This window comes from Halomonas sp. KM-1, from assembly GCF_000246875.1.
GTDB lineage: Bacteria > Pseudomonadota > Gammaproteobacteria > Pseudomonadales > Halomonadaceae > Halomonas > Halomonas aerodenitrificans.
In genome coordinates this window covers 1-57,671 of the sequence record NZ_BAEU01000143.1, presented here as the reverse complement: position 1 = coordinate 57,671, position 57,671 = coordinate 1, and the positions used below count along the sequence as shown (strand labels likewise).

Genomic DNA, 57,671 nt, shown 5'->3' with positions numbered 1-57,671 from the left:
ATATGGCACGCTGCCCTATCTGCAGGGCTTGCTGCTCGATGCCGAAGACAGCATCGGCCGCAGCGGGCGGGTGGGGGCGGGGGCCACGCTCAAGGTCGTGGTACCGGCGCTGCCGCGCATCAGTAACCACAACGACTTCGACCCGCTGCGTCTGCATCCCCAGGTCGACTTGACCTTCGTCGGGCCCAATCAGATCGGGCCAGGCCGGGAGATCCCGCCGACGGATCTGATCGTCCTACCCGGCAGCAAGAGCACCCGTAGCGACCTCGCCTGGCTGCGTGCCCAGGGCTGGGAAGAAGCAATACAGCGCCATCTGCGCTATGGCGGCCGAGTGCTCGGCATCTGCGGCGGCTTTCAAATGCTGGGCCGGGCGGTGCACGACCCCGACGGCCTGGAAGGGCCGGCAGGATCGACTCCCGGTCTGGGGCTGCTCGAGTTCGAGACGCGCATGGTGGCGGGTAAGCAGCTGCGCAATGTGAGTGGGCACTTGCTAGCCGAAGAGGTGCCGATCGCCGGCTACGAGATCCATAACGGAGTGAGCGAGGGGCCGGCCCTGGCAAGGCCTCTCGTTGTGCTGGAGGGCCGACCGGACGGTGCCGAAAGTGCAGATGGCCGGGTCATGGGCACCTACCTGCATGGCCTGTTCGATCGGCCCGAGGCGTGCGCGGCGCTGCTCGCTCGCTGCGGGCTCGATGCGCCGGGAGGCGCGGTGGATTACCAGGCCCATCGCCAGCAGGAACTCGACCGGCTGGCCGACTGCCTGGAAGCGAGCCTGGATATGGCCGCCATCGAACGACTGCTGGGGCTTTGAGCCACAGAGCTCATTATTCTTTAGTCCTATTCTCGCGCAAGGGGGCCATTGCGTTGTGTAAGCGCCGTTACTGCATCTGCGTTAGGATGGCTCGTCCGGCATTGTTGACGTTAACGTAAACTTCGCTCAAATGGCGCCAAATCTGTCGACAATTTGCTTGAAAATGTCGAAGCGATATCCATAAAGCGTGCTCATTATGGTGATCTTTTCCTCGATGTTTGTAATGTTGTCGACAAGTTCCGGCAAGTGGCGGCTTGTCCACTCGTCACATGGTCGAATGTTGCGCCGCGTCAGACCCGCGTACAACCGAGCTCAGCCAAGAACAACAACAACCGACGAAGAGGACCGCTCAACAAACAGAACCGCCGAGGTGTGACGTGCCGCTCAAACGCGAATATGGCCAGGAGCATCCCTACTGGCCGCTGGGACCCTTCAAGGTCCGCCTGCCTTTCATCCATTTTCAATGGGCCATTCCGGAAACCATCCAGGCCATGGTGATGTTCGTCATCTCCCTGGGGATGATCCCGCTGCTCGAACAGTACCTGGGCGTGCCCTACGAGGTGGGCCTGGCCTTCGTCGTGGTGTGCGGTATCGGCTTCATCCTGCCGCCGCTGCTGGGGGTACCGTTCATCGCCGGGTGGATCACGCCTGCGATCCCGGTGGTGCTGCTGTTCATCGGCCAATACGAGCCGGGGCCGGATGCCATTCGCGCCATGGTGGCGCTGCAGCTGATGGTGACGGCGATCTTCCTGTTCATGGCGGTGACGCGGCTGGGCACCAAGTTGGTCAACAGCGTGCCGGCCTCGATCAAGGCGGGCATCTTGCTCGGCGCGGGCATCGCCGCCATCAGCGGCGAGATCGTCGAAGGCGGTCGGCTCTACAACACGCCGATCTCGCTCGGTATTGGCGGGCTGATCACCCTCTACGTGCTGTTCTCGCTCTCCTTCCGCGATCTGGCCGAAAAGTATCGCTGGGCGCGCAACATCGTCGCCTTCGGCATGGTGCCGGGGATGCTGATCACCATGGCCATCGGCTGGGGCGTCGGTGAGTACTCGATGCCGACGGTGGAGTGGGGCATTGCCGTGCCCGACTTCGCCGGCATCTGGGCCTACCTGCCGTTCGCCATCGGCGCGCCACCCATCGAGCTGATGGTGGCGGCGATTCCCACCGCGATCATTGCCTACATCATCGCCTTCGGCGATATCGTGGTGGGGCAGACCCTGCTCAAGCGCGTCGATCATCTGCGCCCCGACGAAAAGATCGAGGTCAACGTCGACCGCGTGCACCTGATCACCGGTATCCGTAACCTGATGCACTCGCTGCTGGCGCCCTATCCGGGGCTGGCCGGGCCGCTGTTCACCGGCGGCATGGCCACGGTGACCGAGCGCTACCGCTATGGGCGTAAGGCGATGGACACCATCTACTCCGGCACCGGGGTGTTCTGGATCGTCGGCTTCTTCGCTCTGTTCCTGCTGCCGCTGGTGACCTTCTTCCGCCCGGTGCTGCCCATTGCGCTGTCGATCACACTGCTGATCACCGGCTACCTGTGCATCGCCATCGCCGTGGAGCAGATCAAGAACGCCACCGCCATGGGCGTGGCGGGCATCATGGGCGTGGTGCTGGCCACCCACGGCGCAGCCTGGGGACTGGGCATCGGCCTTATCCTCTATTTCCTGATCGAGCATCGCGCTCGCGGCGCACGCGAGGCCGAGGAGCAGGAGCCGATTGCGGTGGAGGACGACATGGTGGTGGAGCGCGACGAGGAGGAGGCCGTGCGGCCCGGACCCGCCACGCGATAAATGGAAATAGCGTAAAGACAAGCGGGCCGACGCCGAGGCGTCGGCCCGCTGCGTTGCGAGGTTGTCGAGTGGCCGGACTCAGTCCGGCGCGATTGGCAGCCGGCGCTTGTGCTCGGTGCGTCGGTAGGTGGTGAGGATGGTGTCAAAGGCCCGTTCGGAGACCTCGCGGTTCTCCAGGAAATCGTCGATCTCCTCGTAGCTGACGCCGAGGGCCACCTCGTCGAGCTTCTGCGGTGCCAGCGACTCGAGATCGGCGGTGGGCGCCTTGTTCACCAGCGCATCGGGTGCGCCCAGTTCCTGACCCAGTAGGCGCACCTGACGCTTGCTCAGCCCGGTCAGGGGTGCCACGTCGCAGGCCCCGTCGCCGTACTTGGTGAAGAAGCCCATCAGCGCCTCGGCGGCCTGATCGGTGCCGATGACCAGGCCGCCGCGGGCGCCGGCCACGGCGTACTGGGCCACCATGCGCTGGCGCGCCTTGACGTTGCCGAGCACGAAGTCGCGCTGGTGGGCGTCCTTGAACGTCAGCCCGCCGCTCTCCAGCGATGCCAGCAGCGCATCGCTGGCGGCCTGGATGTTCACGTCGAGTACCTCGTCCGGCTGGATGAAGTCCAGCGCGGCCTTGGCATCGTCGGCATCCTGCTGCACGCCGTAGGGCAGGCGCATGGCCACGAAGGTGGCCTGCTCACCCTGCTCGCGACGCTTCTCCACGGCGAGCTGGGCCAGGCGCCCCGCCACGGTGGAGTCGACCCCGCCGCTGATGCCCAGCACCAGCGTGGTCTGTCCGCTCTCCTGCATGACCCGGCACAGGAAGTCGCGGCGTCGCTCGATCTCATGCTGGGCATCGATGTCGCTGCGGGCTTGCAGCTGCACGCCGATGGCGCGCTGCACGGCCCGGCGTGAACGTGTCTCTTCTTCACTCTTCGTCGCGCTCTCAAGACACAGCCGATGGTAGTGGGGCAAGCGCTCCAGGGCGTAATGGGCCGCCGCCAGGCGCACCTCGTTGCGGGTGCCGTCGAAGCGTCGCGTCTCGCAGTAATGATGGTGATCGCCGTCATGGCGGAAGGCCCAGGCGAAGCAGACGGTGCCGATCGGCGTATCGTCGTCGCCCGGGTTGGGGCCGGCGATGCCGGTGTTGGCCAGGGCCACGTTGGCATCGTTGTTGTTCAGCGCGCCGGCGGCCATTTCACTGGCCACGGCCTCACTGGTCAGGCCGTAGCGCTCGATGGTGTCGAAACTGACGCCCAGATAGCGGTTCTTCGACTGAGGCGAATAGACGCCGAGGCCGCAGTCGATGCTCTGGCCGCTGCCGGGCACCCTGGCCAGCTCCGAGACGATCAGTCCGGCGGTGCATGACTCGGCGGTGGCAAGCTTCAGTTCGTTGTCGATCAGATAATCCGTGATCCTGTCCAGCAGCTCCATTGCCTCTCCTCCTGATGGCCGACTAGCCTGATGCTGTCGGGAATGAACCTGACCTTACCTACCCTAGGTCAATTCGGTCCGAATCGCGTGGCCGGAAGCCGATCGGTCTGGCAAGACTATGGAGAAGTGACATGGAACGTATCGATGAGTCGAAGAGTGCCATGCTGGGGGAGGCCGTGGCGCTGGAGCGTGAGTATCGCCACGAGAGCGAAATGGCATCTTTCAGCGAGGCGGGAGAGGGAGATCCGGAGCGGATCGGCATTGCCGTGATGGGTGCCGAGGGTGACGTTGCCCAGGCGGGCAGCGCCGAGCAGCGCTTTCCCCTCGAAAGCGTGTCCAAGGCCCTGACGCTTGCTCTGGCGCTGGCGGACGTGGGCACCGAGGCGCTGTTCGAGCGGGTCGGCATGGAACCCTCGGGCGACCCCTATCACTCCATCGCGACGCTGGAAGAGGGCGAGATGGGCATCCCCGCCAACCCCATGATCAATGCCGGGGCCATCGTCACCACGGCGATGATTCGCGGCCGTGACGGCGAGGAACGCTTCGACCGGATACGCGATTTCTTCCGCCGTCTTGCGGGTAACCCCGCGCTCGACTACGACCGCGCCATGTTCGAGGCCGAAGACAAGGATCTCAATCGGGCGCTGTTCTACTACATGCGCAGCCACGACGTGCTGCAGGGCAGCGAGGAGGATCTGCTGGTGCCCTATCTCAAGCAGACCACCATCGAAATGAACTGCCGCGAGCTGTCACGTATCGCCGCGGTACTGGCCAATGCGGGGCGTGACCCGGAGAGCGGGGAACGCTTGATTGGCGAGGAGACGGTGCGCATCGTGCTGACGCTGATGTTCACCACCGGCATGTACGATCAGTCGGGCAGGTACGCCGTGGAGGTGGGCATGCCTTCGAAGAGCGGCGTTTCCGGTGCCATCCTGGCGGTGGCACCCGGGCGCATGGGCTTCGGCGTGATCGGCCCTGCGCTCAATGAGCACGGCAACAGCGTGGCCGGGCTGCGCCTGCTCGAGGCGCTGTCGAGCCGCTGGCGGCTGGGCGTATTTGCCTGAGCCAGTGCCCGTTACCGCTCAGGGCTGGCTGAGAGCGGGCGGCGGGGCGATGCCCTCGAACAGGGCCGGGTCGTCGCTGATGGCACTGTCGACCCCCCACGCCCAGTGGGTGGCGAAGGCTGCCGGGTCGTTGGGCGTGTAGCACAGCAGCCGGTAGCCGGCGGCCTTGATCTCCTGGGCCCGGTAGGCGGTGAGCCGGGTCCAGTCGGTATGGATGCTGAAGGCTTCCAGCGCCTCGCAGCGAGACTGCCATCTTGCGGGCACGCTTTCACTGAGCACGCCGATGGGCAGCAGCGAGGCGTCGGCGATGGCGCGAGCCTGACGCAGGGCGGGCTGATCGAAGGAGGAGACGATCAACCGCTCCGGCGGCAGCGCCTCGAGCAGGCGCGGTATCACCACTTCGGCCAGCTCGGTACCGCTGCGCCGGCTGGTCACCTTGAGTTCCATGTTGACGCCCATGTCCAGCTCCACCAGCAGCTCCAGCATCTCGCGCAGGGTGGCCATGCGCTCGCCGTGAAAGCCGTCGCCGAACCAGGCGCCGACGTCCAACTTGCGTACCGCGGCCAGATCCAGCGAGGCCAGCCTGCCGTGGCCGTCGGAACAGCGCTTGAGCGTGGCGTCGTGCCAGATCACCGGGGTGCCGTCACCGAGCAATTGCACGTCGAGCTCGACCCATGAAAACCCGGCAGCATGGGCGGCGTGCACCGCTGCCAGGGTATTTTCCGGGGCGTGGGCGGACAGTCCGCGATGGGCGATCAGCCGGGGCAGGGCGATGGCGGGGTGCGGTGAGGTCATGCAAGAGCTCCAAAATCGAGGGACCAAGCAAATCTATCGGGCATCAATGACAGGATAGCGACCCGCTCGGGGCACACATGGTATCGGGCGCGACTATGCTAGTCTTGCGCCTTTGAAGAAAGCAATGAGGCAAGCATGAAGGTGATGACCCCCGAGCGTGACGAGCAGCGCGACGCCTGGCTCGCGCGGCTGTGCGCCGATGTCTATGGTAGGGAAGCGGGGCTGTCGCCGTTGGTAACCTTCACCGGGACGCGACAGGTGCTGTTCACTCAGGAGGCGGCAAGGCTGTGGGCGCTGGTAGACGAGCAGGGCCGGCCGGGGGCTCTGGCACTATTGACCCTCGACGCATCGGGCAGCGACATGACCCTGTGGCACCATGCCTCACCGGGCGGCGACCGCGAGAGCGTGCGTCGCTTGATTCGCGAACTGGTGCAGAAGGCGCCCCTGCGAGTCGATGCGGCAAATCAGGAAGAAGAGGGCTTCTATCGCCGCTGCGGCATCAATCGCTGGTTCGCGACGCCGGGCGGTCGGCGTGTCGGCCTCTCTCCGCATCACTCGGCACGCGGCGTGAGCGAGCTGGAGCCACCGCTCGGCTTCGATGAGGAGGCGATCCTGCGTCGCTTCAAGCATGACGCCCATTTCTTCGAGCAGGAGAAGGCGAGCTTCGTCGAACGTCTGGCCGCATTTCCCGGGTAGTTGAGCGGTCTGTTGCCATCAACCCCTTGACCCCATGCGCACATGGCGGTTGGATGAAGCATCCCTATCGTTAGCCGACAAAGGAAAACAGCCCATGGCAAAGCGAATTCAATTCTCCCGCACCGGCGGTTCCGAAGTGCTCGAATACATCGACGTCACGCCGGCCGATCCGGCGCCCGGTGAAGTACGGGTCAGGAACGAGGCGATCGGGCTCAACTTCATCGACATCTATTTCCGCACCGGCCTCTATCCTGCGCCTGGTCTGCCGTCGGGGCTGGGCACCGAGGGCGCCGGTGTGGTCGATGCCGTGGGCGAGGGAGTGAGTCACCTCAAGGCGGGCGATCGGGTCGCCTATGCCCAGGGGCCGCTGGGAGCCTACGCCGAGTATCACGTGCTGCCGGCGGACAAGGTGGTGACGCTGCCCGATAACGTCGACGCCGAGACCGCCGCCGCCAGCATGCTCAAGGGGCTCACTGTGCAGTATCTGCTGCGTCAGACCGCTCCGCTCAAGGGTGGCGAGACGATCCTGTGGCACGCCGCTGCCGGCGGGGTAGGTTCGATTGCTTGCCAGTGGGCCAAGGCGCTGGGGGTCAATCTGATCGGCACCGTCAGCTCGTCCGAGAAGGCCGAGCTGGCAAAATCCAACGGCGCCTGGGAAACCATCGACTACACCCGTGAGAACGTGGTCGAGCGGGTGCGTGAGCTCACCAACGGCGCGATGTGCGACGTGGTCTACGACTCGGTGGGCAAGGACACCTGGATCACCTCGCTGGACTGCCTCAAGCCGCGTTCGCTGATGGTCAGCTTCGGCAACGCCTCCGGGGCGGTGGAGGGCGTCAATCTCGGCATCCTCAACCAGAAGGGCTCGCTGTTCGTCACCCGCCCCAGCCTCAACGGCTATGCCGACACCCGCGAGCGGCTGGAGGCGATGTGTCGCGACCTGTTCGACATGCTGGGCAGCGGCAAGGTCAAGATCGACATCGGGCAGCGCTTTGCCCTGGCCGAGGCCGGCAAGGCCCAGGACGCGCTGGCCAGCCGTCAGACCACCGGCTCCACTATCCTGCTGCCGTAAGCAGAAGCGCAGACTTGCTCACGCACAACGCCCGCCTCACTCGAGGCGGGCGTTGTCGTTGGAAGCTGCTGGATTGGCGCGTCACTCGTTGCTGACGTAGGCGCCCATCTCACGCATGCGCGACTCGAAGCTTGCCACGTTGTCGACGAGGCTGTCGGGGCCGTAGGCGACGCACTCGGCCAGCAGCACCTCGATCAGGGTGATGGCGGAGAGAATCGAGGGGAAGAAGTGCGGCGTGGCGTTGGCTACGGTGAAGGTGATGGCCGCCCCGGGCACCAGCGGCGAGCGCAGGGTATCGGTGATGACGATGGATTTGACGCCCGCCGCGCGGGCGATTTCCAGCGCTCGCACGGTCTCGGCGCAGTAGGGTTCGAAACCGAAGGCGACCACCACGTCGTTCTCGCCGAAGGGGGCCAGTTCGGTCAGCAGGCCGCCCTCCTGGCCACGGATGAGCTGGACGTTGGGCATGGCGATGCGGCCGACGTAGGCGAAGTGATAGGCGCAGGCGAAAGTATCGCGAAAGCCCACCACGGCGATCTTCTCGGCGGCGAGCAGCATCATGGCGGCATCGCGCACGCGTGCCTGAGTGTCGGCGGTGAACAGGCGCCCGATGTTGTCGAAGGCGGCGTCGCCGACGTCGAGAAACACCTGATCATCGGTCTGGCTGGCCAGGTTGCGCAGGTCGCTGGCTCGGCCGGAGAGTTCCACCGGCCCGGCCTGCACGGCCGATTGAAACACTTCACGGAACTGTTCGTAGCTGTCGAAGCCGAGGCGTTTGGCCAGGCGCACCAGGGTCGAGGAGGTGACCCTGGCGGCCCTGGCCGACTTGCGGATCGACTGAAAGGCGATCTCCATCGGATGCTCCAGCACGTAGCCGGCGGCAAGCTTCAGCTGCGGACTGAGCTCGGGGTAGGCGGCAGCCAGCTGCTGGTTCACGGCATCCAGACCGGTGGGCGGGCATGCCTCTTCCGGGGTGGTGTCTGCGCTCTGTGTCTCGTGTTCCAGCACGGCTGTCTCCTCGATCAGGGGGCCTGGGCCCGGCTCATGGAAGCCGACGGGAAGGGAGGCGCATTGTAACGCATGGCTTCCGTCAAGTAATGACACATTCGTTTCCACTTTGTTTCTATCGCGGCACGCTCGTGTTGACGTCGCATCGTTCCTTGTCTAGCATGCGCATAAAACAAATGTGACATTAAATGTTTTATAACGTTACGTTTGTTTCCATATGGCACATACCGTGTCATCCGTTATCGCCACGTCAGCCATCCATTACGCCGAGAGAGTGCCGAAACGCTCATGAGCGCCACCAGCCCCGAAACCCTCATCGTCGACCGCCGCGGGGCGGTCATGGAAATCCGCTTCAACCGACCGCATCGCCTCAATGCGGTGGTCGAGGCGTTCTACAGCGAGCTGCTCGCCGCCCTGGCAGAAGCCGAGCGCGACCCTGAGGTGCGCTGCGTGATCCTCACCGGCGAGGGACGGGCCTTCTGCGTCGGTGCCGACATGAAGGAGCATGGCAGTGCCCAGCGCACGCTGTTCCAGCGTCGCCGCTACCTGCAACTCGGTAACGACGTGTGCGAAGCGATCCTGCGCCATCGCAAGCCGGTCATTGCCGCCGTCAACGGTTACGCCCTAGGCGCCGGTGCCGAAATGGCGGTGGCCTGCGACTTCATCGTCATGGCCGAGGAGGCCCAGATCGGCTTCCCCGAAACCAGCATCGGTACCTGCGTCGGCGGCGGCGTCTCCAAGCTGTTGCCGCAGTTGGTGGGGCTGAACATGGCGCGTCAGCTGCTCTACACCGGGCGCCGCATCGACGGTCGCGAGGCGGCCCGCATCGGCCTGGCCACCTCGTGCCACGCCGCCGATGCCATGCCGGCCGAGGCGCAGAAGCTGGCCGAGAGCCTGGCCGGCCAGGCGCCGGTGTCGATCGCCATGCTCAAGCGGCTGGTCAACCAGGGCAGCGACACCGGGCTCGAAAGCCAGCTGCAGCAGGAACTGGATGCGGTCTTCACCTGCTCGACCACGACCGATTGGCAGGAGGGGGTCGACGCCTTCGCCGAGAAGCGTGCCCCCCAGTTCAAGGGCCATTGAGACTCAAGGATGCGAGACATGAACCCCATCGAAGGACACTTACCCGTGCGCAGTCCACTGCACGCCATTCTGGCTCCCACCGGCATTGCCGTGGTGGGCGCCTCGAGCGATCCCACCAAGCGCGGCTACAAGGCCATGGTCGGCCTGATCAAGGATGGTTTTCGCGGCGACATCTATCCCGTCAACCCCAAGGCCGACATGATCCTCGGCATCAAGGCCTGGCCGTCCATCGCCGCGATTCCCGGTTCGCCCGAGCTGGCGCTGATCTGCACCCCAGCCGCCAGCGTGCCGGGTCTGATCGCCGAGTGCGGCCGCCGCGGCATCAAGGGAGCGGTGATACTCGCCAGCGGCTTCGCCGAGATCGGCGGTGAGGGCGCCGAGCTGGAACGCGAGATGATGGCCAAGGCCGAAGCCCACGGCGTACGCATCATCGGCCCCAACACCTCCGGCGTGTTCAATCTGCACCACCGGCTCAATCTGCTGGCGCTGGACAACGTCAAGCCCGGCGACGTGGGCATCGTTTCCCAGTCGGGCAACATGCTGCTGTCGCTGGCGCTGGAGGCCCAGTACAACGGCCAGGTAGGCTTTTCCACCTATGTCGGCCCGGGCAATCAGAGCGATATCGGCTTCGACGACTACCTGCGCTATCTCGGCGAGGACGAACACACCCGCGTGGCCACGCTCTACGTGGAGGGCTTTCGCGACGGGCGCAAGTTCCTCGAGGTGGCCCGAGATGTCACCGCCATGAAGCCGGTGGTGGTCTACAAGTCGGGTTCCACCGAGGCCGGTCAGAAGGCGGCCAGTTCACATACCGGGGCGCTGGCCGGCAGCTATGCCATGACCGTGGACCTGCTGCGGCAGGCCGGCGTCAGCGTGGTGCAGCACTCCGATGAGATTCTGCCGGTGGCCGAGGGGCTGGGGCTGCTGCAGAAGGCCCGTGGCAAGCGGGTGGCGGTGATTTCCGACGGCGGCGGTCAGGCCACCATCGCCTCCGACCGTCTCGCCGAGGCGGGGTTGGAACTGGCCGAACTCAGCGAGGAAACCCGCCAGCAACTGCGCGACGTGCTGTTTCCCCAGGCCTCGACGGTCAACCCGGTGGACGTGGCCGGTTCCACCGATGCCAATCCCTCCTTGCTGGCCACCTGCATGGAGATCGTCGCCGCCGACGACAACGTCGACAGCGTCTTCCTGGTGGGCATGTTCGGCGGTTACAGCATCCGTTTCGCCGAGTCGCTGCTGGGTGACGAGATGCGCGGCGCCGAGGCGATGGTGGACCTGTCCAAGGCGACCGACAAGCCGCTGGTCGTCTACAGTCTTTACACGCCGATCAAGCCACCGGCGCTGCGCCGGCTGCACGAGGCGGGGCTGCCCATCTACGCCTCCATCGAGCAGGCGGTGAGGGTTCTCGCCGCCCTTGGCGAGCGGGGCGAATATCTCGCCCTGAGTCGGAAGCACCCTCGTGAATCGGCCATTGCGCCCAAGCCCGAACTCAGCGACCTGTTCCAGCGTGCCCGCGCCGAAGGGCGTGACCTGTTCGAGTACGAGGCCAAGCGGCTGCTGCGTGAGCACGGCATCGAGGTGCCGCAGGAGCTGGTGGTGCGCAGCGAAGCCGAGCTTGGCGAGGCGGCGGCCACCTTCGGTGACACGCCGTTGGCCATGAAGGTGGTCTCGAAGGACATCCTGCACAAGTCGGACGCCGGAGGGGTCAAGCTCAACCTGGTCGGCGAGGCCGCGCTACGCCGCGCTCGGGAGGAGATTCTCGTTTCCTGTCGCGCCTACGACGCCCGGGCCGAGATCGAAGGGGTGCTGGTCACGCCGATGGCCCGGAAGGGCACCGAGGTTATCGTCGGCGTGATCCGCGACCCGATCTTCGGGCCGGTGCTGATGTTCGGCCTGGGTGGGATCTTCGTCGAGATCCTCGAAGACGTCGCCTTCCGCGCGATCCCGCTGTCGCGTCATGACGCGCGCAGCATGGTGGAGCAGATCAAGGCGCGCAAGATCCTCGAAGGCGCCCGCGGTGAGCCGGCGGTGAACAAGGAGGCGCTGGTGGAGCTGCTGCTCACGGTGTCGCGCATCGCCGATGCCTACCCCGAGCTCAGCGAGCTCGATCTCAACCCGGTGATCGTCAATGCCGACGGCTATGCCGTGGTGGATGCCCGCGTTATCGTGGAGCGCGAACCCGTCAACGAAAACGCCAAGGAGTCCATGGCATGAGCGAGAGCACGAGCCAGCCCCCAGCGCCCGTTCTGCAGGATGCGCTGCTGACCGTTGAAGAGCGCGTGGCGACCCTGACCCTGGACCGCCACGACGTGCGCAACGCCCTGACCGGTACGGCACTGGCCGACGACATCGTCGCCGTGGCGGAGTGGGTCAACCGCTGCGACGAGGTTTCGGTACTGGTCATCACCGGCGCGGGCTCGGCCTTCTCCGCCGGCGGCAACGTCAAGGACATGGCCAATCGCGGCGGCGACTTCGCCGGCGACGTGGCCGAGGTGGCGGGGCGTTACCGGCGCGGCATTCAGCGCATCCCGCTGGCGCTCCAGGCGGTGGAGGTGCCGGTGATCGCTGCGGTCAACGGCCCCGCCATCGGGGCCGGCTTCGACCTGGCCAACATGGCCGACATCCGCATCGCTTCGAGCAAGGCCAAGTTCGGCGAGACCTTCCTCAACCTGGGCATCATCCCCGGCGACGGCGGCGCCTGGTTCATGCAGCGCCTGATCGGCTACCAGCGGGCCTTCGAGCTGACCCTCTCCGGGCGGGTGATCGACGCCGAAGAGGCCCGGGAGTACGGCATCGTGCTGGAGGTCACCGAGCCGGAGGCGCTGATGGAGAAGGTGAGTGAGCTGGCGGCACGCATCGCCGCCCAGCCACCCAAGGCCACACGGCTGACCAAACGCCTGATGAAGATGGCACAGCGCACCGAGCTCAAGGATTTCCTCGATCTCTGCGCCGTGTTCCAGGGTATGTGCCACAACGAGCCGGAGCACTTGGCGGCGGTCAACGCCATGCTCGAGAAGATGGCAAAGTAAGCTCCCACCGACGACCGGAACCCGGCTACGGCCGGGTTTCTTTCGTCTCGGCGTCTGCGTAATGAGCGCCAAGGCAAAGAAAGCGCTGGATTTTTTTGCCCGTGCCTGTTGTGCTGAAAGCTCGCCGACACAGGGAGTGGACATGGCCGACCATACGCTGGTTTTCATCGTGCTGGGCCTGGCGCTGGCCGCTTTCGTCTGGGGGCGCTTTCGTTACGATCTGGTGGCGCTCTCCGCGCTGCTGGCTTGCGTGATCCTGGGGCTGGTGCCGGGCGAGGAGGCCTTTTACGGTTTCGGTCATCCGGCGGTGATTACCGTAGCCGCCGTGCTGGTGCTCAGTCGCGGCTTCGAGCGCTCCGGCGTGGTCGACGTCATCGCCGAGCAGGTGCTCAAGGTCGGCGACCGCCTGTTCCTGCAACTGGTGGCGCTCACCGCCACGGTGGTGGTGCTGTCGGGCTTCATGAATAACGTCGGCGCTCTGGCGCTGCTGCTGCCGGTGGCCATGCGCCTGGCCCGTGAGCACAATACCTCGCCTTCGCTGTTGCTGATGCCACTGGCCTTCGGCTCGCTGCTCGGCGGTCTCATGACGCTGATCGGCACCCCGCCGAACATTATCATCTCTGCTTACCGCGGCTCGGTAACCGGAGAGACCTTCGGCATGTTCTCCTTCTTCCCCGTCGGGGCCGCAGTTGCCCTGGCGGGGCTCGTGTTCATCGTGTTGCTGGGCTGGCGGCTGGTACCGCAGCGCGCCGGCAATGCGTCCACCGAGGGCATGTTCGATATCAGTCACTATCTGGTCGAGGTCCGGGTGGACGAGGAGGCCAAGGCGCTCGGTTGGACCCTGCGTGAGCTGCAGCGTGAACTCGAGGAGACGCTACCGGTTCTGGCGGTCTTGCGCGGTGAGCAGCGCTACGCTGGGCATGCCTTCCTCGGCGCGCTGAAAGAGGGGGATGTCCTGCTGGTAGAGGCGGGGCCGGAAGAGATGAAACTGCTCGAGGATAAGGCCGGCCTGCGGGTGGGAATCGACCCGCAGGAGGAAACCCTCGAGCAAGATCGCGCCGAGGCGGAAGAGGGTGGGCAACTGCAGCGGGACGCTAGCCTGCCGGATGACGAAAATGACCAGGCGGAGAGCAAGGATAAGAACAAGAAGGAGAAGAAGCGCAGTACGTCCAACGGTCTGGATACCGAGGGACTGGAGCTGGTCGAGGCGGTGGTGCGCAACGACTCGATCATGGTCAACCGTACCGTGACCCAACTGCGGCTGCACAACCAGTACGGCATGCATCTGGTGGCGGTGGCCCGGGACGGCAGCCGCCTGCGCCAGCGCCTGCGCGATATCCGTTTTCGTCCCGGTGACGTGCTGTTGCTGCAGGGCGGCGAGAGCAATCTGAGCGAGAGCCTGGCAACGTTGGGCTGCCTGCCCCTGGCCAGGCGTAACTTTACCCTGGGGCAGCCGCGCATGCTGCTGGTGTCTCTCGGCATCTTTGCCCTGGCCATCGCCGCCATGCTGCTGGATATCCTGCCCAATGCCGTCGCGCTTGCCCTGGCGGCCCTGGTCACGCTGCTGGTCGGCGTATTGCCGCTGCGAGACGGTTATCAGGCCATCGACGGCCCGGTGATCATCCTGCTGGGCGCCATGATCCCCGTGGGCACGGCGCTCGAAACCAGCGGCGGCGCGGCGCTCATTGCCAACAGCCTGCTTGAGCTTGGGGGCACCTGGCCCACCGTGTCGATCCTGATCCTGCTGTTCGTCACCACCATGATGCTCTCCGACGTGATCAACAATGCGGCGGCGGCAGTACTTATGGCACCGATCGCCGTCAGCCTGGCCAACGGTTTCGATGCGTCCATCGATCCCTTCCTGATGGCGGTGGCCATCAGCGCCTCCTGCGCCTTTCTCACTCCCATCGGGCACCAGTCCAACACCCTGGTGATGGGCCCCGGCGGCTATCGCTTCGGCGACTACTGGCGCATGGGCCTGCCGCTGGAGCTGGTGGTGATGGCGGTGGCGATACCGATGATCCTGCTTGTGTGGCCCTTGTAGGGAATCGCGATTCCCTACTGCGCTCGCTATCCTGATCGCCGGCGGTACTCACAATCCTCATTGAGCAATAAGTCAACTCCGGTTGCTCCGTTCCGGCGGCGACCAGCCTAGCTTCGCTCGTGACGTGAATCACACTTCCCTGACTTTCGAATAGAGGTCTTAAAAACCCCGGCGCTGGGCCGGGGTTTGGTAGGAGGCCGATCTTACGCCGCGTTGTGGCGCAGGATGTTGGCCTTGTCGGTGGCGAACTCGTCGTACTCGAAGTCGTCCACGCTGAGCAGCTCGAGCACTTCGGCTTCGAAGCGGCGCATGAACTCGGCGTCCTCCTCGCTGACCAGACCCTTCTCCCGCGCCGCCTCCAGGCGCGCCTCGGGGTGTAGCGCCTGACGCGGCAGCTCGCCCTTGGCATAGGCCTTGTTGACCGTGCGGTAGAGCGCCTCGGCGCGGTCGTAGTCGGCCAGCAGGGCGTTGTAGTGGGCCAGCGGGTTGTCCTTGACGCCGTCGTCGTCCAGCCAGGCCGCGGCGATCAGCTTGGTGCGCAGCGGTGTGTCGCGCGACACGGCCTGGGCGATCTCGCGGGTCAGATGATCGGCGGGGCGCTTCCAGCGCCGGCCCAGCGGCATCGTCACGGCGCGCAGCACGCCGGCCAGCGCGCGGTTGGGCAGGTTGTCGAACAGCTCGTCGAAGGCCTGCTCGGCGCGCTGCAGCAGGTGGGTGCAGCTGTAGTGGAACAGGGCCGCTTCGCCCTCGACCTTGTCACCTTCCTGCCAGTGCTTGAGCACCATCGAGGCCAGGTAGAGGTTGGAGAGCACGTCGCCCAGCCGCGCCGAGATCATCTCGCGCTGCTTGAGGGTCGAGCCCAGGCTGGCCATGGCGGCGTCGGCACACAGGCTGAAGCCGGCGGAGAGGCGCGCCATGTCACGGGCGTAGGGGGCGGCCACGGCATCGAAGGGCACCGTGGGCTTGCCGATACCGAGCCCCATGGTGAAGGCGCGGGCGGCGTTGCCGAAGATCAGTGCGGCATGACCGAAGAAGGCGCGGTCGAAGGCCTTGAGGTCGTTGCTGTCGGAGGCGGCCAGCTCTTCGAGCACGAACGGATGGCAGCGGATGGCGCCCTGACCGAAGATCATCAGGTTGCGGGTCATGATGTTGGCGCCCTCGACCGTGATCGAGACCGGGTTGGCGCTATACCCGATGCCCAGGTAGTTGCGTGGGCCCAAGGTGACCGCCTTGCCGCCGTGGATGTCCATGGCGTCGGAAAGCCCGAGGCGCTGAAACTCGGTGAGCTGGCTCTTGAGAATCGCCGAGGGCACCGCCGGCTTCTCGCCGCGATCGATGGTGTTGGCGGTCTGATAGACCGCCGCCTGGGCGATGTAGCCCAGTGAGGCCAGGCGTGCCAGCGGTTCCTGTACGCCTTCCATTTCCACCACCGGTACGTTGAACTGGCGCCGGATACGACCGAAGCCGCCGGTCCAGCCCAGGGCGTAGCGCATGGTGCCGCTGGCACCGGAGGGCAGGGTGATGCAGCGGCCGATGGAGAGACACTCCACCAGCATGCGCCAGCCCTGACCGATCATCTCGGTGCCGCCGATGATGGTATCCAGCGGGACGAAGACGTCCTTGCCCTTGATCGGACCGTTGAGGAACGGGCTGCCGATGGGGTGGTGGCGGCGGCCGATCTCCATGCCGGCGGTGTTGCGTGGCACCAGCGCCAGGGTGATGCCGCGATCTTCTTCCTCGCCCAGCAGGTGGTCGGGGTCGAACAGGCGGAAGGCCAGGCCCACCACGGTGGCGATAGGCGCCAGGGTGATCCAGCGCTTCTCGAAGTTGAGACGCAGGCCCAGCACCTCCTTGCCGTCGATCATCTGCTTGCACACGATACCGGTGTCGGGCAGCGAGGTGGCATCAGAGCCGGCGCGGGGGCCGGTCAGGCCGAAGCAGGGGATCTCACGGCCGTCGGCCAGGCGCGGCAGGAAGTGATCCTTCTGCGCCTGGGTACCGTACTTGAGCAGCAGCTCCCCCGGACCCAGGGAGTTGGGTACGCCCACCGTGACCATCAGCGTCTCGCTGATGGAGAGCTTCTGCAGCACCAGCGACTGCGCCTTGGCGGAGAAGCCCAGGCCGCCGTACTCCTTCGGAATGATCATGCCGAAGAAGCCTTCCTTCTTCAGGTACTGCCACAGCTCCTCCGGCAGGTCGGCACGCTCCTTGGCGATCTCCCAGGCGTTGCACATGCCGGCGGCCACCGAGCACTGGTGCTCGAGGAAGCTGCGCTCCTCCTCGGTCAGGCCGTCGTCGTGGTAGCTCATCAGCTTGTCCCACTGCGGACGGCCCGAGAACAGCTCGCCATCCCAGGCCACGGTGCCGGCTTCCAGAGCGATGCGCTCGGTGTCCGAGACCTTGGGCGAGACGCGCTTGAACATGGCGAACAGGCGCGGGCTGAGCCAGTGGATACGTAGCGCCGGCAGGCCGGCCACGGCTACCCCCGCCGCGCCGAGCAGCAGCAGCACGCCGAGCACCGGGGAGCCCAGCAGCAGCCCCGCCAGGCCAAGTACGCCGAGTAGCGCCAGGGTCGGCACCGCGCCGGCCTCGCGCCGCATCAGCACCAGCAGGCCGACGACGGTGAGGATCAGGAGTATCAGGGTGAGCATGCCTCGTCTCCGTGTTTCGGATCGCGTTTAGAACAGTTGTTTGAATGTGTCAGCCTAGCCGATCTCCCGAGTGCTGGCCAGTCCTGAGGCGCACACGAAATGACAGCGCCCTGCACGAGGCAGGGCGCTGGGTGGAAGATAAAGTGCTGCTTATGATAAGCGGCGCTGGGGCTCGCGCCTAGCCGGACTGTCACCGGCCACGAAATAGGGCGCATCGGAAGCGGGCAGCGGCTCGCGGCCGCGAATGCGGTCGGCGATCTTCTCGGCCAGCATGATGGTCGGCGCGTTGAGGTTGCCGGTGGGGATCACCGGGAACAGCGAGGCATCCACCACGCGCAGACCTTCGAGACCGTGCACCCGGCCCTGGCCGTCGACCACGGCGTCGTCGCCTTCGCCCATGCGGCAGCTGCCGCAGGGGTGGTAGGCGGTCTCGGCATGTTCGCGCACGAAGGCATCCAACTGCTCGTCGCTCTGCACGTCCGGCCCCGGCGAGATCTCACGGCCGCGGTAGGGATCCATGGCCGGCTGGGCGATGATCTCGCGCGTCAGGCGAATGGCGTCGCGAAACTCCTGCCAGTCCTTCTCCTTGGCCATGTAGTTGAACAGGATGCTGGGAGCCGCTTCGGGATCGCGCGAGGTGAGGCGGATACGCCCGCGGCTCTCGGAGCGCATCGAGCCCACGTGAGCCTGGAAGCCGTGAGCCTGCACCGCGCTCTTGCCGTTGTAGCTGATGGCGATGGGCAGGAAGTGGTACTGCAGGTTGGGCCAGGGTTCCGCGTCGTGGGTGCGGATGAAGGCGCATGACTCGAACTGGTTGCTGGCACCGACGCCGCTGCCGAGAAGCAGCCACTCGGCGCCGATCTTGGGCTGGTTGAACCACTTCAGCGCCGGGTAGAGGCTGATCGGCTGCTTGCACTCGTACTGGATGTACATCTCCAGGTGGTCCTGCAGGTTCTCGCCGACCCCGGGCAGATCGTGCACCACGGGGACGTCGAACTCGCGCAGGTGCACGGGATTGCCGACCCCTGAGCGCAGCAGGATCTGCGGCGAGGCGATGGCCCCGGCGCACAGCAGCACTTCGCGCCGGGCGCGAACCTGCTGTGTCTGGCCGCGGCGCAGGTAGCGTACGCCCACGGCGCGCTTGCCCTCGAACTCAATCACGTCAGTGGTGGCGTGGGTCTCGATGGTGAGGTTGTCGCGCCCCTTGGCCTGATCGAGATAGCCCCGCGCGGTGGAGGAGCGGCGCCCCTTGGGGGTGACGAAACGGTCCATGGGGCCGAAGCCCTCCTGCTGATAGCCGTTGACGTCCTCGGTCTCGGGATAGCCCGCCTGCACGCCGGCATCGACGAAGGCGCGGTAGAGCTCGTTGTTGCCCTCCTTCGGCGTGGTCACGCTGACCGGGCCATCGCCGCCGTGGTAGGCGTTGGCGCCGATGTCGCGGCACTCGGCCTTGCGGAAATAGGGCAGGCAGTCGGCGTAGCGCCAGTCGTCAAGACCGGCCAGGCTGGCCCAGTTGTCGTAGTCCAGGGCATTGCCGCGGATGTAGCACATACCGTTGATCAGCGACGAGCCGCCCAGCCCCTTGCCGCGACCGCACTCCATGCGGCGGCCGTTCATGTGCGGTTCCGGATCGGTCTCGAAGGCCCAGTTGTAGCGCTTGCCCTGCAGCGGGTAGGCCAGGGCGGCGGGCATCTGGGTACGGAAGTCGAAGCGGTAGTCGGGGCCGCCGGCTTCGAGCAGCAGCACGCTGACACCCGCGTCCTCGGTGAGGCGGGCAGCCAGCACGTTACCGGCGGAGCCGGCGCCGATGATGACGTAGTCGAATTCACGAACCTGGGACATGGCGATTTCCTCAGAACACCGACTCGAAGGGTCCCATTTCCACCTGCACCGACTTGGTTTGGGTGTAGTGGGCCAGGGTTTCGATGCCGTTCTCGCGGCCGACGCCGGACTGCTTGTAGCCGCCCACCGGCATTTCTGCCGGCGACTCGCCCCAGGTGTTGATCCAGCAGATGCCGGCTTCCATCCGATGAATGGTGCGATGCGCTCGGGCGAGGTTCTCGGTGAACACCCCGGCGGCGAGGCCATAGTGGGTGTCGTTGGCGCGGCGGATCAGCTCCTCTTCGTCGTCGAAGGCGAGGATCGACATCACCGGGCCGAAGATCTCCTCGCGCACGATGCGCATGTCATCGCTGCAATCGGTGAACACCGTGGCCGGGGCCCAGGCGCCGCGGGCGAAATCGCCCTCGTCGAGAGGCTCGCCGCCGATCAGCACCCGTGCGCCGTCCTGCTTGCCGTAGGCGATGTAGTCGAGCACCTTGGCCTGATGCTCGAAGCTGACCAGCGGGCCGAAATTGATCTTGGGATCGAGCGGGTCGCCGGCGCGGATGCGCGCCACGCGCTCGACGATCTTCTCCTCGAAGGCCATCTTCACCGAACGCTCGACGAAGACCCGGGTGCCGTTGGTGCAGATCTGACCGCTGGAATAGAAGTTGGCCATCATGGCGGCATCGGCAGCGCGGTCGAGATCGGCGTCGGCGAACACGATCAGCGGCGACTTGCCGCCCAACTCCATGGTCACGTCCTTGAGCGTCGAGCCGCCCGCCGCGGCCATCACCTTCTTGCCGGTACCCACCTCGCCGGTGAACGACACCTTGGCGATGCCTTCATGCGCGGTCAGCATCTGGCCGACCCGGGCGTCGCCGTGAACCACGTTGAACACGCCGTCGGGCAGTCCGGCTTCGGTGAAAATTTCAGCCAGCTTCATGGCCGAGAGCGGAGTGACCTCGCTGGGCTTGAACACCACGGCGTTGCCGGCGGCCAGCGCCGGAGCAGCCTTCCAGCAGGCGATCTGGATCGGGTAGTTCCAGGCGCCGATGGCACCGATCACCCCCAGCGGTTCGCGCCGGGTATAAACGAACGACGACTCGCGCAGCGGAATCTGGGCGCCTTCGATGGCCGGCGCCAGGCCGGCGTAGTATTCGAGTACATCGGCGCCGGTGACGATGTCCACCGCGGCGGTTTCGCTGATCGGCTTGCCGGTGTTGCGCGTTTCGAGCTCGGCCAGCTCGTCATTGCGCTCTCTCAAGAGCGCCACGGCGCGCTGCAGTACGCGACCGCGCTGCATGCCGGTCATGGCGGCCCAGCGCCGCTGACCCTGGCTGGCGGAGGCGACGGCGCGGTCGATATCGGCCTGGCTGGCCTGATCGACCCTGGCCAGCAGGCTGCCGTCAAAGGGATTGATGACGTCGAAGGATTCGCCGGAGGTAGCCGGTTCCCGGCGGCCATCGAGGTAGAGAGTCTCGGTATCGAAAGCGGTCATGCTGTCTCCTTGGGTGACGCTGCGGAGGTGTCGTGGCCGGCCAACATGTTGTCGAGGCAGGCGTGGGCCAGGCGCCGGGCGCGCTCGGTATCCAACCCTTCGGGGCTCAGGGTGCCGCGCAGCCACAGGCCATCGATCATGGCCGCCAGGGTGCGGGCGGCATCTCGCGCTTCGTTCAGTGGCATCAGCCGCCGAAACTGGAAGCAGAGGTTGGAGTAGAGTCGCTGATCGTTGACGTGCTGCAGCCGTTGCAACTGGGGTCTGTGCATGCTGCTGGCCCAGAAGGCGAGCCAGGTCTTGGCCGCGGGACCGGAAATCTGGCTGCGATCGAAATTGCCGTCGATGATGGCGGCGATATGGTCGCGTGGGGAGCCATCGGCCAGGCGGAGTCGACGCTCAGCCACTGCCTGGCCGAGATCGGTGAGAATCTGGCGCATGGTGGCTTCGAGCAGGCCGTCCTTGCCGCCGAAATAGTGGCTGATGATGCCAGCGGAAACGCCGGCATGTCGGGCGATCCTCAAGACGGTGGCGTCGGCCAGGCCGACTTCGTCGATGGCCGCCATGGTCGCCTGGATGAGCTGGCTGCGTCGAATGGGTTCCATTCCTGTCTTGGGCAACGTTGACTCCTTGACCCTTCGCCGTGACTGGCATGTGGCATATATAAGGTAGGTCGAGTCTGGCATTTTTTTATTGAACGTTCAATCAATAAAAAGCCGAGCAGTAACAGTCTTGCCTGAGGGAAGTGGTTCATGCATAATTCAGCGCGTCGCGAAGGGCTGCCTTCGTGCCACTTGGCTACGTAGCTCAGCTGGTTAGAGCACATCACTCATAATGATGGGGTCCCCTGTTCAAATCAGGGCGTAGCCACCAGTTACGACAGGACGCCCGATCGAGTCATCTCGATCGGGCGTCCTTCGTTATGTGCCTACCTTGACAGAGTTTCTGCCAAGATACGCCCTTGACCTTACGTGGGCGATCCGTATACTACGCACCGTGTTCACGGCCATTCCCGGATAGCTCAGTCGGTAGAGCAAGTGACTGTTAATCACTGGGTCGCAGGTTCGAGTCCTGCTCCGGGAGCCACGAACGCACGCTGATCATGACGCACGTCATTCCTCGATAGCTCAGTTGGTAGAGCAAGTGACTGTTAATCACTGGGTCGCAGGTTCGAGTCCTGCTCGAGGAGCCATCGGCTACTACCACCCGTGGGAAGTCCTTTCCCGCCATGTCGTTCCCGGATAGCTCAGTCGGTAGAGCAAGTGACTGTTAATCACTGGGTCGCAGGTTCGAGTCCTGCTCCGGGAGCCAATCCTTGTCGTTCTTGCTTCCCTCGTTGTCGGCTCGTGCCGAGTCGCAGTCAGCGTTGATTGCGTGACCAGTCTGGCAGGCCGTTACTGCCGTATACTCGTTGCAAGAAGAACCGATAGGAATCCTGCCATGCGCAGCGCGCTCTCATGTGGCTTGTTGATGTGTCTGGTTGCCATTACAGGGCATGCCCTCGATGCGCCGGAAGGGCGAGTCATATTGACGATCACCGGCAGCATCGGCGTAACCAACGGGGAAGGTGCGGCGCTGTTCGATCGCGCCATGCTGGAAGCCATGCCCCAGCATACGATCAGGACCCATACCCCCTGGCACGACGGTCAGGTCACCTTTGCCGGCCCGCTGGGACGCGACGTCCTGGATTCCGTCGGGGCCCAGGGCGAGATGCTGCGGGTGATGGCGCTGAACGATTACAGCGCCAGCATTCCGGTCGACGATTTCAATCAGTATGACGTGATACTGGCGATGACCTTGGATGGCGTGCCCTTGCGGGTGCGCGACCAGGGGCCGCTGTTCGTCATTTACCCCTTCGACGACCAGCCCGAATTGCTCAACGAGAAGATCATGTCCCGCTCGGTCTGGCAGGTCGCGCATATCGATGTTCTCGCGGAGTAGTGCCATGTCGCGCACGGCAAGTCAGGGCCTGCGATACCGTATCGCGGCCTGTGCCGCTATCGTGCTGTTCGGCTCGGCGCTGCTGACGGAAAAGATCATCCATGACCGAATGCGACAGATCGAGCATCGCATGCTCGAGGATCTCACCTGGTCGGCTTACCAGTTCGATCGCGAGGTCAGAGAGATGCGGATGACGCTGTCGCCCTGGCACGGAGATCTCGATGAACTGTTGCTGCGCTATGAAATCCTGTACAGCCGTGCCGATCTCTTCGGCCGCGGTGAGCTGAAGCAGAGTCTGACCACGCAGCCTCTGGGCGAGGCCCTGGAGCGTGCCGTTGCGCTGACGTTCGAGCTCGATTCCGTGCTGTCGCCGCTGGAGAGTGGCGATGCCGTACTCGACGATGCCATCTTGGCGACACTGATGGAACGGTTGCTCGCGCTACAGCAGAAGACCTCTCGCTTGATCCTCGACATCAATGCTCACGTTGCCTTGTTACGTACCCATGAGCGCGACGACCTGTGGAACCTCTATACGCTGTTGCTCGTGCTCATCGTGCTGCTGATGGGGGCAGGCTCGGTGCTGGTGGCCTTTCTGATCAGGGAGGGCAGGACCAATCGGGAGCGGCGCTATCTGCTCGAGATCCAGGCGCGTGAACTCGATGCTGCGGTGCAGAGGGCGGAAAGGGCGAGCCAGGCCAAATCGGAATTCATGGCGGTGATGAGCCATGAGATACGCACGCCGCTCAATGGCATCGTCGGCGTGGCACAACTACTCACCTATGAGCCGTTGAGCGATCGTGGCGCTCGGCTGCTGGGTACCTTGGATGACAGCCTGGTGAGTCTTCAGGCGGTCATCAACGACGTGATCGACTATACCAAGTTCGATGCGGGTGTGCTGGATCTCGATTCGCAGCCATTCCAGCCGAGTGAACTCATCGACCAACTGGAGCGGCACTACGGCGTGCTGAGCGCGAGTCGGGGTGTCGCTTTCAGGGCCGAGCAGGAGGATTCGCTACCTGGCTGGGTGCTGGGCGACCTGACTCGCATTCGTCAGGTGCTGATGAACCTGCTCAACAATGCCTTCAAGTTCACCTCGGCCGGTGAGGTTCGCCTGACGATACGGCGCGGTGAAGACGACACGCTATGCTTCCGCGTCGAGGACACGGGGTGCGGCATTCCCGAGCAGAGCCGGGCCCATATCTTCAAGCCTTTCACCCAGGCTGACAGTACCATCGCGCGCCGCTACGGCGGCTCGGGGCTGGGGCTTGCCATCTGCGAGCGGCTGGTCAAGGCCATGCAGGGGCGCATCGATTTCACCACGGAAATGGGCGTGGGCAGTTGCTTTCAGGTTCAGTTACCGCTGCGCGTACCGAGCCGGGAGGCCATCGAACGCTACGCCAAAACGCGTCAGGAGCCGGCCTTGAGCCTGCCCAGGGGAAGCGTTCTCATCGTCGAGGACCAGCCTGCCAACCGTGAACTGGCCAGAGCCCTGCTGGAGCGATTGGGCCAGCGCGTCAGTGTGGCTGCCGATGGTCAGGAGGGGTTGACACTGATGGCGAGCCATCGCTTCGACCTGGTGCTGATGGACATGCAGATGCCCATACTCGATGGCCTGGAAACCACCCGGCGCTGGCGCCGTCAGGAGTCGGACAGGCTCACGCCGCTGCCCATCGTGGCGCTGACGGCCAATGCGACACCCTCGGCCAGGCAGCGCTGCCTCGAGGCCGGTATGAACGATGTGCTGTGCAAGCCGTACACGCGTCACGAGCTGCAGCGAGTCATCCAGCAGTGGATGCTGCCGAACGGCGCTCATGAATACACCGGGGCAGGGCTCGACGCGACTGCTTCGGATACGCTCCCAGCAGCCCCTCAGGATCACGTCGGCGAAGCGGAGGTGGAGATCGATCCTGCCACGCTGACCTCACTGCGCGAAGCGCTGGATGAAAAGGCGCTGCATCACCTCGTGCGGAAGTTCGTCGAGCGGCTGGACGAGGATCGCGCGGCCCTGCGGCGGGATCTTGATCGGCATGATCGTTCTGGCCTCAGGGAGACCTCGCACTCGCTGAAGGGAGCGGCCGCGTCCATGGGCTGCGCAGCGCTGTCGCAAGCCGCTGCCAGGCTCGAGCAGATGGCCGAGACGGCAGGGCTGGAGGCACTCGAGGCCACGGTGGAGCGGATAACGCATCTTGGGCATCTGAGCGGAGCGGCCTTTGCCAGGCTGGGGTATGGGGCTGAGTATGTGGCCACCGGTGACGCACCTCGCGACGATCTGGCGTCGCCGGCCGAGGGGTGAGTCGAGCCTTACGGGCTGTTTCAGCGTGGCTGGGAGAGGCGACGGCCGACCGCAGCGACGAACGCGCTGAGCCGATCCGCCGTCATGGGTTTGGCCAGCCAGAACCCCTGGATCTCATCGACGTCGAGTGCTTCGAGGTAGTCGCGCTGACGCTGGGTTTCCACTCCTTCGGCAATCGTTTTGAAGCCCAGCCCCTGACTCAGAGTCGTGAGCGAGCGGACGATGGTGCGGCAGGAACGCTCCTCGGTCACGCTGTTGGTGAAGCTACGGTCGATCTTCAGCGTATCGATCGGGAAGCGTAACAGGTAGTGGTAGGTGGAGTGGCCGGTACCGAAGTCATCGATGGCAATCGAAAACCCCAGATCCTTGAGTTCGAGCAGCATCTTCAGCGTCTGCTCGGGATGACTCATGGCGGCACTCTCGGTGATCTCCAGCTCGAGCTGTTTGGGCAGCAGGCGATTGGCAGTCACATGGGCCATGATGCGCTGGGGAAAGTCGGGCTGGTTGAATTGCACGGCGGAGAGGTTGATGCTCATGCGCAGGTGCAGGCCGGCCCGTTGCCACTCGGCAAGCTGCCGGCAGGCTTCACCGATGACCCAGTCGCCGACATCGACGATTTGGCCGGACTCCTCCAGCAGCGGGATGAATTCCGCCGGTGAAACCACTCCACGGCTGGCATGGCGCCAGCGTAGCAGGGCTTCCACAGCGCTGATATGACCATCGGCCAGGTGCTGCTGCGGCTGATAGACCAGAAAGAACTCGTCTCTTTGCAGCGCCTGCTGCAGATGGGCCTCGAAGCTCAGCGCGCCGCTATCGGTGTGGCCAAGAATCTCCTGCTTCAACAGCAGTCGCTGTTGGCCTGTCTGAGAGCGGGCGAGGCGCTGCGCCTGTAGTGCGGCGCCCAGTAGCGTTTCGGCATCCCGTGCATCATCAGGGTATACGCTAGCACCGGCGGTGAAGTCGATGTAGACCTCTTGTCCGGCGATGTGTTGAGCCCGGGCCAGGGGCGGCATCCACTGCTGACAGAGCTGGCGAGGGTCTGCCGAGTCCGGTAGCGGGACGGCTACGCCAAAGCTGCCGGCCTCCAGGCGTCCGAGCAGGGCGTGGCTCGGCGCAAATCTTTCCAGGCGCCGTGAGAACAGCACCAGAGCTTGATCGCCTGCGCGAATGCCCAGGGCTTCATTGATGCGATGCAGGCGGCTGATATCCAGTACCGCCACCAACCAGCGGGTCTCGGGGGCCTGCGCCAGCCGCTCGGCGAGCAGGCCAAGAAAGCAGTGGCGTTTGGGCAGCCCGGTCAGCTCGTCGTGGGCTGCCAGGTAAAGCGCCTTATCCTCGAAGGCGCGTAGAGCGGTAACGTCCTGAAAAGCACCCACCAGGCAGTGTTCGTTGCTTTGATCGGCGCTTTGCAGGCGCAGGGTGCGTTCGAGGTTGCCCTGGCCAATGGTAAGCTCGAGGTCCAGTCCCTCGCGGTTCTGGCTGGCGACGCTGAGGGCCGTCTCCAGCCGCTGTCTGTGCTCGGGGGAGGCCAGCGCCGTCAGTTCCTCCACGCCGCCGGGCAGAGTGGGCCAGCCCAGCATGTCGGCGGCGCCTTCCGACCATTCCAGCTTGCCGCTGTGGACGTCGAGGTGCCAGAAGCCCAAGCGGGCGAGCTTGCAGGCGCTGGCCTGTTCCAGCTGCGCTTCGCGCAGGGCTCGCTCGCGGGCGGCGCCGCTAAGTGCATAGCGTACCCGCTCGGTCAGCAGCGGCAGGTTGATCGGCTTGGGCATGAAGTCGGTCGCGCCGGCATCGAAGGCGTCGTTGATCGAGCCTACGTCGTCATGACCGGTCAGCATCAACAAGGGTACGTGACGACCGTTGATCCCGGCCTGGCCGCTGCGAATGGCGCGCAGGGTGCCGAAGCCGTCCAGTCTCGGCATGTCCATGTCCACCAGCACCAGGTCGGGTGCATGCTGGCCGAAGACTTCGAGCCCCTCCTGGCCATCGGCGGCGAGCAGCACCCGGTATCCCTTGCGCTGCAAGCCGGAGGCGATCAGCAGGCGAATGGTGGGGTCGTCATCGACGACCAGCACGGTGATCAGGGCGACTTTGTCGCTGCTGCTCTCCGCTGTCGTATCGTTAGTCGGCTGATGGTGCGTAAGGAGGGCGGTGGCTGGATGAAGCCTGCCTGTATCGATCATGTGCCTTCCCCCGCGCAGGGTGCGCATCGGGCATGCGCTGAACGTGTTACGCGCCTCTGGCGAGCCGCATGGTGCACGTCCATCCTCAGGCATCGGCGAGGTGGCGACAAGGATATCCGTTTAACGCAGCCATCAACCAAGGTGAAGTTCGAAGTACACGAAGGAAAACGAATGACGCCCGGCGCGTGTCGTTACGCCGGGCGTCCGGTGGGGTAGGGCAAGTCTGGCGCGACTAGAAGCGACCGGCCAGGCGCCGCTGGGTCAGTTCGGCATAGTCGGCCAGGATGGCAGCGGCTTCGGTCACCTGGACGTGCTCTACCGGCTCCTCTTCGTTCTCCTCACCGCGAGCATCGATCAGCTCGTTCAGCGGATCCAGCCCCAGGGCCTCGCGGCGCCGGTTCTCCAGCGCCAACTGCTCGGCGTCGCGCGCTTCCACTTCGCGCTGGCGCTGTTCGCGGTCGAGGCTGACGGTGGTCTGCTCTTCGCGCATGCGCCGGGCTAGCTCGGTGCGCTCCTTGAGGAAGATGAAGTTGGGATGCGAGTCGGCGCGTTCGCGGTGCCGGGAGCGCAGGGTTTCCAGATACTCCCAGGGCTCGCCGTAGTGGCGATACTGCACGGCTTGCACCGTATCCCACTCGAGGGCGTTGTCGAGACTGCTCTCACCGATGCGCTCGGGGTCGACCAGATCGGGGAAGAGAATGTCGGGCTCGACGCCGCGATGCTGGGTGCTCTCGCCCGAGATACGGTAGAACTTGGCGCGGGTCAGCTTGATCTGGCCATGGCTCAGGTCGTTCAAGGTCTGTACGGTGCCCTTGCCGAAGGTGGCACTGCCCAGCACCAGGCCGCGGCCGTAGTCCTGAATGGCGCCGGCCAGGATCTCAGAGGCCGAAGCCGAGAGACGGTTGACCAGCACGGCCAACGGGCCGTCATAGAGCGTGCCGGTCTCGGTGTCGCCGTAGAGGTTGATGCGGCCGCGGGCGTCGCGCACCTGCACCGTGGGGCCGCGGTCGATGAACAGACCGAGCAGGGAGTTGGCTTCCTGCAGCGCACCGCCCCCGTTGTTGCGCAGGTCGAGGACCAGACCGTCGATGCCTTCGGACTTGAGGCGCTCGACTTCGCGGGCCACGTCGCGGGTGGTGCTGCGGAACTCCTCGGCACCGGACTGCCAGGCATCGAAGTCGACGTAGAAAGTGGGGATGGTGATCACGCCGATGCGCTTGTTGCCGTCTTCGCGTTCGACCTCGACGATTTCACCCTTGGCGGCCTGGTCTTCGAGATCGACCGTGTCGCGGGTGATCTCGACGGTGCTGGAGCGGGTCATGTCGACGGCTTCAGCCGGCACCACCTCGAGGCGTACCACGGTACCCTTGGGACCGCGGATGAGATCGACTACCTCGTCGAGGCGCATGCCTACCACGTTGACGATCTCCTCGTCCTCCTGGCCCACGCCGACAATGCGGTCGGCAGGCTCGAGCACGCCGGCACGATCCGCCGGACCGCCGGGTACCAGGCTGGTGACCTTCACGTATTCGCCGTCGGACTGCAGCATGGCGCCGATGCCTTCCAGCGACAGCCGCATCTGGATGTCGAAGGATTCGCCCTGGCGCGGAGATAGGTACTCGGTATGCGGGTCGATGCTGCTGGTCACCGCGGCCATGAACAGGCCGAACACGTCCTCGCCGTTGGTCTGGCGCAGACGCGACAGCTGGCCTTCGTAGCGCTGACGCAGGTTGTTCTCTACCTGCTCTTCGTCCTGACCGCTGATGTCGAGGGTGAGAGCGGCGTTCTTGAGACGCTTGTACCACAGCTCGTCGAGCTCGGCTTCGCTGGTGGCCCAGTCGGCCTCGCGGCGGTCGAGGTCGAGCCGCATGTCGCTCTCGTAGGTGAAGCCCAGCCCCTCGTCGATGGCGCTCAGCAGCCACTCGAAGCGGCTCTCGGCGCGATCGTGATAGCGCTGGTAGAGCTCGAAGGCCGGTGCCAGGTCGCCTTCGAAGAGCATGTCGTCGATACGCTCCTCGAAGTGGCGGAATTCGTCGATGTCGCTTTCCAGCAGGAAGGCGCGCTGGCCATCGAGGATATCGAGATAGCGCTCGAACGCCAGGCGTGACCAGGTGTCGTCCAAGGCGGTTTCGGCGTAGTGGCCGTAGCGCAGTGACTCGGCGACTTCCAGAGCCGCCTGCCGATGCGAGTCGTTGGGCTGGATCTGGGCTAGCGCCAATTGAGCGCACGACAACAACGTCACCAGCGAGAGAATCGCTGTGTGCCTAAGAACGACTGACAGGCTCATCAATGAAGCACCCCTGGTTTCGTGTACACTTCCTTCCCTAGACAAGCGTATGGCTCATGAGTTGCGAGGCCAGACGTCGCATTGTAGCAGTTCTTGCGTCAACCACGACCCCTGATGAGGATCCACATGTCTCGGGAAGCTCGTCTCGAGCGTCTGCTCGAATTTCTCAATCGCTCGCCGACCCCCTGGCATGCCGTCTCGGCCATGGCCGAACGGCTCGATGCCGCCGGCTTCCGCCGGCTGGACGAGAGTCAGGCCTGGGAGGTCTCGCCCGGCGAGCGTCTCTACGTGACGCGCAATGGTTCGTCGATCGTGGCGCTGCAGCTCCCGCATGACGGGCTGGAGGCGCTGCGCATGATCGGCGCCCATACCGACAGCCCCGGCCTGCGTCTGAAGCCCAACGCCGCTCAGCTCTCGGCAGGCTGGTTGCAGCTCGGCGTCGAACTCTACGGCGGCGCCTTGCTGGCGCCCTGGTTCGACCGCGACCTGGGCCTGGCCGGCCGCGTTCACGTGCGGCATCCCGACGGCCGCATCGAAGGCGTGCTGCTGCAGGTGGACCGGCCCATTGCCATCATTCCCAGTCTGGCGATCCATCTCGACCGCGAGGTCAACAACGGACGGCCGATCAACGCCCAGACCCAGATGCCGCCGGTATTTCTGCAGGGTGGTGACAAGGCCGACCTGCAGCGGCTGCTGCTCGAATGGCTGGAGGAACAGAACGGCACCGTCGGCGCCGAGATCCTCGATTTCGAGCTGGCCCTGTATGACGTGCAGCCCCCGGCATTGGTCGGTGTCGGCCGTGAGCTGGTCGCCAGTGCGCGCCTCGACAACCTGCTGTCCTGCTTCATCGGGCTCGAAGCGCTGCTGGAGAGCGACGGCAGCCAGGGCGTGGTGCTGGTGGCCAACGATCACGAAGAGGTCGGCAGCGCCAGCGCCTGCGGTGCTCAGGGGCCGTTTCTCGGCGACGTGCTGCGGCGAGTCAATGCCCAACTGGGCGAGCCGGGTGACGAAGGCTTCATTCGTCTGATCCAGGCATCGCGGATGATCTCCTGCGACAACGCCCACGCCCTGCATCCCAACTTCACCGACAAGCACGATGCTGCCCATGGCCCCGCGCTCAACGGTGGCCCGGTGATCAAGGTCAACGCCAATCAGCGCTACGCCACCAACAGCGCGACGGCAGCGCTGTTCCGCGATCTCTGCCGCGAGGCCGAGGTTCCGGTGCAGACCTTCGTCACCCGTGCCGACATGGGCTGCGGCAGCACCATCGGGCCGATCACGGCCACCGAGCTCGGCGTGCCGACGCTGGACGTGGGCGTGCCGCAGTGGGCCATGCACTCGATCCGCGAGACGGCGGGCAGCCGCGACGTGGAGTACCTGACCCGGGCGCTGGTCGCCTTCGCCAACCGGCCGCGACTGACCTGATGTTCACTGAGCCCTTGACGTTCAATGAGCCAAGAAATGCCACCACGAAAAACCCGGCGCCAGGGCGCCGGGTTTTTTTCGATTTCTGGTGGCTACGCCCTGACTCGAACAGGGGACCCCATCATTATGAGTGATGTGCTCTAACCAACTGAGCTACGTAGCCATTCAACGGGGGCGAAGTTTACGGATTCGTCTCTGTGGCGTCAAGTCTCGCCGTGGGTAGGGGATCATCGGGCAAAGGGGAGAGCATGAGGCTATCTCGTCCGGCTGCCTTGGCCGAATAAAGGGCATCATCAGCACGCGACATGGCGGCGTCATAGGTCTCGGCTGTGTCGGCCATCCACACCGATACGCCGATGCTGCACGATAAGAGAATCTGTTGGTCGCCATGGCGCAAGGGAGTGTCACGCAGGGTCTGGACGATGCGCAGGCCCAGTTCCCGAGCCTGCGTTGCGCTGGTACCCGGCATCAGAATGCAGAACTCGTCGCCCCCGAGGCGGGCCAGGAGATCGGTTTCGCGCAGCGTGGCCCTCACGACACGTACGAAATGGACGAGACTCTGGTCTCCGCCCTGGTGACCGAGCCTGTCGTTGACACTCTTGAAGTGATCGAGATCCAGCAGCATGAGTGAGTAAGGCTTGCCTGTTCGCATGGATCGGGCATTCTCGAGCTGCAAGCGCTCGTCGAACTTGCGCCGATTCCAGGCCCCCGTCAATGGATCGACGTTGGCTAGTTCGGTGACTTCGGTGACCAGGCGATCAATGGTCATGACAGCGAGACCGAAATTCCACAGAAGCCCGCTTAAGATGACGCCAAGCATGGTCACCGCTGCGACGTCCGTGAAATGAGGGGAGGCGCCGAGCTCCAGCAGCAGCCAGAGATTCATCAGCATGATGACGGCATGCCCGACCAAGCCTAGGGAGATTCCTGCGCATGAAATGACGATACCTGCCGAGCACAGGCGCCGTTTCAAGAGAAAGAGGAGGCTCATCAGCATTGGAAACGACTGGCCGATGGCATAGACAAGGGCGAGCCCTTCATCATTGCCGTACAAGGCGATGGCCAGTAGCAAGCATAGAGTGCTGGCAGCAGAGGCGGTGATCCACCCACCCGTCTGGCCATGAAAACGGCGTATCCCGAGCCATAGCAGCCAGAAACCCAGGATAACCAGGCTGTTTCCCACCGCTGCCGGAAGAGCCGGGATGCTGGAAGCGTGCTGGAAAGGCAGAAGAATACCGCCCGCAGCGATCAGCAGGCAGGCGGTGAACCACAATCGTGCTACGCGGAATGTTCGATGCTGCCAGGCGATCGCCGCCCAAATGGCGGCTAGCGCGAAAGAGAGAAGAACGATAGTGATGTAAAGCGTGAAGAAATCCAGCTTCATGATGGCTCACCGAGGGCGCGCTCGGATGCCGCTGCAGACCGCCCTTGATCCTCCGGATGGGAAAGTAGAGTCCCTTGGTGAACTGGAAAAAAAGCAAGCGTGGGCGTTATTCCTATCCACCAGGTGCAGTGAAATGCAGTGTGAATATCAAGATTATGTCGAGTGTTCCACACTATAGCCGCCATCCTTGGCAGCTACTGGCGCCTGACGTCTGCCTCAGGAGTGTATAAGCCACTATGTGCCGAGCCGTCAGCGTTTTGGGTGCTTTGATACTTTATGGTTAAAGCGGCTACACATTGAAGCGGAAGTGGATCACGTCGCCGTCCTTCACCACGTACTCTTTGCCCTCGAGGCGCCACTTGCCGGCATCCTTGGCGCCCTGTTCGCCACCCAGGGTGACGAAGTCGTCATAGCCGATCACTTCGGCGCGGATGAAGCCCTTCTGGAAATCGGTGTGAATCACGCCGGCGGCCTCGGGGGCAGTGGCACCCACCTTGACGGTCCAGGCGCGCACTTCCTTCACCCCAGCGGTGAAGTAGGTCTGCAGGCCCAGCAGTTGGTAACCGGCGCGGATCACCCGGTCGAGCCCAGGCTCTTCCATGCCCATCTCGCCGAGGAACATGGCGCGCTCGTCGTCGTCGAGCTCGGCGATCTCGGCTTCGAGCTGGTTGCACACCGGCACCACCACGGCGCCTTCCTCGGCGGCAATCTCGTTGACGATGTCGAGGTAGGGGTTGTTCTCGAAACCGTCCTCGTTGACGTTGGCGATGTACATGGTCGGCTTGAGCGTGAGGAAGCCGAAGCTCTTGACCTGGCGCTTCTCTTCCTCGTCGAGGCCGAAGCTGCGCAGCGGCTGGCCTTCGGCCAGATGCGGCTGGACGCGCTCCAGGATCGCCTTGGTGGCGATGGCGTCCTTGTCACCGCCCTTGGCCACGCGCACCAGGCGCTGGATGGCCCGCTCGACGGTGTCGAGGTCGGCCAGCGCCAGCTCCAGGTTGATGGTCTCGATATCCGAGCGCGGATCGACCTGGTTGGCCACGTGGATGACGTTGTCGTTGTCGAAGCAGCGCACCACGTGGGCGATGGCCTGGGTCTCGCGAATGTTGGCCAGGAACTGGTTGCCGAGTCCCTCGCCCTTGGAAGCTCCCGCCACCAGGCCGGCGATGTCGACGAACTCCATGGTGGTGGGAATCACCTTCTGCGGACCCACGATCTCGGCCAGCTTGTCGAGGCGCGGATCGGGCATCGGCACGATACCGACGTTGGGCTCGATGGTACAGAAGGGGAAGTTCTCGGCATCGATGCCGGACTTGGTCAGGGCGTTGAAGAGGGTCGATTTGCCCACGTTGGGCAGACCGACGATACCGCAGTTGAAACCCATGATGATGTCCTGAGTAAGATGGCGAGTGGTGCTCGCGAACGGGCGCTATTCTAGCTCAGCCTTGGCGCCGGTTCAGCCCGAGAAGCTGTGCAGTCGACTCATGGCCTTGGCCCAGTCGCCCGACACGACCAGCGGCAGCGTGGCCAGGCACTCGTTGAGGGCACCGCCGATGGCCTCGAGCTCCGCCTTGCCGGGGCGCCCGAGCACGTAGTTGGTGACCTGGCGCGAATCGCCGGGATGGCCGATGCCGATGCGCAGACGGTTGAAGCCTTTCTCGCCCAGCGCGCTGATGATGTCGCGCAGGCCGTTGTGCCCGCCGTGGCCGCCGCCCTGCTTGTAACGGGCCGCGCCGGGGGGAATGTCCAGCTCATCGTGGGCCACCAGCAGTTCTTCGGGTGCGATCTTGTAGAACTGGCACAGGGCCGCGACGGCGCCGCCGCTGCGGTTCATGAAGGTGGTGGGCTCGAGCAGATGCAGCTCCTGGTCATTCAGCAGCACCTTGGCATAGAGGCCGAGGAACTTCTTCTCCTGACGCAGCTCGGTGCCGGCCTGGCGCGCCAGGATCTCCACCAGCCAGGCGCCGGCGTTGTGGCGTGTGGCAGCATAGTTGTCACCGGGATTGCCCAGTCCGATGATCGCCTTGATCTGCGGCATGCGGGGTCTCCAAACAAAAACAAGCGCCGCAGCGCTTGGTCGAGACGGAAAGGGGCCGCCCAAGGCGGCCCCCGATGGCATGGCTTATTCGGCGCCTTCTTCGCCTTCTTCGCCTTCCTCACCCTCGGCCGCTTCACCGCGGGTCTTGGGCTTGGTGATGCTCAGCACGGCGTTGTCATGGTCGGCACCGTGGGACAGTTCGACCAGGGTCACGCCAGCCGGCAGCTCGAGGTCGGAGAGGTGCAGGGTGGTGCCCAGCTCGACGTTGGTGATGTCGACTTCCAGGAAGTCCGGCAGGTCCTTGGGCAGACAGCTGATCTGGATCTCGTTGGAGAGAATGTGCAGCTCGCCGCCCTGGTCCTTGATGCCCTTGGACTTCTCTTCGCCCACCACGTGCAGCGGCACGTTGATGGTGATGGCGTGAGTGGCGTCCACGCGCATGAAGTCGGCGTGGGTGACCAGCGGCTTGTACGGGTGGCGCTGCAGATCACGCACAACCACCTGCTCTTTCTTGCCGTCGATGACGAGATTGAGCACGGAGGAGAAGAAGGTCTCGTCCTCGATGGCCTTGTAGAACGGGGCCTTCTCGAGAGAGATCGGCTGCGGAGCCTTGTCGCCGCCGTAGACGATGGCGGGAACTTCGAGGTTCGCACGACGCAGGCGGCGGCTCGCACCTTTCCCCAGGTCGTTACGAACGCTGGCATTGAGTGTGAAATCGGACATGTTGTTGCCTCTTGCTGAATGTAAGGGAGACGTGCGACCCGCGACCTGATCGCGACGTTCCCGAAAGCCCCCGTGGGGCGCTACTCCGCTGCCTTGTTCTTGCCGAGAGTCTTCGAGAATCTCAGTGGAACATGGCGCTGACGGATTCTTCGTTGCTGACGCGGCGGATCGCCTCGGCGATCAGGCCGGCCACGCTGAGCTGACGAATCTTGCCGCTGCGACGGGCGACGTCGGACAGCGGGATGGTGTCGGTCACCACCACTTCGTCGAGTACCGAACCGGTGATGTTCTCCACCGCCGGCCCGGAGAGGATCGGGTGGGTGGCATAGGCCACCACGCGGCGCGCGCCGTGGTCCTTCAGCGCGTCGCCGGCCTTGCACAGGGTGCCGGCGGTATCGATCATGTCGTCGACCACCACGCAGGTGCGGTTCTCGATCTCGCCGATGATGTGCATCACCTGGGCCTGGTTGGCCTGGGGGCGACGCTTGTCGATGATGGCGAGGTCGGCATTGAGCTGCTTGGCGATGGCGCGGGCCCGGACCACGCCGCCCACGTCGGGCGAGACTACCACCAGGTCATCGTAGTTCTGACGTTCGATGTCGTCGAGCAGGATCGGCGAACCGTAGACGTTGTCCACCGGGACGTCGAAGAAGCCCTGAATCTGGTCGGCATGCAGGTCCATGGTCATCACCCTGTCGACGCCGGCCTTGACCATCATGTCGGCCACCACCTTGGCCGAGATCGGCACCCGGGCGGAGCGTACCCGGCGATCCTGACGCGCGTAGCCGAAGTAGGGCACCACGGCGGTGATACGGGTGGCCGAGGCACGGCGCAGGGCGTCAACCATCAGGATCAGCTCCATCAGGTTGTCATTGGTCGGTGCGCAGGTGGACTGCAGAATGAAGACGTCCTTGCCGCGAACGTTCTCGTTGATCTCGACCGCGATCTCGCCATCGCTGAACTGCCCGACCGTGGCGTTCCCCATACGAGTATCGAGACTCTCGGCGATTTTCTGGGCGAGTTCGGGGTTGGCATTCCCGGCAAAAACCATCAATTTTGACACGCGCATCCACCTATGCAGTGTTGGGGAGCTCAGTTGGCGATACAGGATACCGCAAGCACGGCGATTCGGCGCTTGCTGACAGCACGTTCATCGGCCAAGAGCAGCATGTAGCGGGGAGAGGTTCAGGCCGCGAGCCATGAAAGCAGTATAGTGGCTCGGTAGCTCGGCCATGATGTGCCGCGCTTCGGTCTGCGAGTCGAGCCGGGCGAAGATGCAGGCACCGGTTCCCGTCAGCATGGCGGGTGCCCGGCAGCCTAGCCAGTCGAGTGCCTCGGCGACCTGCGGATAGAGTGACCGGACCGTCGGTTCGCAGTCGTTGCTCCAGCTGGGCGCTCCCCCCTGCAGTGCGCGCGCCATGGTAATCGTGGCAGTGTCACGTGTCAATTGCGCTGCCCCGAACACCGCGGCTGTGGCGACTTCGATGCCGGGGTGCACGACCACGAACCAAGGGGTGTCCAGCGCTACCGGAGTGAGCCTTTCGCCCACTCCTTCGGCCCAGGCGGCTTGGCCGCGTACGAACACCGGCACGTCGGCGCCGAGGCGCAGGCCGAGTTCGGCCAGCCGGTCGAGCGGGAGGTCGAGACGCCACAGGCGGTCGAGGCCGAGCAGCGCGGTGGCGGCATCGCTGCTGCCGCCACCCAGGCCGCCACCCAGCGGCAGGCGCTTGGTCAGGTGGATGTCGGCGCCCAGACGACAGCCGCTCTCGGCTTGCAGCAGCCGGGCCGCCCGCACGATCAGGTTGTCGCTGTCGGGCACACCCGGCAGGGCTGGTATCAGGCGGATCTGCTCATCGTCGCGCCGGCGCAGGTGCAGCGTGTCGCCGTGATCGAGGAACTGAAACAGCGTCTGCAGCTCGTGATAGCCATCGGCACGGCGGCCGACGATGTGCAGCATGCGGTTGAGCTTGGCCGGCGCCGGCAGGGTGAGCTCGGTTGCGGTTGCGGTCGCGCTGTCGCTCATCGGCTCGATCATCGACCCAGGCAGCGACTCAGTCATCGAGGACGGGGCGCCACTCGGTGACCACCAGGGTCACGCGCAGGTCGTCGTACTCCATGATCAGGCGACGCGGCAGCCACAGCGACTCCACCTCGACCCAGTCGCGATAGTCGATTTGCCAGCCGTCCTGCTCCAGACGCTGAGGAAAGCCCGTGTCGTCGTGTTCGAGCCGGTACTGGCTGTGGTCGGCGGGCAGGCCGCGGATCCAGTCGGCCAGCGAGCTGACCGGCAGCGACCAGCCGAGCTGCTGCTGCATCAGCGCTTCCGGGGTCTCGGCGACGAAGCGGCCATCGGCGTTGGTCAGCGAGAAGCGCCCCTCACGGCCTTCGAGCAGGTTGCGGCCGCTGCCGAAGGGGCCACTGATCAGCATGCGGTAGTAGTGCGGATGCTGACTCCAGTCGAGATTGGCGCTGGTCGACTCCTGGGGTGTGCGCAGGCCGGCCTTGCCGACCAGGATCCAGGTGTCCAGCTCGGCGAGGCGTTCCTGCTGCGCTTCCCAGCGGTCGGCGCGCATGTCGGGCGCGGTCGTTGGGGCGGCGCAGCCGGCCAGCAGGGCAAGTGTCAGGCCCGCCGCCAGGCATCGTATCGTGGTCATCCGGTGGTTCATGACGTCGTCTCGTGGGGCAGTGGGTTGGGTCAGGGTGCCAGCTCGGGAATGCGTTCGAGCAGCTCGTCGATGAGCGGGCGTTCATCGAACCGTTGCAACGCCTGTTCGACCACCTTGCGAGCATCGTCGTGCCTTTCCAGTACCCATAGTACCTCGGCCAGGTGGGCGGCAATCTCCTGGTCGGGCATGCCGGCATAGGCGCGCTCCAGCCATGGCAGGGCGCGCTCGGGGTCGCCCAGACGGTAATACACCCAGCCCAGGCTATCCATGATGGCAGGGTTGCCGGGTTCGAGCTCATGGGCTCGCTCGATCAGCTCGCGGGCTTCTTCCAGGCGATCCTCGACATTGAGGTCCGCCAGGGTGTAGCCCAGGGCGTTCAGGGCGGTAGCGTTGTACGGGTTGGCTTCGATGATGCGCCCGAGATCGCGCTCCATGGCTTCGATGTCGCCACGCTCCCAGGAGCGCATGCCGCGAAGATAGAGCAGGGTCTCATCGTTGGGGGTGCGCGAGAGTTCGCGGTTCAGCAGCGCGTCGGCTTCCGCTTCCAGACCGGCTTCGCCGAGCAGTTCCACTTCCAGCGCTACCAGCTCGCTGAAGCGGGCCTCGTGGCGCAGGCGCTCGATACGCAGAAAGGCGCGGGCGTCGAGCAGCCGATCGTCCTCTATCAGCATGCGTGCCGCGCGCAGGCGAGCGCGCAGGAAGTCGCTGCCGGGCGCCACCTGACGGTAGTAGAGCAGGGCGTTGTCCACCTCGTCCTCTTCCTCGGCGATGATGCCCATCAGGTAAAAGGCGGCGGGTGGGGGCTCGTCGCTGCTCACCAGGGGCAGCAGCAGGCGCCGCGCGGCATCCAGGTAACCGTCTTCCAGGTAGAGGCCGGCGAGAGAGATGCGCAGCTCCTGGTTGCCGATGTGCTCGTCGAGCAGGGTCGAGGTGTGGCGCTCGGCGGCGTCGACATTGCCTAGCATCAGCTCGGCTTGTGCCAGCAGCAGCAGAAAGCGCGGGTCGCCGGGAGACACCGCGAGGCCGCGGCTTGCGGCCTCGCGGGCCTGGCGCGGGTTGTCCGCCTCCAGGGCCAGCTGCGCCCGGGTCAGCCACAGGGCGGGCAGTTCGGCGTGGTCGCGGGCGAGCTGGTCCAGCCGCCGCTCGGCCTGCAACGACTGCCCGGTGGCTGCCTCCAGGATGGCCGTGGCCAGCACGGCATCGTGATGGTGCGGGTGCGCGGCGGCTCCGGGACGTTCGAGATACGCACGCAGGCGCTCACGCAGAGGCAGTGGGTCGGTGCCGGCCTCCAGGGCCAGCTCGGCGAGAAGTGCCAATTCGGCATGCTGGCCCTGTTGTGCCAGTGCCAGGCGCCACTCCAGGGCCGTCGTCCAGTCGCCGCGCTGCAGTGCCAGCCCGGAGAGCAGGCGCAATGGCGCTTCGGCATCCGGAGCGAGTGCATGCCAGGTACTCACCGCCTGGTCGAGCAGCAGAATGTCATTGCTGAAACGCGCCGCCAGCGTGCCGCGCTCCGCCAGCGGTGCGGCCTGGTAGCGCTCGGCCATGGCCAGGTAACCCAGGGTGGCGCGGCGGTAGTCGCCGCGCTGTCCGGCAAACTCCGCTGTCAGCAGCGTGGCCAGTCCTTCGGCGTCCAGGCCGCGCTCGATGGGCGGGGCCGTGGCCAGGGGGTCGTCTGTAGCGGTGGCGAATGGCGAGGTGGCCAGGCCTTGGCAGCCGCTCAGCAGTGCAGCCAGGCCAAGCACTGCCAATCCTTGGCGCGAAGAGCGCTTCAACGTCGAGGGCATGCGTGTCTCATCCGGTGTCCCGAGGTGTCAGCATAACGGCTAGCCGCGCAGTGGCAAAGGGATCGCTGCGATCGGGGCAGCCAAGCCATGAAAGCGGCTTGCCTTGTCGTGTGTCAATTGCGCGCTTGGTGTGGCTGGCGCCGAGCGCGCAAGGCTGTGATAGAATGCAGCGCCGCAGATACGTTTTTTTCACTTACGCTGCCGCCGGCCGACATCACCGAAGACGCTTAACGCATGACGCTTCTTGCCCTTGGAATCAACCACAGGACGGCCACGGTCGCGGTGCGCGAGCGGGTCGCCTTCACTCCCGCGCAACTGGAGTCGGCGCTGACCCAACTGCGCCATATGCCCCAGGTGCACGAGGCGGCGGTGCTGTCGACCTGTAATCGCACGGAGCTTTATTGCGTCACCGAGCCGAGCGGCGAGCGAGCCATTCTCGACTGGCTGAGTCACTTCCATGGGTTGCAGCTCGATGAGCTGACTCCCTGCGCCTATCACTATCTGGACAACGATGCCGCGCGTCATCTCATGCGCGTTGCCGTCGGGCTCGATTCGATGGTGCTGGGCGAGCCACAGATTCTCGGCCAGCTCAAGGAGGCGTATCAGTCTGCGCGTCAGGCGAGCGGCCTCGGCGGTGAGCTCGAGCTACTGTTTCAGCACACCTTTGCGGTGGCCAAGCAGGTGCGTACGCGCACCGGTATAGGCCAGAACCCGGTGTCGGTGGCCTATGCGGCAGTGAGCCTGGCCAGCCGCATCTTCGAGGACTTCGGTCGCGCCCGGGCGCTGTTGATCGGTGCCGGGGAGACCATCGAGCTGGTAGCCCGGCATCTGCGCGAGGCCGGCGTGCGCGACATGATCGTGGCCAACCGTACGCGGGAGCGTGCCGAGCTGCTGGCCGGCGAGTTCAATGCCGAAGCGATTTCGCTAAACGAGATACCCGACGCCCTGGCACGCTCCGACATCGTCATCTCTTCCACTGCCGCACCGCTGCCGATCCTGGGCAAGGGCATGGCCGAGCGGGCGCTGAAGAAGCGTCGCCATCGACCGATCTTCATGGTCGACATCGCCGTTCCGCGTGACATCGAGCCCGAGGTGGGCGACCTGGACGACATCTTCCTGTATACGGTCGATGACCTCAACGAGGTGATCCAGGAGAACCGACGTCACCGTCAGGCAGCTGCCGACCAGGCGGAGTCGCTGATTGAGCATGGCGTGCACGTCTGGCTGCATGAGCGGCGCATTCGTGGCGGCGGCGAACTGATTCGCCGCTACCGTGACCGGGCGGCCGAGCTGCGGGAACTCTCGGAGCGCCAGGCACTGGCCCGACTGGCCCGCGGCGAGGATCCCGAAGAGGTGATTCGCCTGCTCGCTCATCAGCTCACCAACCGGCTGCTACACCAGCCCACGGTAGCGTTGCGCGAGGCGTCCGGGAGCGAGCGGCGCGATCTGCTCAGCGCTGCCGAGGCGCTACTGCTGAACTCCCCAACCACGAAAATCTGACAGGACACGTCATGAAAGCGACCCTGCGCCAGCGTCTCGATGGCTTCGTCGAGCGCTTCGAGGAGCTCGCCGCCCTGCTGGCGGAGCCCGAGGTGATCGGCGATCAGCCCCGGTTCCGCGACTATTCCCGCGAGTATGCCGAGCTCGAGCCCCTGGTCGAAGCCTGGCGCGACTACCGTGCCACCGAGGGCGACCTCGACGATGCTGCGCAACTGGCCGAGGACAGCGATGCCGAGATGCGCGAGCTGGCCCAACTGGAACTGGAAGAGGGTCGGGAGCGGCTAGAAGGGCTGGAGGTGCGGCTCAAGCAGCTGCTGGTGCCGCGCGATCCCGACGATGGACGCAACGTCTTTCTCGAGGTTCGCGCCGGTACCGGCGGCGACGAGGCGGCGCTGTTCGCCGGCGATCTGTTCCGCATGTACTCCCGCTACGCCGAGAAACAGGGCTGGAAGGTCGAGGTGATCAGCGCCAGTCACGGCGAGCAGGGTGGCTACAAGGAGATCATCTCCCGCGTGAAGGGAGAGGGTGTCTATGCCCGGCTCAAGTTCGAATCGGGCGCTCACCGCGTACAGCGCGTGCCGGCCACTGAGTCCCAGGGGCGCATCCACACCTCCGCCTGTACCGTGGCGGTGATGCCGGAAGCCGACGAGGTCGGCGACGTCGACATCAATCCCGTTGATCTGCGGGTGGACACCTTCCGCTCCAGTGGTGCCGGCGGTCAGCACGTCAATACTACCGACTCGGCAATCCGTATCACCCACCTGCCCACCGGCGTGGTGGTGGAGTGCCAGGAGGAGCGCAGCCAGCACAAGAACCGGGCCAAGGCGATGTCGCTGTTGGCCGCCCGCCTCAAGCAGAGTGCCGTGGAGAGCCGTCAGCGCGAGCAGGCCGATACCCGTCGCAGCCTGGTGGGCTCCGGGGATCGCAGTGAGCGAATCCGCACCTACAACTTCCCCCAGGGGCGGCTCACCGACCATCGCATCAACCTCACCCTCTACAAGCTGGGCGAAGTCATGGCCGGCGAGCTCGATGAAGTGCTCGACCCCCTGGTGCACGAGCATCAGGCCGAACAGCTCGCGGCGCTGCAGCAGGAGGCCTGAGGTGGCATCCGAAGGGCAAGGCGGGGCGATATGTGGCGGAGTCGTCCGCCTCGATGCGCTGCTGGTCAGTGCGAGCGAGCGTCTGGCGCGTTCGGGGTCACCCAGCCCCCGGCTCGATGCCGAAGTACTGCTTTGCCATGTACTCGAGGTCGATCGCACCTGGCTCTACACCTGGGGTGACAGGCCGGCATCCACCTTTCAGCGTGCGCGCTACGAGGCGCTCGTCGCCGCCCGGGCGGCGGGGCGCCCGGTGGCCTACCTCACCGGTATGCGTGAGTTCTGGGGGCTGCCGCTGGGTACCTCACCGCACACCCTGATTCCGCGTCCCGATACCGAAACCCTGGTGGAGATGCTGCTCGAACTGGCGGCGCAACCATCGGGGCGGCTGCTCGACCTTGGCACCGGCACCGGTGCCATTGCGCTGGCCTTCGCCAGCGAACGCCCCGACTGGCAGGCCCTCGGCGTCGATCGTGTGCCCGAGGCCGTGGCGCTGGCCGAGTCCAATGCCCTACGGCTGGGCATCGCCAATGCGAGCTTTCTGCCGAGCGACTGGTTTGCGGCCGTGTCGGGGCAGCGCTTCATGCTGATCGCGGCCAACCCACCTTATATCGATGCCGAAGACCCGCACCTGGGTCAGGGCGATGTGCGCTTCGAGCCCATGAGCGCGCTGGTGGCGGCCGACTCGGGGCTGGCGGATCTGCGTCATATCGTTGAGCAGGCCGTCGATCATCTCGAGCCCACTGGCTGGATCGTCCTCGAGCATGGCCACGAGCAGGCGGCGGCCGTACGGGGCCTGCTGCAAGGCCGCGGCTATGTGGCGGTGGACAGCCGGCGGGACCTGGGGGGGCGGGAGCGCGTCACCTTCGGTCGTTTGTCGCCATAGCGTTGAGGGAGCGGTACTGGAGAGGGAGCGGGGGCTGTGGTACACCTATTCAGGAAATAATTCCAAATGTCGTCATGTTTGTGACACTGAACACCAGCGCTGCGCCTGATTACCGCGCTTTTTCAGGTTGATTTGCTGTCATGGCGACGCTTCACTCACTCTGAATCGGCACCCCTCGACACGACAATGAAAACCAAGACCCGCTCACTGGACCGTATCGACCTCAAGATCCTGCGCTGTCTGCAGGAGAACGCCCGCATCTCCTATGTCGACCTGGCTGCCCAGGTAGGCCTTTCCACCACGCCTTGCCTGGAGCGCGTCAAGCGTCTCGAAAAATCAGGAGTCATCCGCGGCTACAAGGCCGTGCTCGATCCGCGCTCGCTCAAAGCTAACCTGCTGGTGTTCGTCGAGATCAGCCTGGAGACCCAGTCGCCGGCGGTGTTCGACGAGTTTCGCCGCGCGGTTTCGCGTCTGCCGCAGATCCAGGAGTGTCACCTGGTCTCGGGGCAGTTCGACTACATTCTCAAGTGCCGAATTCCCGAAATGGCCGCCTACCGTCAGCTTCTCGGCGATGTGGTGTTGACCCTTCCCGGGGTCAAGGAGTCGAAGAGCTACGTGGTGATGGAGGAGGTCAAGGAGGAGTTCTCGCTCTACGTCCCCGACATCGAGGAGCTCGAAGACAAGTAATGGTAATGAACGACGAGGCGCTGCTGCGCTACAGCCGGCAGATCATGCTGGAGGCGATCGACATCGAGGGGCAGGAGCGCCTGCTGGCCTCGCGGGTATTGGTGGTAGGCGCCGGCGGGTTGGGCTCGCCGGTAGCCCTCTACCTGGCCGCCGCCGGCGTTGGTCGCCTGACCCTGGCCGATGCCGACGCAGTGGAGCTTTCCAATCTGCAGCGCCAGATCGCTCACGGCATGGCCGATCTCCAGCGTAACAAGGCGTGCTCCGCACGCGATTCGGCGCTGGCGCTCAACCCGGGCTGCGACATTCGCGCGATCGAGTCGCATCTCGACGAGGCCGCGCTCGACGAGGTGATAGCCGATGTCGACCTGGTCCTCGACTGCACCGACCGTTTCTCCAGCCGCTATGCCATCAATGCCGTCTGCCGCCGAGCCGGCGTGCCGCTGGTGTCAGGGGCGGCCATCCGTTTCTCGGGGCAGCTCGCCGTGTTCGATCCGCGCGATCCGGCTGCCCCCTGCTACGCCTGCCTCTATCCGCCGGGAGAGGGGGGCGACGAGGAGCTGCGTTGTGCCGAGAATGGCGTCGTGGCACCGCTGGTGGGGCTGATCGGCTGCTTTCAAGCGCTGGAGGCGGTCAAGCTGCTCAGCGGTGCCGGCACCCCGCACCGTGGGCTCTCCACCTTCGATGGCATGACGGGGCAGTGGCGCCACTTCCAGGTTCCACGAGATCCTGCCTGCCCTGTCTGTGCCGACACCGGGTAGGCAAGATGATGGTTATTATTTGACAGGTTTTGCGTGGCGAGTAACCGGCATGTTACGTTTTCCACGATTTTATTTTTATTAATCTATTGATTTAATGGTAATTTTCTTGGGTTTGCGGGTTCGTTCAAAGCGCTCGCTCGGAAAATATCGTTGTTGGATACTTGACACTCCCCGTTGGTATGATGCCAGACTAAAGCAACCACAAGCTGGATCATTCCAGGAATCGTTGCATGGCCGATGCCGCACACTTTGCAAACCCCGCCTCCTACTACCGGGACTCGGTGGCGGTACGTCTCGAGCAGGCGTGCCCGCCGCAGCGCGGGCACCAGCGCGTCGACGTCTGCGTGATCGGTGGCGGCATCACCGGCTGCTCCGCGGCACTGCATCTGGCCGAGCGCGGCTACTCGGTGGCCTTGCTCGAGGCCCATGAGATCGGCTTCGGGGCTTCCGGGCGCAGCGGCGGCCAGATTCTGCCCGGCCTGGGCACCGATATTGCCACCGTGGAGCAGGCGCTGGGTCGTGAACAGGCTCGCCAGGTGTGGGAGATGAGCCGCGAGGCCGTACGCTTGACGGCAGAATTGATCGAACGTCACGCGATTCCCTGCGATCTCGCCTGGGGCTATCTGCATGCCGCGGTGAAGCCGCGGCACGTACGCGAACTGCGCCAGTTCCAAGAACGTATGGCGCGCGACTACGGCTACGAGGCGCTCGCCTGGCTCGAAGGCGAAGCGCTGCGCGAACGCGTGGTCACCGACGCCTATCCCGGGGCGCTGTTCGAAAGCGAAGGCGGCCACCTGCATCCGCTCAATTACACCCTGGGCTTGGCGCGTGCCGCCCAGCAGGCGGGAGTGGCGATTCACGAGCATAGCCCGGCCCTGGACGTTCGCCGCGGTCAGCCGGCCAACGTGGTGACCGAACACGGCGAGATCAGCGCCGATTTCGTGGTGGTGGGGGCCAACGCCTACCTGGGCCGGCTGCTGCCGGAGCTGGATGGGCGCGTCATGCGTGCGGCCAACTACATCGTCGCCACCGAACCCTTGAGCGAGGAGCAGGCCGGCCAGGTGCTACCGCGCAACGATGCCATTTCCGATGCCAACTTCGTGCTCGACTACTATCGCCTGTCGGCCGATAAGCGACTGATCTATGGTGGAGAGGTCAGCTACGATGGGCGTGAGCCGCGCGGCCTGCAGCGGCGCATGGATGCCAAGATCGCGCGACTCTTTCCGGTACTCGAGGGCGTTCGTATCGACTACCGCTGGGGTGGGGACGTGGCCATCACGCTCAATCGGGCACCGGACTTCGGCCGACTCGGCGCCAACGTCTACTACGCCCAGGGCTACTCGGGGCACGGCATGGCGCTGGCCGGGCTGGCCGGAAAGCTCCTGGCCGAAGCCATTGCCGGTCAGAGCGAGCGCTTCGATCTCTTTGCCGCCATGCCTCACCGCCGCTTCCCGGGGGGCGAGCGCCTGCGCACGCCGCTGCTGGTGCTGGCGACCACGTTCTACAAACTGCGTGACCGACTATAACGACGAAAGGTTCGGCTAGAGCCGCAACGAGGTTCCCATGAAAGACCTGGAAAGCTGGCTGAAGGAACGACGCATCACTGAGGTGGAGTGTCTGGTCAGCGACATCACTGGCATCGCCCGCGGCAAGATCACTCCCGTATCGAAGTTCATGGCCGAGAAGGGCATGCGCCTGCCCGAAAGCGTGCTTCTGCAGACCGTCACCGGCGATTACGTCGAGGACGAGCTCTACTACTCATTGCTCGACCCGGCCGATATCGACATGCTGTGCCGGCCCGACAGCTCGGCGGTCTACCCGGTGCCCTGGGCACTCGAGCCTACCGCCCAGGTGATTCACGACTGCTACGACAAGATGGGCAACCCCATCGAACTCTCCTGTCGCAATCAGCTCAAGAAGGTGTTGGCGCTCTATTCGGAGCAGGGCTGGAAGCCGGTGGTGGCACCGGAAATGGAGTTCTATCTGACCAAGCGCTGCGAGGATCCCGATCTGCCGTTGCTGCCGCCCATCGGACGCAGCGGGCGCCAGGAGACCGGGCGGCAGTCGTTTTCCATCGATGCGGCCAACGAGTTCGATCCATTGTTCGAGGACATGTACGACTGGTGCGAGGTCCAGGGGCTCGATATCGACACTCTGATCCATGAAGAGGGCACCGCCCAGATGGAGATCAACTTCCGTCACGGCGACCCCTTGATGCTGGCCGACCAGGTGTTCGTGTTCAAGCGCACCCTGCGCGAGGCCGCGCTAAAGCACGATGTGGTAGCCACCTTCATGGCCAAGCCGATCACCAACGAGCCCGGCAGCGCCATGCACATTCATCAGAGCGTGCTGGATGCGGCCACCGGCAAGAGCGTGTTCGCCAACGAGGATGGCTCCATGAGCCAGCTGTTCCTGCACCATATCGGCGGCATGCAGCGTTTCATCCCCGAGGCGCTGCCGCTGATGGCGCCCAACGTCAACTCCTTCCGTCGCTTCCTGCCCGACACGTCGGCGCCGGTCAACGTGGAGTGGGGCGTAGAGAATCGCACCTGCGGTCTGCGCGTTCCCGATTCGTCGCCGCAGAACCGACGCATCGAGAACCGCCTGCCGGGGGCCGACGCCAACGCTTATCTGGCCATCGCGGCCAGCCTGCTGTGCGGCTACCTGGGCATGGTACAGCAGCTCAACCCTTCCGCGCCGGTGCAGGGGCGGGCGTTCGAGCGACGCAACCTGCGGCTGCCGTTCACCTTGGAGCAGGCACTTGAGCGCATGGAGAATTGCAGCGAGCTGGAGCAGTACATGGGCCATCGCTTCGTGACCGGTTACGTGGCGGTCAAACGGGTGGAGAACGAGAATTTCAAGAAGGTGATCAGCTCGTGGGAGAGGGAGTTTCTGCTGCTGAGCGTCTAGTGGAGAGAAATGCCCGGCGGATGACATGGTCGGGCTCACGAAAAGCAGTGCAGATAAAACAACGCAAACAAGAGGTGCCATCATGTCCTGTCAACGCAAGCTGTCCCTGGCCGTCGCGCTGGGTTCTCTGGCCATGGCCGCTGCTGCCGTCCAGGCCAACGAGGTGCGGGTCTACAACTGGTCGGATTACATCGCCCCGGACACCCTGGAGAAGTTCACCGAAGCCACTGGCATCCGGGTGATCTATGACGTCTACGACAGCAACGAGGTCCTCGACGCGGCGATGCTCGCGGGCCGTTCCGGCTATGACGTGGTGGTACCCTCCAACCACTACCTGACCCGCCAGATCAGCGCCGGCGTGTACCAGGAACTCGACCACGACAAGCTGCCCAACATGGCCAACCTCAACCCGGAGCTGTTGGACGATCTGGAGTTCATCGATTCCGGCAGCCGTTACTCCATTCCTTACATGTGGGGCACCAACGGCATCGGCTACAACGTCGAGCGGGTCACCGAGATTCTCGGCGACGACGCGCCGCTCGACTCCTGGGCACTGCTCTTCGACCCCGAGATCACCACGGCGCTGCGCCAGGGCGGCTGCGGTATCTCGATGCTCGACTCAGGCGACGAGATGCTCTCGCCGGCCATGGCCTATCTCGGCCTCTCTCCGCTCTCCGAAGAGACGGCCGATCTCGAGGCGGCCGGCGACCTGATTGCGGCCGTGCGCGACAACATCACCTACTTCCACTCCTCGCGTTACATCTCGGACCTGGCCAACGGCGACATCTGCGTGGCGGCCGGCTACTCCGGCGACATCTTCCAGGCCGCCGACCGCGCCGAGGAGGCCGGCCGCGACTTCACCATCGACTACATCATTCCCAAGGAAGGCGCGGCGCTGTGGTTCGACATGATGGCGATTCCCGCCGATGCACCGAACCCCGACAACGCCCATGCCTTCATCAACTTCATCCTCGAGCCCGAGGTCGCGGCTGCGATCACCGAGTATGTGGTCTACGCCAACCCCAACATCGCTGCTAACGAGTATCTCGACCCCGACATCCTCAACGATCCGGCCATCTACCCGGACCAGGAGGTGATGGACAACCTCTACGTGGCCGAGGAGAAGCCGCTGGCCGTGCAGCGGGTGCGTACCCGTGTATGGAACCGGGTCAAATCCGGCATGTGAGGCTTCATGCCGGCCCTTCGGGGCCGGCGGGTTCTTGTCTGGCTAGAGGAGACGCTGCGATGCCGCAGACCCAGACACACACATCGGAGCCCGTGCAGCGAGCCACCGAGAGAGCGGCCGAAAGCGCTGCCGTGCCGGGCAAGCCGCGACCGATAAGGGAAGAGGGGCTGATGGAGATCCGTCGTGTCAGCAAGCGCTTCGACGGCGTGCTGGCGGTGGACGACGTCAGCCTGTCGATCCGCCGCGGCGAGATCTTCGCGCTGCTGGGCGGTTCGGGCTCGGGCAAGTCGACGCTGCTGCGCATGCTGGCCGGCTTCGAGAAGCCCAGCGAAGGGCAGGTCGTGCTCGACGGCGAGGACATCACCGCCATGCCGCCCTATGAGCGGCCGATCAACATGATGTTCCAGTCCTATGCGCTGTTCCCGCACATGACGGTGGCGCAGAACATTGCCTTCGGTCTCAAGCAGGACAAGCTGCCGCGGCGTGAGATCGAGGAGCGTGTGGCCGAGATGCTCAAGCTGGTGCACATGGAGGCCTACGCCCGGCGCAAGCCGCACCAGCTTTCCGGCGGCCAGCGTCAGCGCGTGGCGCTGGCACGCTCGCTGGCCAAGCGGCCCAAGCTGCTGCTGCTCGACGAGCCCATGGGGGCGCTGGACAAGAAGCTGCGTACCGAGATGCAGCTCGAGGTGGTGCAGATCCTGGAGCGGGTCGGCGTGACCTGCATCATGGTCACCCATGATCAGGAGGAGGCCATGACCATGGCCGACCGGGTAGCGATCATGTCGGATGGCTGGATCGCCCAGGTGGGCACGCCAGTGGACGTCTACGAGAGCCCGGCCAACCGCATGGTGGCGGAGTTCGTCGGTTCGGTGAACCTGTTCGAGGGTGACATCGTGGTCGACGAGGTCGATCACTGCGTGATCGAAAGCCCGGCCCTGGGCCGCCCGATCCGTATCGGCCATGGGGTCAGTACCCAGGCCGACGAGCGTCGGGTATGGGTCGCGCTGCGTCCGGAGAAGACAGGTCTCACTCGCGAGCGACCGCCGGGCGAGTGCAACTGGGAGGCCGGGGTGGTCGAGGACATTGCCTACCTGGGCGGCCTGTCGGTCTACTTCGTGCGGCTCGAGAGCGGTCAGCTGATCAAGGCCAGCATGGCCAATACCGAGCGCCGCGGCGACAGGCCGCGCTGGGACGAGCCGGTCTTCGTGTACTGGGACGAGCATAGCGCCGTCATCCTGCACGACTGAGCCATTGCCGGAGCCAGGGGAAAACTCATGACCAACCGTATCGTTCGACTGCGACGGTGGCTCAAGCCCGGTCGCGGCTGGGTCATCGCCGTGCCGCTGCTGTGGCTCACGCTGTTCTTTCTGCTGCCGTTTGGCATCGTGCTCAAGATCAGCCTCTCCGAGGCCGCCATTGCGGTACCGCCCTTCAGCCCCATCTTCGACTATGCCCACGAAACGCTGAACGTGGTCGTCACCTTCAGCAACTATCTCTTCCTGGCCACAGACTCGCTGTACGTCGCGGCCTACTGGGGCTCGGTCAAGATCGCGCTGCTGGCCACCGTACTCTGTCTGCTGCTCGGCTATCCCATGGCCTATGCCATGGCCCGGGCGCCGATCCATTGGCAGCTGGTGCTGCTGCTGCTGGTGATGCTGCCCTCCTGGACCTCGTTTCTGATTCGCGTCTACGCCTGGATGGGCATCCTCAGCAACAACGGCCTGATCAACAACCTGCTGATCTGGGTGGGGTTGATCGACTCGCCGATTCGCATGCTCAACACCAACTTTGCGGTGATATTGGGCATCGTCTATGCCTACCTGCCCTTCATGGTGCTGCCGCTTTACGCCAATCTGACGCGTCTGGATGGCTCGCTGCTGGAAGCGGCATCGGACCTCGGTTCGCGTAAGTTCAACACCTTCCTGAAGGTGACCCTGCCACTATCGAAGGGCGGCATCATCGCCGGCTCGATGCTGGTATTCATCCCGGCGGTGGGGGAGTACGTGATACCGGAGCTGCTGGGCGGCCCCAACACGGTGATGATCGGCAAGGTGCTGTGGGAGGAGTTCTTCCACAACCGCGACTGGCCGGTGGCCTCGGCGCTGGCGATGGTGATGCTGGCGATCCTGATCGTGCCCATCGCCCTGTTCCATCGCTATCAGTCCCGTGAGCTTCAGGAGTGATGACCATGCGCAAGCCATCCTTCACTACCGTGATGCTGATCTTCGGCCTGCTGTTTCTCTATCTACCGATGGTGGTGCTGGTCATCTACTCGTTCAACGCGTCACGCCTGGTGACGGTGTGGGCAGGGTTCTCGACCCGCTGGTACCTGGAGCTGTTTCGCGACCAGCAGATCTTCTCGGCGGTATGGACCAGCCTGCGCATCGCCTTCTTCTCGGCTTCCATGGCGGTGTGCCTGGGCACCCTGGCCGCCTTCGTGATGGTGCGCTTCACCCGCTTTCGCGGCAAGACGGCGCTTTCCAGCATGGTCACCGCACCGCTGGTGATGCCCGAGGTGATCACCGGCCTGTCTCTGCTGCTGCTGTTCGTGCACATGGCGCAGACCATCGGCTGGCCGGCGGATCGCGGCATGGTCACCATCTGGATCGCCCACACCACCTTCTGCAGTGCCTACGTGGCGGTGGTGGTGGCGTCGCGCCTGCGTGAGCTGGACCTCTCCATCGAGGAGGCCGCCATGGACCTCGGCTCGCGGCCGGTGCGTACCTTCTTTCAGATCACGCTGCCGATGATCGCGCCGGCCGTGGCGGCGGGCTGGCTGCTGGCCTTCACCCTGTCGCTGGACGATCTGGTGATCGCCAGTTTCGTTTCCGGCCCCGGTGCCACCACGCTGCCAATGGTGGTGTTCTCCTCGGTGCGCCTCGGCGTCTCGCCGAAGATCAACGCCCTGGCCACGCTGATTATCCTGGCGGTATCGCTGGCCACCTTCATCACCTGGTACCTGATGCGGCGCAGCGAGGCCAAGCGCAGGCAGGCGATGCTGCAGGATATGACCACCGGTAGGTGATATTTCTCTCTTAGTGTGAGGTAGTTATGTCGAGCAGTGCCAACGCCGAGCATGTGGCGTCCTACTATGCCGCCACGGCCAACCCTGCGCCCGAGCGCCCTGCACTCGAAGGCGACATCGAGTGCGACGTGTGCGTGGTGGGGGCGGGCTTCACCGGGATCTCCTCGGCGCTGCATCTTGCCGAGCAGAGGCACGCAGTGGTGGTGCTCGAAGCCGCCCGGGTCGGCTTCGGCGCCTCGGGGCGTAACGGCGGCCAGATCGTCAACAGCTACAGCCGCGACATGGACGTGATCGAGGCCAAGTACGGCACCGAGACCGCCCGTGCCCTGGGTGACATGGCCTTCGAGGGCAATCGCATCATTCGCGAGCGTATCCGTCAGTACGCCATCGCCTGCGATCTCAAAAACGGCAATCTGTTCGCCGCCTGCAACAGCAAGCAGCTCGAGGGGCTACGCGAGCACAAGGCGCTGTGGGAGCGGTTCGGCAACCACGAGCTCGAGTTGCTGGAAGGCGAGGCCTACAAGCGTGAGGTCGGCAGCGAGCGCTACACCGGTGCCCTGGTGGACCACTCCGGCGGCCACCTGCACCCGCTCAACCTGGTGCTGGGCCAGGCAGCCGCCTTCGAGTCGCTGGGCGGCGTCATTCACGAACGCACCCCGGTAACCGGGGTGCGTCACGGCGAGATGGTGACGCTGACCACCCCGCGCGGCAGCATACGCGCCCGGCGTGTAGTGATGGCCGGTAACGCCTACCTGCAAGGGGTGCTGCCGGAACTGGAGAGCAAGTCGATGCCCTGCGGCACCCAGATCGTCACCACCGAGCCGTTGCCGGAAGCGCTGCGCCGTGAGCTGATTCCCAACGACATGGCGGTGGAGGACTGCAACTACCTGCTCGACTACTACCGCTTCACCGCCGACGGCCGCCTGCTCTACGGCGGCGGGGTCAACTACGGCGGGCAGGACCCGGCGGACATCGCCGCGGTGATCCGACCCAAGATGCTCAAAACCTTTCCTCAGCTTGCCGATGTGCGCATCGACTTCGCCTGGAGCGGCAACTTTTTGATGACGTTGAATCGCCTGCCTCAGTTCGGTCGGCTCAACGACAATGTCTACTACGCTCAGGGCTACTCGGGCCATGGGGTAACCTGCTCGCACCTGGCGGGTCGGCTGATCGCCGAGGTGATGCGCGGCGACAGCGGGCGTTTCGATGCCTTCGCCGGCCTGCCTCACTTGCCATTCCCCGGCGGGCGGCTGCTGCGGGTGCCGCTCTCGGCGCTGGGGGCCTGGTACTACGCGACGCGGGACCGGCTCGGCTGGTGAATGTCGCCAAGGACTGACACTGGGACAAAAAAAGTGAAAGCCGCTGCGCTACGCTTATCGACTTTTCTCGACGCCGTATACTGAAGTTATCCCACGGGCGGCATGGAATCGCCGCCCTGCGTCTCTCCTCCACATCGTATCTAGCCGAGCCTTGTCAGCCCGGGGCGCATCGCGTCCCGCAGGAGGAGTGTCATGAATAAATCGATCGTGATCGGAACCACGCTGAGCGTGCTCGGCCTGGGTGGTTTGGCCCTGGGTGCGTGGCAGGTGCAGCAGGAACAGGAGCCGCAGGAGCGCGGCCCCCAGTTCGCCGAGGTCGTGGCGATACAGCCGGTGACGCGCAGCGTCGAGACCCCCCGTGAGGTATGCGAGGACGTGGTGGTACACCAGCAGGCACAGGCGCCCAGCCGCGATCCGCATCGTATCGCCGGCACCGCGGCGGGGGCCGTGGTGGGTGGCCTGCTCGGCAATCAGGTCGGCGGTGGCAGTGGCAAGACCCTGGCCACCGTGGCGGGTGCGGTCGGTGGCGGCTACGCCGGGCGCGAGATTCAGGGGCGTATCGAGGCCAACCAGACCCAGACCTACACCACTACGCAGCGACAGTGCCATACCGTCATGGACAGCTCCGAGGAGACCGTCGGTTACGACGTGACCTGGCGCCACGGTGAGTTGACCGAGGTGTCGCGGCTGGATCACCGGCCCCAGGGCAACCGCGTGCTGCTCGACGAGGGCCAGCCGCGCTGGGACCTGCCGCTGGCCAGCGCGGACGGTTGATTCTTTTCGTTATCTTTCCTGCATTGCCCCGGCTCGGGCCGGGGCGCCGTTTGGCGGCTTGCCGTCTCTCCCGGTCAGGCCTGCTGCGTCAAACGTGACGCAGGTACCAGGCGTATTCCAGCTGGCTCACCTCCTGCATGGCCTGTTCGCGCTCGGCCCGACGGTTGGCCAGGAAGACGTGGACGAAGTTGGCGCCCAAGGCGGCCTTGAGTGGTTCGCTCGCCTCGAGCAGGTCGAGCGCCTGCTGCCAGCTGTTGGTCAGCGTGGGCTCGAACTGTTCGTAGGCGTTGCCTTCCACCGGGGCGGGCGGCGTCAGCTGACGGTCGATGCCGTAGTCGATGCCGGCTAGCAGTACCGCCATCAGCAGGTAGGGGTTGACGTCGGCGCCGGCGACGCGATGCTCGATGCGTCTGGCGTCGTTGCAGCCGGAGGGAATGCGCAGGGCCACCGAGCGGTTGTCGAAGCCCCAGGTCGGGGTCATGGGCACGTAGAGCCCTGGCTGGAAACGCCGGAACGAGTTGAGGTTGGGGGCGCAGATCGCCATGCTGGCCGGCATCAGTTCGAGTAGTCCGGCGATGGCCCGGTGCAGCGTTTCGCTGCCCAGCGGGTCGCCGTTTTCGGCGGCGAAGACGTTGCGCCCATGGGCATCCAGCAGGCTGAGATGCACGTGGGTGCCGTTGCCGGCCTCGAGGCCGTAGGGCTTGGCCATGAAGGTGGCCTCGAAGCCGTGATTGAGTGCCACCCCCTTGATCAGCCGCTTGAGCAGCACGGCGCTGTCGCAGGCTTTGAGCGCATCGTCGCAGTGGCCGAGGGTGATCTCGAACTGACCCGGCGCACACTCCTTGAGCGTGGTGTCCAGCGGCAGGCCCTGGCATTCGGCGGCCTGGCGCACGTCGTCGAGAAAGTCGGCGTACTCGTCGAGTTCCCCGATGGAGTAGAGCTGACTCTGGGTGGCGCGTTCGCCGCTGCGGGGCGAGCGTGGCGGCTGGATCCGCCCTTCGGCGGTGCGCTCTCTGTCCAGCAGGTAGAACTCCATTTCCACCGCGGCTACCGGTGCCAGGCCACGCTCTCTCAGCCGCTCCAACTGACGTGACAGCACCTGGCGCGGGTCGGCGAAGAAGGGGCTCTCATCGCGCTCGATCATGGTCATCAGCAGCTGCGCCTGGCGCCCGCCGCGCAGCCACGGGGTCGGCATCAGCGTTCCCGCCACCGGCTGGCAGACTCGGTCGCTGTCGCCGATGGCGAGGCCCAGGCCGGTGGCCTCGATGGTATGGCCGTTGATGTCCAGCGCGAAGACCGAGGCCGGCAGGTTGATACCCTGATGGAACACCTTGTCGAGATTCTCTCGGGGGATACGCTTGCCGCGCATCACGCCGTTGAGGTCGCTGATCAGCAGATCGATGCTGTCGATGTCGGGGTGACTGGCTAGGAACTCGCGGGCCTGATCTGCACTTGGCGACGGCATGGCAGCACCTGTTGTGTGTTGAGTTGTCCGGTTTTGCTCTATCTTTCGATGCTGTGTCGTTGTTGTCAAATCCTTTACGCTTGTGTTCGGCTGGAGATAACGGTTATTAGCTTTTCCACTAGGGTTTGCTTGGGTTTCTTCCGAAGATTTTGCTGGCGGGGTGGATTTTTACTCCAGCTTGGTGGAAAGTTTAATCAACACTCTTGGTTTTTCATCGTCTGATTCGAGGAGGCTGTCATGCCGAGCCGTCCCTTGGTGGGGGTCATCGCCTGTCGTCGCGATGTCGAAGGGCATCCCGCCCATGTGGTGACCGACAAGTACCTGAGTGCGCTGCGCGCATACGGCATGGCGCCGGTAGTGCTGCCGGTGTGGCAGGACGCTGTCGACGGCGATCTGCTCGGCCACTTGGATGGCTTGCTGCTCACCGGCAGCTACTCCAACGTCGAGCCCGCGCGCTATGGCGCCAAGCGGGCGCCGGAAAACACCCACGACGACCTGCATCGCGACGCCGCCGCCCTGGCCTGGATACCCGCCGCCGTGGCGCGGGGCCTGCCGCTGCTGGGCATCTGTCGAGGATTTCAGGAGATCAACGTGGCCTATGGCGGCACTCTGCATCAGGCGGTGCAGAACGTGCCCGGCCTTGCCGACCACCGCGAGCCGGAAGCCGACTACGCCACTCGCTACGCACCGGCCCACGACATCGAGATCGTGCCTGGCGGCCGCCTGGCAGCGCTGCATCCCGAGCCCCATGCGCGGGTCAATTCACTGCACCAGCAGGGCATCGATCTTCTGGGCAGCGGGCTTGCCGTGGAGGCCCGTGCACCGGACGGCCTGATCGAAGCGGTGTCGGTGGCCGCAGCGCCGGGGTTCGCCCTGGCCGTACAGTGGCATCCCGAATGGCAGCCGCGGGAGCATCCGCTGTACGACGCCCTGTTCAAGGGCTTCGCCGCCGCCTGTCGCGAGCACTGCGGCGAGCGCTCACTGGCACTGACGAGCTGATCGGGGGCGCCATGCATACCGAGACCTACCGCCAGTTGGATCGGGACCACCACCTGCACCCCTTCACCGACTTCAAGGCGCTGGGCGAGGAGGGCAGCCGTATCGTCACCCACGCCGAGGGTGTTTATATCCATGACAGCGAGGGCAACCGCATCCTCGACGCCATGGCCGGGCTGTGGTGTGTCAATCTGGGCTACGGCCGCGAGGAGCTGGTCGCGGCGGCCACCGCGCAGCTGCGTGAGCTGCCTTACTACAACAACTTCTTCAAGAGCACTCATCCGCCGGCGGTGAAGCTGGCCGAGATGCTGTGCCGGTTGGCGCCGGCGCACATGAACCGGGTGTTCTTCACCGGCTCGGGCTCCGAGGCCAACGACACGGTATTGCGCATGGTACGCCGCTACTGGGCGCTGGAAGGCAAGCCCGACAAGCAATGGGTCATCGCCCGCGAGAACGCCTACCACGGCTCCACCGTAGCCGGCCTGAGCCTCGGCGGCATGGCGCCGATGCATGCCCAGGGCGGCCCCCTGGTACCCAAGATCGCCCATGTGCGGCAGCCCTATTGGTTTGGTGAGGGGCGCGATACCAGCCCGGAAGCGTTCGGCCGCGAGTGCGCCGCGGCCCTGGAGGCGAAGATTCTGGAGCTCGGCGAGGAGAACGTCGCCGCCTTCATCGCCGAGCCGGTGCAGGGCGCGGGTGGCGCCATCATCCCGCCGCAAAGCTACTGGCCGGCCGTCAAGGAGGTGCTGGCCAGGTACGACATCCTGCTGGTAGTGGACGAGGTGATCTGCGGCTTCGGCCGGCTGGGGGAGTGGTTCGCCAGCATCCACTACGATTTGCAGCCCGATCTGATGCCCATCGCCAAGGGGCTCTCGTCCGGCTACCTGCCGATCGGCGGCGTGCTGGTGGGCGACCGCGTCGCCGAGACCCTGATCGAGCGCGGCGGCGAGTTCTTCCACGGTTTCACCTACTCGGGGCATCCGGTGTGCGCTGCCGTGGCGCTGAAGAATCTCGAGCTGATGCAGGCCGAGGGCATCGTCGAGCGGGTGCGTGACGACGTGGGCCCCTATCTCGCCGAGCGCTGGGCCACCCTGGCCGATCACCCCCTGGTGGGCGAGGTGCGTTCGCTGGGGTTGATCGGTGCGCTGGAGCTGATCGACCCGGCCACCGGCGAGCGTTTTCCCAAGTCGCTCGCTGCCGGCACCCTGTGTCGTGACATCTGCTTCGACCTTGGCCTGGTGATGCGCTCGGTGGGTGATACGATGATCATTTCACCGCCGCTGGTCATTACCCGCGCCGAGATCGATGAGCTGGTGGGCCTGGCCAGGGAAGCGCTGGATGAGACCGCGCGGCGGCTGGCCGCACGCGAACAGGCGGATCATCCAGCCATCATGATCCAGCCATCAATAGAGGAGTCCCGATCGTGAGCCGTACGCCAACCCCCCGCACCCTGGCCGACTGGCAGGCCCGGGCTGCCGAGCTTTCTTTCGAGGCCCGCGCCTTTATCGACGACAGCTTCGTCGCTGCCGAGAGTGGCGCCACCTTCGAGTCGCGCAATCC

The 57,671-nt window shown here is 64.9% G+C and carries 45 protein-coding genes and 5 tRNA genes (1 of these 50 running past the window's edge); 31 read left to right on the top strand and 19 right to left on the bottom strand.

Going from position 1 to position 57,671, the window contains the following annotated elements; translation table 11 throughout:
• Both B8115_RS18105 and B8115_RS18100 read left to right on the top strand, forming a co-directional pair.
• Positions 1-811, top strand: the 3' portion of a protein-coding gene (locus B8115_RS18105; RefSeq protein WP_010629254.1) for a cobyric acid synthase. 656 nt of this gene lie to the left of the window's left edge; 811 of the gene's 1,467 nt are visible here — the last part of the coding sequence; the start codon falls outside the window, past its left edge; its stop codon occupies positions 809-811.
• Positions 812-1,188: 377 nt separating this feature from the next.
• Positions 1,189-2,610 (top strand): hypothetical protein, encoded by a 1,422-nt coding sequence (locus tag B8115_RS18100; protein ID WP_010629253.1) that lies wholly within the window; start codon positions 1,189-1,191, stop codon positions 2,608-2,610.
• Positions 2,611-2,688: 78 nt separating this feature from the next.
• Here B8115_RS18100 and nadE read toward each other — a convergent pair whose 3' ends face one another.
• Positions 2,689-4,029, bottom strand: coding sequence for an ammonia-dependent NAD(+) synthetase (nadE, locus tag B8115_RS24165; RefSeq protein WP_010629252.1), 1,341 nt, complete (start codon positions 4,027-4,029; stop codon positions 2,689-2,691).
• A 131-nt stretch (positions 4,030-4,160) separates the two neighbouring features.
• Here nadE and glsA point away from each other — a divergent pair, with 131 nt between their 5' ends.
• Positions 4,161-5,093: a glutaminase A gene (gene glsA, locus B8115_RS18090; RefSeq protein WP_010629251.1), complete on the top strand. Its 933-nt coding sequence runs from the start codon at positions 4,161-4,163 to the stop codon at positions 5,091-5,093.
• 18 nt (positions 5,094-5,111) lie between these two features.
• Here the strand turns inward: glsA and B8115_RS18085 are convergent, their stop codons facing one another.
• On the bottom strand, positions 5,112-5,888 hold the full coding sequence (locus tag B8115_RS18085; RefSeq protein ID WP_010629250.1) for a glycerophosphodiester phosphodiesterase family protein: 777 nt from the start codon (positions 5,886-5,888) through the stop codon (positions 5,112-5,114).
• Between the two features lie 135 nt (positions 5,889-6,023).
• Between B8115_RS18085 and B8115_RS18080 the strand changes: the two genes are divergently transcribed.
• The gene (locus B8115_RS18080) at positions 6,024-6,584 is read left to right on the top strand and encodes a hypothetical protein (RefSeq protein WP_010629249.1); all 561 of its coding nucleotides are present in this window, start codon (positions 6,024-6,026) and stop codon (positions 6,582-6,584) included.
• Positions 6,585-6,678: 94 nt separating this feature from the next.
• Positions 6,679-7,656 (top strand): NADPH:quinone reductase, encoded by a 978-nt coding sequence (locus tag B8115_RS18075; RefSeq protein WP_010629248.1) that lies wholly within the window; start codon positions 6,679-6,681, stop codon positions 7,654-7,656.
• A gap of 81 nt (positions 7,657-7,737) precedes the next feature.
• On the opposite strand, the gene B8115_RS18070 is transcribed toward B8115_RS18075, so the two are convergent.
• On the bottom strand, positions 7,738-8,664 hold the full coding sequence (locus B8115_RS18070) for a MurR/RpiR family transcriptional regulator (RefSeq protein ID WP_010629247.1): 927 nt from the start codon (positions 8,662-8,664) through the stop codon (positions 7,738-7,740).
• Positions 8,665-8,952: 288 nt separating this feature from the next.
• On the opposite strand from B8115_RS18070, the gene B8115_RS18065 reads away from it, so the two are divergent.
• The 4 genes from B8115_RS18065 (at position 8,953) to B8115_RS18050 (ending at position 14,820) form a co-directional block, all read left to right on the top strand.
• The gene (locus B8115_RS18065) at positions 8,953-9,747 is read left to right on the top strand and encodes an enoyl-CoA hydratase/isomerase family protein (protein ID WP_010629246.1); all 795 of its coding nucleotides are present in this window, start codon (positions 8,953-8,955) and stop codon (positions 9,745-9,747) included.
• An 18-nt stretch (positions 9,748-9,765) separates the two neighbouring features.
• Positions 9,766-11,961, top strand: coding sequence for an acetate--CoA ligase family protein (locus B8115_RS18060; RefSeq protein WP_010629245.1), 2,196 nt, complete (start codon positions 9,766-9,768; stop codon positions 11,959-11,961).
• A complete protein-coding gene (locus tag B8115_RS18055; protein ID WP_010629244.1) occupies positions 11,958-12,776 on the top strand; it encodes an enoyl-CoA hydratase-related protein in 819 nt (272 codons plus the stop codon). Before B8115_RS18060 ends, B8115_RS18055 begins: the two co-directional genes overlap by 4 nt.
• A gap of 142 nt (positions 12,777-12,918) precedes the next feature.
• A complete protein-coding gene (locus tag B8115_RS18050) occupies positions 12,919-14,820 on the top strand; it encodes an SLC13 family permease (RefSeq protein ID WP_010629243.1) in 1,902 nt (633 codons plus the stop codon).
• 203 nt (positions 14,821-15,023) lie between these two features.
• Here the strand turns inward: B8115_RS18050 and B8115_RS18045 are convergent, their stop codons facing one another.
• The 4 genes from B8115_RS18045 to betI form a co-directional block, all read right to left on the bottom strand.
• Positions 15,024-17,471 (bottom strand): acyl-CoA dehydrogenase, encoded by a 2,448-nt coding sequence (locus tag B8115_RS18045; RefSeq protein ID WP_010629242.1) that lies wholly within the window; start codon positions 17,469-17,471, stop codon positions 15,024-15,026.
• Between the two features lie 150 nt (positions 17,472-17,621).
• The gene (gene betA, locus B8115_RS18040) at positions 17,622-19,313 is read right to left on the bottom strand and encodes a choline dehydrogenase (protein ID WP_010629241.1); all 1,692 of its coding nucleotides are present in this window, start codon (positions 19,311-19,313) and stop codon (positions 17,622-17,624) included.
• 10 nt (positions 19,314-19,323) lie between these two features.
• Entirely contained in the window at positions 19,324-20,793 is a 1,470-nt protein-coding gene (gene betB / locus B8115_RS18035) for a betaine-aldehyde dehydrogenase (RefSeq protein WP_010629240.1), read from the bottom strand.
• Complete coding sequence (gene betI / locus B8115_RS18030; protein ID WP_026038213.1) at positions 20,790-21,410, bottom strand: transcriptional regulator BetI; 621 nt, start codon at positions 21,408-21,410, stop codon at positions 20,790-20,792. Before betI ends, betB begins: the two co-directional genes overlap by 4 nt.
• 176 nt (positions 21,411-21,586) lie before the next feature.
• Here betI and B8115_RS18025 point away from each other — a divergent pair.
• From B8115_RS18025 to B8115_RS18000, 6 genes are all read left to right on the top strand, one after another.
• A tRNA-Met gene (locus B8115_RS18025) sits at positions 21,587-21,663 on the top strand.
• A 137-nt stretch (positions 21,664-21,800) separates the two neighbouring features.
• Positions 21,801-21,876, top strand: a tRNA-Asn gene (locus tag B8115_RS18020).
• A 30-nt stretch (positions 21,877-21,906) separates the two neighbouring features.
• A tRNA-Asn gene (locus B8115_RS18015) sits at positions 21,907-21,982 on the top strand.
• A 43-nt stretch (positions 21,983-22,025) separates the two neighbouring features.
• Positions 22,026-22,101 (top strand) — tRNA-Asn (locus B8115_RS18010).
• A gap of 129 nt (positions 22,102-22,230) precedes the next feature.
• On the top strand, positions 22,231-22,731 hold the full coding sequence (locus tag B8115_RS18005; protein WP_010629238.1) for a molybdopterin-dependent oxidoreductase: 501 nt from the start codon (positions 22,231-22,233) through the stop codon (positions 22,729-22,731).
• A gap of 4 nt (positions 22,732-22,735) precedes the next feature.
• Positions 22,736-25,024, top strand: a complete 2,289-nt coding sequence (locus B8115_RS18000; protein ID WP_010629237.1) for an ATP-binding protein — start codon at positions 22,736-22,738, stop codon at positions 25,022-25,024.
• A 20-nt stretch (positions 25,025-25,044) separates the two neighbouring features.
• Here the strand turns inward: B8115_RS18000 and B8115_RS17995 are convergent, their stop codons facing one another.
• Positions 25,045-27,204 (bottom strand): bifunctional diguanylate cyclase/phosphodiesterase, encoded by a 2,160-nt coding sequence (locus B8115_RS17995; protein WP_010629236.1) that lies wholly within the window; start codon positions 27,202-27,204, stop codon positions 25,045-25,047.
• A 232-nt stretch (positions 27,205-27,436) separates the two neighbouring features.
• Positions 27,437-29,491 carry a carboxy terminal-processing peptidase gene (locus B8115_RS17990; protein ID WP_026038212.1) on the bottom strand — a complete coding sequence of 685 codons (2,055 nt, stop codon included), beginning with the start codon at positions 29,489-29,491 and terminating at the stop codon, positions 27,437-27,439.
• Between the two features lie 126 nt (positions 29,492-29,617).
• On the opposite strand from B8115_RS17990, the gene B8115_RS17985 reads away from it, so the two are divergent.
• Positions 29,618-30,916, top strand: a complete 1,299-nt coding sequence (locus B8115_RS17985; protein ID WP_010629234.1) for a M18 family aminopeptidase — start codon at positions 29,618-29,620, stop codon at positions 30,914-30,916.
• 86 nt (positions 30,917-31,002) lie between these two features.
• Here B8115_RS17985 and B8115_RS17980 read toward each other — a convergent pair.
• From B8115_RS17980 to B8115_RS17940, 9 genes are all read right to left on the bottom strand, one after another.
• A tRNA-Met gene (locus tag B8115_RS17980) sits at positions 31,003-31,079 on the bottom strand.
• A gap of 18 nt (positions 31,080-31,097) precedes the next feature.
• Complete coding sequence (locus B8115_RS17975; RefSeq protein ID WP_010629233.1) at positions 31,098-32,300, bottom strand: diguanylate cyclase; 1,203 nt, start codon at positions 32,298-32,300, stop codon at positions 31,098-31,100.
• A gap of 289 nt (positions 32,301-32,589) precedes the next feature.
• The gene (gene ychF, locus B8115_RS17970) at positions 32,590-33,681 is read right to left on the bottom strand and encodes a redox-regulated ATPase YchF (RefSeq protein ID WP_010629232.1); all 1,092 of its coding nucleotides are present in this window, start codon (positions 33,679-33,681) and stop codon (positions 32,590-32,592) included.
• A 72-nt stretch (positions 33,682-33,753) separates the two neighbouring features.
• The gene (pth, locus tag B8115_RS17965; protein WP_010629231.1) at positions 33,754-34,335 is read right to left on the bottom strand and encodes an aminoacyl-tRNA hydrolase; all 582 of its coding nucleotides are present in this window, start codon (positions 34,333-34,335) and stop codon (positions 33,754-33,756) included.
• A gap of 84 nt (positions 34,336-34,419) precedes the next feature.
• On the bottom strand, positions 34,420-35,058 hold the full coding sequence (locus B8115_RS17960; RefSeq protein WP_010629230.1) for a 50S ribosomal protein L25/general stress protein Ctc: 639 nt from the start codon (positions 35,056-35,058) through the stop codon (positions 34,420-34,422).
• A 121-nt stretch (positions 35,059-35,179) separates the two neighbouring features.
• Entirely contained in the window at positions 35,180-36,121 is a 942-nt protein-coding gene (locus B8115_RS17955) for a ribose-phosphate pyrophosphokinase (protein WP_010629229.1), read from the bottom strand.
• An 87-nt stretch (positions 36,122-36,208) separates the two neighbouring features.
• Positions 36,209-37,081: a 4-(cytidine 5'-diphospho)-2-C-methyl-D-erythritol kinase gene (gene ispE / locus B8115_RS17950; protein ID WP_010629228.1), complete on the bottom strand. Its 873-nt coding sequence runs from the start codon at positions 37,079-37,081 to the stop codon at positions 36,209-36,211.
• A 28-nt stretch (positions 37,082-37,109) separates the two neighbouring features.
• Positions 37,110-37,712 carry a lipoprotein insertase outer membrane protein LolB gene (gene lolB / locus B8115_RS17945; protein ID WP_234253101.1) on the bottom strand — a complete coding sequence of 201 codons (603 nt, stop codon included), beginning with the start codon at positions 37,710-37,712 and terminating at the stop codon, positions 37,110-37,112.
• A 41-nt stretch (positions 37,713-37,753) separates the two neighbouring features.
• Positions 37,754-39,508: a tetratricopeptide repeat protein gene (locus tag B8115_RS17940; protein WP_051004667.1), complete on the bottom strand. Its 1,755-nt coding sequence runs from the start codon at positions 39,506-39,508 to the stop codon at positions 37,754-37,756.
• A gap of 234 nt (positions 39,509-39,742) precedes the next feature.
• Here B8115_RS17940 and hemA point away from each other — a divergent pair, with 234 nt between their 5' ends.
• The 13 genes from hemA (at position 39,743) to B8115_RS17875 (ending at position 53,650) form a co-directional block, all read left to right on the top strand.
• Positions 39,743-41,008 carry a glutamyl-tRNA reductase gene (gene hemA, locus B8115_RS17935; RefSeq protein ID WP_010629225.1) on the top strand — a complete coding sequence of 422 codons (1,266 nt, stop codon included), beginning with the start codon at positions 39,743-39,745 and terminating at the stop codon, positions 41,006-41,008.
• An 11-nt stretch (positions 41,009-41,019) separates the two neighbouring features.
• Positions 41,020-42,108, top strand: coding sequence for a peptide chain release factor 1 (gene prfA, locus B8115_RS17930; RefSeq protein ID WP_010629224.1), 1,089 nt, complete (start codon positions 41,020-41,022; stop codon positions 42,106-42,108).
• A 1-nt stretch (position 42,109) separates the two neighbouring features.
• A complete protein-coding gene (gene prmC, locus B8115_RS17925; RefSeq protein ID WP_010629223.1) occupies positions 42,110-42,991 on the top strand; it encodes a peptide chain release factor N(5)-glutamine methyltransferase in 882 nt (293 codons plus the stop codon).
• Between the two features lie 186 nt (positions 42,992-43,177).
• Entirely contained in the window at positions 43,178-43,678 is a 501-nt protein-coding gene (locus B8115_RS17920) for an Lrp/AsnC ligand binding domain-containing protein (protein WP_010629222.1), read from the top strand.
• A 5-nt stretch (positions 43,679-43,683) separates the two neighbouring features.
• Positions 43,684-44,436, top strand: a complete 753-nt coding sequence (locus B8115_RS17915) for a molybdopterin-synthase adenylyltransferase MoeB (RefSeq protein ID WP_010629221.1) — start codon at positions 43,684-43,686, stop codon at positions 44,434-44,436.
• Positions 44,437-44,666: 230 nt separating this feature from the next.
• The gene (locus B8115_RS17910; RefSeq protein ID WP_010629220.1) at positions 44,667-45,962 is read left to right on the top strand and encodes an FAD-binding oxidoreductase; all 1,296 of its coding nucleotides are present in this window, start codon (positions 44,667-44,669) and stop codon (positions 45,960-45,962) included.
• Positions 45,963-45,999: 37 nt separating this feature from the next.
• The gene (locus B8115_RS17905) at positions 46,000-47,346 is read left to right on the top strand and encodes a glutamine synthetase family protein (RefSeq protein ID WP_010629219.1); all 1,347 of its coding nucleotides are present in this window, start codon (positions 46,000-46,002) and stop codon (positions 47,344-47,346) included.
• A gap of 82 nt (positions 47,347-47,428) precedes the next feature.
• Positions 47,429-48,532 carry a polyamine ABC transporter substrate-binding protein gene (locus B8115_RS17900; protein ID WP_010629218.1) on the top strand — a complete coding sequence of 368 codons (1,104 nt, stop codon included), beginning with the start codon at positions 47,429-47,431 and terminating at the stop codon, positions 48,530-48,532.
• Between the two features lie 170 nt (positions 48,533-48,702).
• Positions 48,703-49,779, top strand: a complete 1,077-nt coding sequence (gene potA / locus B8115_RS17895; RefSeq protein WP_141638656.1) for a polyamine ABC transporter ATP-binding protein — start codon at positions 48,703-48,705, stop codon at positions 49,777-49,779.
• A gap of 27 nt (positions 49,780-49,806) precedes the next feature.
• Positions 49,807-50,715 carry an ABC transporter permease subunit gene (locus B8115_RS17890; protein WP_010629216.1) on the top strand — a complete coding sequence of 303 codons (909 nt, stop codon included), beginning with the start codon at positions 49,807-49,809 and terminating at the stop codon, positions 50,713-50,715.
• Positions 50,715-51,557: an ABC transporter permease subunit gene (locus B8115_RS17885; RefSeq protein WP_010629215.1), complete on the top strand. Its 843-nt coding sequence runs from the start codon at positions 50,715-50,717 to the stop codon at positions 51,555-51,557. Before B8115_RS17890 ends, B8115_RS17885 begins: the two co-directional genes overlap by 1 nt.
• 26 nt (positions 51,558-51,583) lie before the next feature.
• The gene (locus B8115_RS17880) at positions 51,584-52,876 is read left to right on the top strand and encodes an FAD-binding oxidoreductase (RefSeq protein WP_010629214.1); all 1,293 of its coding nucleotides are present in this window, start codon (positions 51,584-51,586) and stop codon (positions 52,874-52,876) included.
• Positions 52,877-53,068: 192 nt separating this feature from the next.
• Complete coding sequence (locus B8115_RS17875) at positions 53,069-53,650, top strand: glycine zipper 2TM domain-containing protein (RefSeq protein WP_010629213.1); 582 nt, start codon at positions 53,069-53,071, stop codon at positions 53,648-53,650.
• An 88-nt stretch (positions 53,651-53,738) separates the two neighbouring features.
• Here the strand turns inward: B8115_RS17875 and B8115_RS17870 are convergent, their stop codons facing one another.
• On the bottom strand, positions 53,739-55,115 hold the full coding sequence (locus B8115_RS17870) for a glutamine synthetase family protein (protein WP_010629212.1): 1,377 nt from the start codon (positions 55,113-55,115) through the stop codon (positions 53,739-53,741).
• A gap of 237 nt (positions 55,116-55,352) precedes the next feature.
• Between B8115_RS17870 and B8115_RS17865 the strand changes: the two genes are divergently transcribed.
• Positions 55,353-56,114 (top strand): gamma-glutamyl-gamma-aminobutyrate hydrolase family protein, encoded by a 762-nt coding sequence (locus B8115_RS17865; protein ID WP_010629211.1) that lies wholly within the window; start codon positions 55,353-55,355, stop codon positions 56,112-56,114.
• A gap of 11 nt (positions 56,115-56,125) precedes the next feature.
• The gene (locus tag B8115_RS17860; protein WP_010629210.1) at positions 56,126-57,538 is read left to right on the top strand and encodes an aspartate aminotransferase family protein; all 1,413 of its coding nucleotides are present in this window, start codon (positions 56,126-56,128) and stop codon (positions 57,536-57,538) included.
• Positions 57,539-57,671: the final 133 nt, after the last annotated feature.

Excerpts from the sequence above, each read along its gene's own strand:
- betB (WP_010629240.1), bottom strand. The coding sequence starts at position 20,793 with ATGACCGCTTTCGATACCGAGACTCTCTACCTCGATGGCCGCCGGGAA.
- B8115_RS17870 (WP_010629212.1), bottom strand. The coding sequence starts at position 55,115 with ATGCCGTCGCCAAGTGCAGATCAGGCCCGCGAGTTCCTAGCCAGTCAC.
- B8115_RS17985 (WP_010629234.1), top strand. The coding sequence starts at position 29,618 with ATGTCTCGGGAAGCTCGTCTCGAGCGTCTGCTCGAATTTCTCAATCGC.
- glsA (WP_010629251.1), top strand. The coding sequence starts at position 4,161 with ATGGAACGTATCGATGAGTCGAAGAGTGCCATGCTGGGGGAGGCCGTG.
- B8115_RS17875 (WP_010629213.1), top strand. The coding sequence starts at position 53,069 with ATGAATAAATCGATCGTGATCGGAACCACGCTGAGCGTGCTCGGCCTG.
- B8115_RS17890 (WP_010629216.1), top strand. The coding sequence starts at position 49,807 with ATGACCAACCGTATCGTTCGACTGCGACGGTGGCTCAAGCCCGGTCGC.
- B8115_RS17900 (WP_010629218.1), top strand. The coding sequence starts at position 47,429 with ATGTCCTGTCAACGCAAGCTGTCCCTGGCCGTCGCGCTGGGTTCTCTG.
- B8115_RS17880 (WP_010629214.1), top strand. The coding sequence starts at position 51,584 with ATGTCGAGCAGTGCCAACGCCGAGCATGTGGCGTCCTACTATGCCGCC.
- betA (WP_010629241.1), bottom strand. The coding sequence starts at position 19,313 with ATGTCCCAGGTTCGTGAATTCGACTACGTCATCATCGGCGCCGGCTCC.
- B8115_RS17995 (WP_010629236.1), bottom strand. The coding sequence starts at position 27,204 with ATGATCGATACAGGCAGGCTTCATCCAGCCACCGCCCTCCTTACGCAC.
- pth (WP_010629231.1), bottom strand. The coding sequence starts at position 34,335 with ATGCCGCAGATCAAGGCGATCATCGGACTGGGCAATCCCGGTGACAAC.
- hemA (WP_010629225.1), top strand. The coding sequence starts at position 39,743 with ATGACGCTTCTTGCCCTTGGAATCAACCACAGGACGGCCACGGTCGCG.
- B8115_RS17940 (WP_051004667.1), bottom strand. The coding sequence starts at position 39,508 with ATGCCCTCGACGTTGAAGCGCTCTTCGCGCCAAGGATTGGCAGTGCTT.
- prfA (WP_010629224.1), top strand. The coding sequence starts at position 41,020 with ATGAAAGCGACCCTGCGCCAGCGTCTCGATGGCTTCGTCGAGCGCTTC.
- B8115_RS17865 (WP_010629211.1), top strand. The coding sequence starts at position 55,353 with ATGCCGAGCCGTCCCTTGGTGGGGGTCATCGCCTGTCGTCGCGATGTC.
- ychF (WP_010629232.1), bottom strand. The coding sequence starts at position 33,681 with ATGGGTTTCAACTGCGGTATCGTCGGTCTGCCCAACGTGGGCAAATCG.
- B8115_RS17920 (WP_010629222.1), top strand. The coding sequence starts at position 43,178 with ATGAAAACCAAGACCCGCTCACTGGACCGTATCGACCTCAAGATCCTG.
- potA (WP_141638656.1), top strand. The coding sequence starts at position 48,703 with ATGGAGATCCGTCGTGTCAGCAAGCGCTTCGACGGCGTGCTGGCGGTG.
- lolB (WP_234253101.1), bottom strand. The coding sequence starts at position 37,712 with ATGACCACGATACGATGCCTGGCGGCGGGCCTGACACTTGCCCTGCTG.
- B8115_RS17860 (WP_010629210.1), top strand. The coding sequence starts at position 56,126 with ATGCATACCGAGACCTACCGCCAGTTGGATCGGGACCACCACCTGCAC.
- B8115_RS17960 (WP_010629230.1), bottom strand. The coding sequence starts at position 35,058 with ATGTCCGATTTCACACTCAATGCCAGCGTTCGTAACGACCTGGGGAAA.
- B8115_RS18005 (WP_010629238.1), top strand. The coding sequence starts at position 22,231 with ATGCGCAGCGCGCTCTCATGTGGCTTGTTGATGTGTCTGGTTGCCATT.
- B8115_RS18075 (WP_010629248.1), top strand. The coding sequence starts at position 6,679 with ATGGCAAAGCGAATTCAATTCTCCCGCACCGGCGGTTCCGAAGTGCTC.
- B8115_RS18050 (WP_010629243.1), top strand. The coding sequence starts at position 12,919 with ATGGCCGACCATACGCTGGTTTTCATCGTGCTGGGCCTGGCGCTGGCC.
- B8115_RS18080 (WP_010629249.1), top strand. The coding sequence starts at position 6,024 with ATGAAGGTGATGACCCCCGAGCGTGACGAGCAGCGCGACGCCTGGCTC.
- B8115_RS18085 (WP_010629250.1), bottom strand. The coding sequence starts at position 5,888 with ATGACCTCACCGCACCCCGCCATCGCCCTGCCCCGGCTGATCGCCCAT.
- ispE (WP_010629228.1), bottom strand. The coding sequence starts at position 37,081 with ATGAGCGACAGCGCGACCGCAACCGCAACCGAGCTCACCCTGCCGGCG.
- B8115_RS18060 (WP_010629245.1), top strand. The coding sequence starts at position 9,766 with ATGAACCCCATCGAAGGACACTTACCCGTGCGCAGTCCACTGCACGCC.
- B8115_RS18065 (WP_010629246.1), top strand. The coding sequence starts at position 8,953 with ATGAGCGCCACCAGCCCCGAAACCCTCATCGTCGACCGCCGCGGGGCG.
- B8115_RS17915 (WP_010629221.1), top strand. The coding sequence starts at position 43,684 with ATGAACGACGAGGCGCTGCTGCGCTACAGCCGGCAGATCATGCTGGAG.
- nadE (WP_010629252.1), bottom strand. The coding sequence starts at position 4,029 with ATGGAGCTGCTGGACAGGATCACGGATTATCTGATCGACAACGAACTG.
- B8115_RS18045 (WP_010629242.1), bottom strand. The coding sequence starts at position 17,471 with ATGCTCACCCTGATACTCCTGATCCTCACCGTCGTCGGCCTGCTGGTG.
- B8115_RS18000 (WP_010629237.1), top strand. The coding sequence starts at position 22,736 with ATGTCGCGCACGGCAAGTCAGGGCCTGCGATACCGTATCGCGGCCTGT.
- B8115_RS17905 (WP_010629219.1), top strand. The coding sequence starts at position 46,000 with ATGAAAGACCTGGAAAGCTGGCTGAAGGAACGACGCATCACTGAGGTG.
- B8115_RS17990 (WP_026038212.1), bottom strand. The coding sequence starts at position 29,491 with ATGAGCCTGTCAGTCGTTCTTAGGCACACAGCGATTCTCTCGCTGGTG.
- B8115_RS17885 (WP_010629215.1), top strand. The coding sequence starts at position 50,715 with ATGACCATGCGCAAGCCATCCTTCACTACCGTGATGCTGATCTTCGGC.
- B8115_RS17975 (WP_010629233.1), bottom strand. The coding sequence starts at position 32,300 with ATGAAGCTGGATTTCTTCACGCTTTACATCACTATCGTTCTTCTCTCT.
- B8115_RS17910 (WP_010629220.1), top strand. The coding sequence starts at position 44,667 with ATGGCCGATGCCGCACACTTTGCAAACCCCGCCTCCTACTACCGGGAC.
- B8115_RS18055 (WP_010629244.1), top strand. The coding sequence starts at position 11,958 with ATGAGCGAGAGCACGAGCCAGCCCCCAGCGCCCGTTCTGCAGGATGCG.